General features: G+C 68.6%; 52 protein-coding genes, 1 tRNA gene and 1 pseudogene (1 of these 54 cut by a window edge). 18 read left to right on the forward strand and 36 right to left on the reverse strand.

Features of this window, described 5'->3' with window-relative positions; all coding sequences use genetic code 11:
• Together gabT and V3W46_RS13365 are read left to right on the forward strand one after the other, a co-directional pair.
• On the forward strand, window positions 1–965 hold the 3' portion of the coding sequence (gene gabT / locus V3W46_RS13360) for a 4-aminobutyrate--2-oxoglutarate transaminase (protein ID WP_331783614.1). It extends 397 nt beyond the left edge of the window; 965 of the gene's 1,362 nt are visible here — the last part of the coding sequence; its start codon lies beyond the left edge, outside the window; it ends in the stop codon at window positions 963–965.
• Window positions 962–2,005, forward strand: coding sequence for an asparaginase (locus V3W46_RS13365; RefSeq protein ID WP_331783615.1), 1,044 nt, complete (start codon window positions 962–964; stop codon window positions 2,003–2,005). The genes gabT and V3W46_RS13365 overlap by 4 nt, the downstream gene beginning before the upstream one ends.
• A 245-nt stretch (window positions 2,006–2,250) precedes the next feature.
• On the opposite strand, the gene V3W46_RS13370 is transcribed toward V3W46_RS13365, so the two are convergent.
• From V3W46_RS13370 to V3W46_RS13390, 5 genes are all read right to left on the reverse strand, one after another.
• A complete protein-coding gene (locus V3W46_RS13370) occupies window positions 2,251–3,150 on the reverse strand; it encodes an ABC transporter permease (RefSeq protein ID WP_331783616.1) in 900 nt (299 codons plus the stop codon).
• The gene (locus V3W46_RS13375; protein ID WP_331783617.1) at window positions 3,147–4,088 is read right to left on the reverse strand and encodes an ABC transporter permease; all 942 of its coding nucleotides are present in this window, start codon (window positions 4,086–4,088) and stop codon (window positions 3,147–3,149) included. Before V3W46_RS13375 ends, V3W46_RS13370 begins: the two co-directional genes overlap by 4 nt.
• Window positions 4,089–4,090: 2 nt before the next feature.
• On the reverse strand, window positions 4,091–5,290 hold the full coding sequence (locus V3W46_RS13380) for an ABC transporter ATP-binding protein (protein WP_331783618.1): 1,200 nt from the start codon (window positions 5,288–5,290) through the stop codon (window positions 4,091–4,093).
• Window positions 5,290–6,522: an ABC transporter substrate-binding protein gene (locus V3W46_RS13385; RefSeq protein ID WP_331783619.1), complete on the reverse strand. Its 1,233-nt coding sequence runs from the start codon at window positions 6,520–6,522 to the stop codon at window positions 5,290–5,292. Before V3W46_RS13385 ends, V3W46_RS13380 begins: the two co-directional genes overlap by 1 nt.
• 211 nt (window positions 6,523–6,733) lie before the next feature.
• Entirely contained in the window at window positions 6,734–7,516 is a 783-nt protein-coding gene (locus V3W46_RS13390; protein WP_331783620.1) for a PP2C family protein-serine/threonine phosphatase, read from the reverse strand.
• Window positions 7,517–7,717: 201 nt separating this feature from the next.
• Here V3W46_RS13390 and V3W46_RS13395 point away from each other — a divergent pair, with 201 nt between their 5' ends.
• From V3W46_RS13395 to V3W46_RS13405, 3 genes are all read left to right on the forward strand, one after another.
• Window positions 7,718–8,185, forward strand: a complete 468-nt coding sequence (locus V3W46_RS13395; RefSeq protein WP_331783621.1) for an Lrp/AsnC family transcriptional regulator — start codon at window positions 7,718–7,720, stop codon at window positions 8,183–8,185.
• 3 nt (window positions 8,186–8,188) lie between these two features.
• Window positions 8,189–9,565: an aspartate aminotransferase family protein gene (locus tag V3W46_RS13400; protein WP_331783622.1), complete on the forward strand. Its 1,377-nt coding sequence runs from the start codon at window positions 8,189–8,191 to the stop codon at window positions 9,563–9,565.
• A gap of 129 nt (window positions 9,566–9,694) precedes the next feature.
• On the forward strand, window positions 9,695–11,179 hold the full coding sequence (locus V3W46_RS13405) for an NAD(P)/FAD-dependent oxidoreductase (protein ID WP_331783623.1): 1,485 nt from the start codon (window positions 9,695–9,697) through the stop codon (window positions 11,177–11,179).
• 227 nt (window positions 11,180–11,406) lie between these two features.
• On the opposite strand, the gene pdxH is transcribed toward V3W46_RS13405, so the two are convergent.
• Window positions 11,407–12,048: a pyridoxamine 5'-phosphate oxidase gene (gene pdxH / locus V3W46_RS13410; RefSeq protein WP_331783624.1), complete on the reverse strand. Its 642-nt coding sequence runs from the start codon at window positions 12,046–12,048 to the stop codon at window positions 11,407–11,409.
• Window positions 12,049–12,324: 276 nt separating this feature from the next.
• Between pdxH and V3W46_RS13415 the strand changes: the two genes are divergently transcribed.
• Window positions 12,325–12,789, forward strand: a complete 465-nt coding sequence (locus V3W46_RS13415; RefSeq protein WP_331783625.1) for a methylated-DNA--[protein]-cysteine S-methyltransferase — start codon at window positions 12,325–12,327, stop codon at window positions 12,787–12,789.
• Between the two features lie 59 nt (window positions 12,790–12,848).
• A complete protein-coding gene (locus tag V3W46_RS13420; protein ID WP_331783664.1) occupies window positions 12,849–13,442 on the forward strand; it encodes a DNA-3-methyladenine glycosylase I in 594 nt (197 codons plus the stop codon).
• Window positions 13,443–13,446: 4 nt separating this feature from the next.
• Here V3W46_RS13420 and V3W46_RS13425 read toward each other — a convergent pair whose 3' ends face one another.
• From V3W46_RS13425 to V3W46_RS13515, 19 genes and pseudogenes are all read right to left on the reverse strand, one after another.
• Window positions 13,447–14,190: a YaaA family protein gene (locus V3W46_RS13425; protein ID WP_331783626.1), complete on the reverse strand. Its 744-nt coding sequence runs from the start codon at window positions 14,188–14,190 to the stop codon at window positions 13,447–13,449.
• A gap of 21 nt (window positions 14,191–14,211) precedes the next feature.
• Window positions 14,212–14,493: a F0F1 ATP synthase subunit epsilon gene (locus tag V3W46_RS13430; RefSeq protein WP_331783627.1), complete on the reverse strand. Its 282-nt coding sequence runs from the start codon at window positions 14,491–14,493 to the stop codon at window positions 14,212–14,214.
• A 2-nt stretch (window positions 14,494–14,495) separates the two neighbouring features.
• Complete coding sequence (gene atpD, locus V3W46_RS13435; RefSeq protein ID WP_331783628.1) at window positions 14,496–15,980, reverse strand: F0F1 ATP synthase subunit beta; 1,485 nt, start codon at window positions 15,978–15,980, stop codon at window positions 14,496–14,498.
• A 41-nt stretch (window positions 15,981–16,021) separates the two neighbouring features.
• Window positions 16,022–16,921, reverse strand: coding sequence for a F0F1 ATP synthase subunit gamma (locus tag V3W46_RS13440; RefSeq protein ID WP_331783629.1), 900 nt, complete (start codon window positions 16,919–16,921; stop codon window positions 16,022–16,024).
• 3 nt (window positions 16,922–16,924) lie between these two features.
• The gene (gene atpA / locus V3W46_RS13445) at window positions 16,925–18,562 is read right to left on the reverse strand and encodes a F0F1 ATP synthase subunit alpha (RefSeq protein WP_331783630.1); all 1,638 of its coding nucleotides are present in this window, start codon (window positions 18,560–18,562) and stop codon (window positions 16,925–16,927) included.
• A 58-nt stretch (window positions 18,563–18,620) separates the two neighbouring features.
• On the reverse strand, window positions 18,621–19,421 hold the full coding sequence (locus V3W46_RS13450) for a F0F1 ATP synthase subunit delta (RefSeq protein WP_331783631.1): 801 nt from the start codon (window positions 19,419–19,421) through the stop codon (window positions 18,621–18,623).
• A 2-nt stretch (window positions 19,422–19,423) separates the two neighbouring features.
• On the reverse strand, window positions 19,424–20,032 hold the full coding sequence (locus tag V3W46_RS13455) for a F0F1 ATP synthase subunit B (protein WP_331783632.1): 609 nt from the start codon (window positions 20,030–20,032) through the stop codon (window positions 19,424–19,426).
• A gap of 42 nt (window positions 20,033–20,074) precedes the next feature.
• The gene (gene atpE / locus V3W46_RS13460; protein WP_331783665.1) at window positions 20,075–20,299 is read right to left on the reverse strand and encodes a F0F1 ATP synthase subunit C; all 225 of its coding nucleotides are present in this window, start codon (window positions 20,297–20,299) and stop codon (window positions 20,075–20,077) included.
• Between the two features lie 89 nt (window positions 20,300–20,388).
• Window positions 20,389–21,201 carry a F0F1 ATP synthase subunit A gene (gene atpB, locus V3W46_RS13465; protein WP_443069990.1) on the reverse strand — a complete coding sequence of 271 codons (813 nt, stop codon included), beginning with the start codon at window positions 21,199–21,201 and terminating at the stop codon, window positions 20,389–20,391.
• Window positions 21,202–21,376: 175 nt separating this feature from the next.
• Complete coding sequence (locus V3W46_RS13470) at window positions 21,377–21,958, reverse strand: hypothetical protein (RefSeq protein ID WP_331783633.1); 582 nt, start codon at window positions 21,956–21,958, stop codon at window positions 21,377–21,379.
• 4 nt (window positions 21,959–21,962) lie between these two features.
• Window positions 21,963–23,156 (reverse strand): MraY family glycosyltransferase, encoded by a 1,194-nt coding sequence (locus V3W46_RS13475; RefSeq protein ID WP_331783634.1) that lies wholly within the window; start codon window positions 23,154–23,156, stop codon window positions 21,963–21,965.
• A complete protein-coding gene (locus tag V3W46_RS13480; protein ID WP_331783667.1) occupies window positions 23,156–23,998 on the reverse strand; it encodes an L-threonylcarbamoyladenylate synthase in 843 nt (280 codons plus the stop codon). The genes V3W46_RS13475 and V3W46_RS13480 overlap by 1 nt, the downstream gene beginning before the upstream one ends.
• Before the next feature lie 24 nt (window positions 23,999–24,022).
• Window positions 24,023–24,916: a peptide chain release factor N(5)-glutamine methyltransferase gene (gene prmC, locus V3W46_RS13485; protein ID WP_443069987.1), complete on the reverse strand. Its 894-nt coding sequence runs from the start codon at window positions 24,914–24,916 to the stop codon at window positions 24,023–24,025.
• Between the two features lie 16 nt (window positions 24,917–24,932).
• Entirely contained in the window at window positions 24,933–26,015 is a 1,083-nt protein-coding gene (gene prfA, locus V3W46_RS13490; RefSeq protein ID WP_331783635.1) for a peptide chain release factor 1, read from the reverse strand.
• Window positions 26,016–26,021: 6 nt separating this feature from the next.
• Complete coding sequence (gene rho / locus V3W46_RS13495) at window positions 26,022–28,910, reverse strand: transcription termination factor Rho (protein WP_331783636.1); 2,889 nt, start codon at window positions 28,908–28,910, stop codon at window positions 26,022–26,024.
• 228 nt (window positions 28,911–29,138) lie between these two features.
• Window positions 29,139–30,086: a homoserine kinase gene (thrB, locus tag V3W46_RS13500; RefSeq protein WP_331783669.1), complete on the reverse strand. Its 948-nt coding sequence runs from the start codon at window positions 30,084–30,086 to the stop codon at window positions 29,139–29,141.
• 119 nt (window positions 30,087–30,205) lie between these two features.
• Entirely contained in the window at window positions 30,206–31,327 is a 1,122-nt protein-coding gene (thrC, locus tag V3W46_RS13505; RefSeq protein WP_331783637.1) for a threonine synthase, read from the reverse strand.
• Window positions 31,327–32,649, reverse strand: coding sequence for a homoserine dehydrogenase (locus tag V3W46_RS13510; RefSeq protein WP_331783638.1), 1,323 nt, complete (start codon window positions 32,647–32,649; stop codon window positions 31,327–31,329). Before V3W46_RS13510 ends, thrC begins: the two co-directional genes overlap by 1 nt.
• 197 nt (window positions 32,650–32,846) lie before the next feature.
• Window positions 32,847–34,367 (reverse strand): annotated as a pseudogene (locus V3W46_RS13515) (diaminopimelate decarboxylase family protein); the annotation flags it as partial.
• Between the two features lie 195 nt (window positions 34,368–34,562).
• On the opposite strand from V3W46_RS13515, the gene V3W46_RS13520 reads away from it, so the two are divergent.
• The gene (locus V3W46_RS13520; RefSeq protein ID WP_331783640.1) at window positions 34,563–34,979 is read left to right on the forward strand and encodes a hypothetical protein; all 417 of its coding nucleotides are present in this window, start codon (window positions 34,563–34,565) and stop codon (window positions 34,977–34,979) included.
• Between the two features lie 69 nt (window positions 34,980–35,048).
• Here V3W46_RS13520 and V3W46_RS13525 read toward each other — a convergent pair whose 3' ends face one another.
• From V3W46_RS13525 to V3W46_RS13535, 3 genes are all read right to left on the reverse strand, one after another.
• Window positions 35,049–35,891, reverse strand: a complete 843-nt coding sequence (locus tag V3W46_RS13525) for an LmeA family phospholipid-binding protein (RefSeq protein ID WP_331783641.1) — start codon at window positions 35,889–35,891, stop codon at window positions 35,049–35,051.
• Between the two features lie 38 nt (window positions 35,892–35,929).
• Window positions 35,930–37,609, reverse strand: a complete 1,680-nt coding sequence (gene argS / locus V3W46_RS13530; protein ID WP_331783642.1) for an arginine--tRNA ligase — start codon at window positions 37,607–37,609, stop codon at window positions 35,930–35,932.
• A gap of 145 nt (window positions 37,610–37,754) precedes the next feature.
• Window positions 37,755–38,549: a transglutaminase-like domain-containing protein gene (locus V3W46_RS13535; RefSeq protein ID WP_331783643.1), complete on the reverse strand. Its 795-nt coding sequence runs from the start codon at window positions 38,547–38,549 to the stop codon at window positions 37,755–37,757.
• 87 nt (window positions 38,550–38,636) lie between these two features.
• On the opposite strand from V3W46_RS13535, the gene V3W46_RS13540 reads away from it, so the two are divergent.
• The 3 genes from V3W46_RS13540 (at window position 38,637) to V3W46_RS13550 (ending at window position 39,666) form a co-directional block, all read left to right on the forward strand.
• Window positions 38,637–38,711 (forward strand) — tRNA-Arg (locus V3W46_RS13540).
• Window positions 38,712–38,836: 125 nt separating this feature from the next.
• Window positions 38,837–39,247 (forward strand): hypothetical protein, encoded by a 411-nt coding sequence (locus V3W46_RS13545; protein WP_331783644.1) that lies wholly within the window; start codon window positions 38,837–38,839, stop codon window positions 39,245–39,247.
• Between the two features lie 260 nt (window positions 39,248–39,507).
• Window positions 39,508–39,666 (forward strand): hypothetical protein, encoded by a 159-nt coding sequence (locus V3W46_RS13550; protein ID WP_331783645.1) that lies wholly within the window; start codon window positions 39,508–39,510, stop codon window positions 39,664–39,666.
• A gap of 173 nt (window positions 39,667–39,839) precedes the next feature.
• Here V3W46_RS13550 and V3W46_RS13555 read toward each other — a convergent pair whose 3' ends face one another.
• Window positions 39,840–40,604 carry a gamma-glutamyl-gamma-aminobutyrate hydrolase family protein gene (locus tag V3W46_RS13555; RefSeq protein WP_331783646.1) on the reverse strand — a complete coding sequence of 255 codons (765 nt, stop codon included), beginning with the start codon at window positions 40,602–40,604 and terminating at the stop codon, window positions 39,840–39,842.
• A 144-nt stretch (window positions 40,605–40,748) separates the two neighbouring features.
• Between V3W46_RS13555 and V3W46_RS13560 the strand changes: the two genes are divergently transcribed.
• The 6 genes from V3W46_RS13560 to V3W46_RS13585 all read left to right on the forward strand — a co-directional run bounded on the left by V3W46_RS13560 (window position 40,749) and on the right by V3W46_RS13585 (window position 46,173).
• Window positions 40,749–41,426, forward strand: coding sequence for an NADPH-dependent F420 reductase (locus V3W46_RS13560; RefSeq protein ID WP_331783647.1), 678 nt, complete (start codon window positions 40,749–40,751; stop codon window positions 41,424–41,426).
• A gap of 49 nt (window positions 41,427–41,475) precedes the next feature.
• The gene (locus V3W46_RS13565; protein ID WP_331783648.1) at window positions 41,476–42,417 is read left to right on the forward strand and encodes an arginase family protein; all 942 of its coding nucleotides are present in this window, start codon (window positions 41,476–41,478) and stop codon (window positions 42,415–42,417) included.
• A gap of 53 nt (window positions 42,418–42,470) precedes the next feature.
• Complete coding sequence (locus tag V3W46_RS13570; RefSeq protein WP_331783649.1) at window positions 42,471–43,253, forward strand: crotonase/enoyl-CoA hydratase family protein; 783 nt, start codon at window positions 42,471–42,473, stop codon at window positions 43,251–43,253.
• A gap of 107 nt (window positions 43,254–43,360) precedes the next feature.
• Complete coding sequence (locus V3W46_RS13575) at window positions 43,361–44,905, forward strand: dihydrolipoyl dehydrogenase family protein (protein WP_331783650.1); 1,545 nt, start codon at window positions 43,361–43,363, stop codon at window positions 44,903–44,905.
• Window positions 44,906–44,944: 39 nt separating this feature from the next.
• Window positions 44,945–45,328, forward strand: coding sequence for a Fe-S oxidoreductase (locus V3W46_RS13580; protein ID WP_443069991.1), 384 nt, complete (start codon window positions 44,945–44,947; stop codon window positions 45,326–45,328).
• Window positions 45,325–46,173 (forward strand): SDR family NAD(P)-dependent oxidoreductase, encoded by an 849-nt coding sequence (locus V3W46_RS13585; RefSeq protein WP_331783651.1) that lies wholly within the window; start codon window positions 45,325–45,327, stop codon window positions 46,171–46,173. Before V3W46_RS13580 ends, V3W46_RS13585 begins: the two co-directional genes overlap by 4 nt.
• A gap of 85 nt (window positions 46,174–46,258) precedes the next feature.
• On the opposite strand, the gene V3W46_RS13590 is transcribed toward V3W46_RS13585, so the two are convergent.
• Together V3W46_RS13590 and V3W46_RS13595 are read right to left on the reverse strand one after the other, a co-directional pair.
• On the reverse strand, window positions 46,259–46,786 hold the full coding sequence (locus tag V3W46_RS13590) for an SIP domain-containing protein (RefSeq protein WP_331783652.1): 528 nt from the start codon (window positions 46,784–46,786) through the stop codon (window positions 46,259–46,261).
• Between the two features lie 80 nt (window positions 46,787–46,866).
• Entirely contained in the window at window positions 46,867–48,300 is a 1,434-nt protein-coding gene (locus V3W46_RS13595; protein ID WP_331783653.1) for an amidase, read from the reverse strand.
• Window positions 48,301–48,322: 22 nt separating this feature from the next.
• On the opposite strand from V3W46_RS13595, the gene V3W46_RS13600 reads away from it, so the two are divergent.
• On the forward strand, window positions 48,323–48,850 hold the full coding sequence (locus V3W46_RS13600) for a DinB family protein (protein WP_331783654.1): 528 nt from the start codon (window positions 48,323–48,325) through the stop codon (window positions 48,848–48,850).
• 100 nt (window positions 48,851–48,950) lie between these two features.
• Here V3W46_RS13600 and V3W46_RS13605 read toward each other — a convergent pair whose 3' ends face one another.
• The 5 genes from V3W46_RS13605 to V3W46_RS13625 are packed head-to-tail and all read right to left on the reverse strand — an operon-like array spanning window position 48,951 to window position 51,735.
• Entirely contained in the window at window positions 48,951–49,529 is a 579-nt protein-coding gene (locus tag V3W46_RS13605) for a GNAT family N-acetyltransferase (RefSeq protein WP_331783655.1), read from the reverse strand.
• Between the two features lie 9 nt (window positions 49,530–49,538).
• Entirely contained in the window at window positions 49,539–50,276 is a 738-nt protein-coding gene (locus tag V3W46_RS13610) for a uracil-DNA glycosylase (RefSeq protein ID WP_331783656.1), read from the reverse strand.
• On the reverse strand, window positions 50,273–50,458 hold the full coding sequence (locus V3W46_RS13615) for a hypothetical protein (protein ID WP_331783657.1): 186 nt from the start codon (window positions 50,456–50,458) through the stop codon (window positions 50,273–50,275). The genes V3W46_RS13610 and V3W46_RS13615 overlap by 4 nt, the downstream gene beginning before the upstream one ends.
• Window positions 50,455–51,192, reverse strand: a complete 738-nt coding sequence (locus V3W46_RS13620; protein WP_331783658.1) for a peptidase S51 — start codon at window positions 51,190–51,192, stop codon at window positions 50,455–50,457. The genes V3W46_RS13615 and V3W46_RS13620 overlap by 4 nt, the downstream gene beginning before the upstream one ends.
• A 15-nt stretch (window positions 51,193–51,207) precedes the next feature.
• On the reverse strand, window positions 51,208–51,735 hold the full coding sequence (locus tag V3W46_RS13625; protein ID WP_331783659.1) for a phosphoribosyltransferase: 528 nt from the start codon (window positions 51,733–51,735) through the stop codon (window positions 51,208–51,210).
• Window positions 51,736–52,029 lie beyond the last annotated feature (294 nt).

Consider the following 52,029-nt stretch of genomic DNA (forward strand, 5'->3'; position numbering starts at 1 on the left):
CGGGCGCCGAGGCCGTCGAGAACGCCGTCAAGATCGCCCGCAAGTACACCCGCCGCGTCGGCGTGGCCGTGCTCGAGCACGCCTACCACGGCCGCACCAACCTCACCATGGCCATGAACTTCAAGGCGGCGCCCTACTCCACCGGTTTCGGCCCGTTCGCTGGCGATGTCTACCGCGCCCCGAACTCCTACCCCTACCACGACGGTCTGTCGGGTGCCGAAGCGGCGAAGCGCACCATCGACTACCTCGAGAAGACGGTCGGGTCGTACGACCTCGCCTGCCTCGTGGTCGAGCCGATCCAGGGCGAGGGCGGCTTCGTCATCCCCGCCGAGGGCTACCTGCCGGCCCTGCAGGCCTGGTGCACCGAGAAGGGCATCGTGTTCGTCGCCGACGAGATCCAGAGCGGAATGGCCCGCACCGGCGCCTACTTCGCCAGCTCGCACTTCGGGCTCGAACCCGACCTCGTGCTCTCGGCGAAGGGCATCGCGGGCGGCCTGCCGCTCGCCGCCGTCACCGGCCGGGCCGAGATCATGGATGCCGCACTGCCCGGTGGCCTCGGTGGCACGTTCGGCGGCAACCCGGTCGCTGCCGCGGCTGCGATCGCGGTCTTCGGTGAGATCGAGAAGCACGGTCTGCTCGCCGAGGCCACCCGCGTCGAGCAGACCCTGTCGACCGGCCTGCTCGAGCTGCAGAAGAAGTACGACATCATCGGCGACGTGCGCGGAATCGGCGCCATGATCGCGATCGAGCTCGTGCAGCCCGGCACCGGCCAGACCACCAAAGAGCCGAACTCTGCCGCCGTCACGGCGCTCGCTGCCCATGCGGCGCAGAACGGTGTGCTGGTGCTCACCGCCGGCACCTACGGCAACGTGCTGCGCTTCCTGCCGAGCCTCACCATCAGCGACGCCCTGCTCGAAGACGCCCTCGGCGTGCTCGACGCCGGCTTCGCGAGCCTCACGGCGTGACCGCCGGTTCAGCCGCGGGCACGTTCTTGGCCGACGAGGCCGTCGAGCTCGCGGTCGTCGAGCGCAGCGGGTTCGTCGAGTCGCGCCACGTCGGATCGGCCGTCGTGGTGGGCCCCGACGGGGCGGTGCTGCGTTCGCTCGGCGACCCCTCGTCGCCCGTGTTCCCCCGCTCGTGTTTGAAGCCGTTCCAGGCCCTCACCGTGCTCGAGGCCCTCTCAGGCCACGACCCTCTCGACGCCGTGCAGACCGTGCTCGCCACCGCCAGCCACGCCGCGACACATCGGCACGTCGAGGTGGTCGACTCGATCCTCGCCAAGGCGGGTCTGGGCCGCGACGCCCTGCAGTGCCCTGACGACTGGCCCGGCGACTCCGCCACGCGCGACGACCTGGTGCGCTCGCACGACGGCCGGGCATCCGTCTACATGAACTGCTCGGGCAAGCACGCCGCCATGCTCTACGCCTGCCGGGTGAACGGCTGGCCGACCGAGTCCTATCTCGACCTCGACCACCCCCTGCAGCAGCGCATCGTGCAGACCGTCGAGCGCCTCACCGGCGAGCCGGTCGCGGCCACCGGCACCGACGGCTGCGGTGCGCCCATCCATGCCGTGTCGCTCACCGGGCTCGCACGGGGGATCGGCCGCATCACCGGCGCCGCCGACGGCCCCGCCGCCACCCTGACCGAGTCGGTTCTGGCCCACGGCTGGGCCATCGACGGCCCCGGCCGCGCCAACACGATCGTCATCGACGAGCTGCACGTGCTCGCCAAGCTCGGCGCCGAGGGCGTCATGGTCATGTCGGTGACGAAGGCGACCTCGCCCGGCGCGGCCGCCGGCAGTTCTGCGGCGGCCGGCACGACCGTGGCTCTGAAGATGCTCGACGGCAACCTGCGCGCCGCCTCGCTGGTGGGCCTCACGCTGCTCGTTGCGGCCGGTGCGCTCAGGCAGGCGCAGCTCGACGCGCTGCTGCCCCGGCTCGACCTGACCGTCTACGGCGGCACTGCCCCAGTCGGTAGCATCCGCGTCTCCCCCGCGCTCCGGTAGCTCGCTGGCCGCGGTAGCTCGCTGGTCGCGATAGCTCGCTGGTCGCGGTAGCTGCCGCCGCCCCCCTTCACCGCGCGGCCACCCGGAGCCGCCCCGCCCCTTCACCGAGCGCGGCCACCCCGAGCCGCCCCGTCCGCTTTGCGCAGAAGCACGGATTGAGGCGCGATAACGTGCATCTGCGCACACTGGAGCGGCAGCGGAGCGGCAGCGGGGCGACCGGCGGCGCAGACGAGGCGCGCGCTGGGCTACTGGGTGCGAGCGAGCCGCTTTGCCCGCGCGGCACGGCTGACCTGCGCGACGACGACGATGACGATCGCGAGAAGGAACACGGCCGACGCGATCACATTCGCCTCTGCCGGGATGCCCCGAGCGGCCGCGATGTAGATGAACTTCGGAAAGGTGTCGACCGCACCCGAGTTGAAGTTCGTGATGATGAAGTCGTCGAAGCTGAGCGCGAACGACAGCAGCGCGGCCGCGGCTATTCCCGGAATGAGCAGCGGAAAGGTGATGCGCCAGAACACCGCGGTCGGCGACCCGTAGAGGTCGCGCCCGGCCTCCTCGAGCGCCGGGTCGAGCGACGCCACGCGGGCCTTCACCGTCACCACCACGAAGCTGATGCAGAACATCGTGTGCGCGATAATGATCGTTCCGATCCCCTTGTTCACGCCCAGGGAGAGGAACTGCGCCGCGAGTCCGGCCCCGAGCACGACCTCGGGCGTCGCCATCGGCAGGAAGAGCAGCAGCGAGATCAGCGACCGCGCCCTGAACCGGTAGCGCACCAGCGCGATCGCAATGGCCGTGCCCAGGATGGTCGCCAGCACGGTCGCGACCACGCCCACCAGGATGCTGTTCGCGAACGCCTCGCACACCCCCTGCGCATCGCAGACGTGGGTCCACTTGTCGAGCGTGAAACCCTGCCAGGCGATGTTGAGCTTGCCCGAGTTGTTGAACGAGAACACGAACGTGTACGCGATCGGTATCAGCAGAAAGATGAGCGCCAGGGCGGTGTAGATCGGCAAGCCGAGCCCGCGAAGGCGTATCGGCGACCGTCGCCGCGGACCGGCCGGCAGTGGCGCCTCGAGGGTCGAGGCGAGTCCGCCGGGCGTCGACGAGGCGTAGCCGGCGCGAGATGTCGTGGTACTCATATCAGCTCCTCCGTTCCCGCTCGCCGCACATAGATGCCCACGATGATGAGAATCACCGCCATCAGCACGATCGACAGGGCCGCTGCTATCGGATAGTTCTGCAGCACCAGGAAGTTCGCCTCGATCGCATTACCGACCATCGACGTCTGCGAACTGCCGAGAAAGTCGTTCGAAGCGTTGATGTAGTCGCCGGCGGCCGGGATGAACGTCAGCAGTGTTCCCGAGATGATGCCGGGCATCGACAGCGGTACGGTCACCGTGCGAAAGGTCGTCCACGGCGACGCGTACAGGTCGGCGCCCGCCTCGATGTACCGCGTGTCCATGCGTTCCAGCACGGCGTACAGGGGCAGCGTCATGAAGGGGATGAAGTTGTACGTCAGCCCGAACACCACCGCGAACGGCGTGCCTGTGATGTGCCCGTCGGTCGGCAGCACCGCCAGCGCCTTCAGCACAGGAACGATCGGCCCCTCGTCTGAGAAGATCTGCTTCCAGGCCAGCGTGCGCAGCAGAAAGCTGATGAAGAACGGCGCGATCACCAGCGTCAACAGCAGGCTCTGCGCCAGCGGCCAGCGCCGCATCTTCACGCCGATGAAGTACGCCATCGGGTAGCTGATGACGAGCGCGAACACCGTCGCGAGAATGGCGTACCCGAACGCCCGGAAGATGAGCGGCAGGTACTGCCCCACGGCGTCGGTGTAGTTCTGCCACTGGAACCCGGCTGAGTACTGCCCGATGTCGCCGTCGATCACCGGCTGCTGAAACGAGGTGAAGACCAGCGAGATCAGCGGCGCGATGAAGAACAGCAGCAGGTACAGGATGCCCGGCAGCAGCAGCACGAGCGCGATCCAGCTGCGCTTCCGGGCCGCGGGCTCGGCGGTGTTGCCCGCGCCACCGGCGGCGGTCGTGCTCGGCGCAGAGGAGAATGCGGTGAACGCCATGATCAGGCCTTTTCGAGGGCGGAGTCGGCGCCGAGGGCAGAATCATCGAGCCCGGCCGCCACCAAGGCGTCGTGGATGCCCGCCCGAACCTCGTCGGGAGCATCCTCCAGCCCGAACCCGTGCTCGACGGCCCAGCTCACCCACACCTCGGCACCCACGTGCACCACCGGGCCGAACACCATGTTCTGCGCGAACACGATCACGTCACCGAGGCCCGGAATGGCGACGATGTACTGCGTGCTGACGCCGCTGAACGACACGTCGACGACCCGGCCCGCGCCGAGAACATTGCGGCCGGCCGCCGGGGCGGGCGGCTCCGTCAGCAGAATGAGCTTCTCGGGGCGAACGCCCACCGTCACGACGCCTGTCTTACGTGCGGCCCGCGACGTCGGCACGGTGATGGCGGCCCCGCCCACGACCACCGTCAGGGCATCCGGTGCCGTGCTCGACACCGGGCCGGTGAACAGGTTCGACTGGCCGAGGAAGTTGGCGACGAAGGCTGTGCGCGGCAGTTCGTAGAGCTCTTCCGGGGCGCCCATCTGCTCGATCTGGCCCTTGTTCATCACCGCGATGGTGTCGGCCATGGTCATGGCCTCCTCCTGGTCGTGGGTGACGTGCAGGAAGGTGAGGCCGACCTCGGTCTGGATGTCTTTCAGCTCGAGCTGCATCTGGCGGCGCAGCTTCAGGTCGAGCGCACCGAGCGGCTCGTCGAGCAGCAGCAGGGCCGGCCGGTTCACGATGGCGCGGGCGAGGGCCACGCGCTGCTGCTGGCCGCCCGAGAGGCTGCCCGGCTTGCGGGCGGCGAGGTGATCGAGCTCGACGAGCCGCAGTGCCTCGTGCGCCTTCTCGACCGGCGACGCGATGCTGCGCCGGCGTAGTCCGAACGCGACGTTCTCGAGCACGGTCATGTGCGGAAAGAGCGCGTACGACTGGAACACGGTGTTGACCGGCCGCTGGTACGGCTTCGTCGATGTGACGTCTTTGCCGCCGATCACGATGCGACCCTGCGTCGGCTCTTCGAGCCCGGCGACGAGGCGCAGGGTCGTGGTCTTGCCACAGCCCGAGGGGCCGAGCAGGGCGAAGAACGATCCCGCCGGAATGAACAGGTCGAGCGATTCGATCGCGGTGAAACCGGGGAAACGCTTCTGGATTCCGACCAGCTCGAGGTCGGCGCCTTTCTCGGCGAACGTACCGGTGGCCATTACGAGCCCAGCAGGATCTTCTGGAAGTCGGCCTCGTAGTTCGTCTCCTCGGTCGGCGTCAGGGTGCGGAACACGTGAACGGTCGACAGTGTGTCGGCGTCGGGGAAGATCAACTGGTTCGCTGCGAGATCGGGATCGATGGCATCCATCGCCTCTTTCGCGCCGTCGACCGGTGTGATGTAGTTCACCCACGCGGCCAGCTCTGCGGCGACCTCGGGCTCGTAGTAGTAGTTCATGACGGCTTCGGCGTTCGCCTTGTGCTTCGACCCCATCGGTACGACGAAGGTGTCGTTCCAGAGCGTTCCGCCCGAGTCGGGGATGGCGAACTGCCACTTGTCACCGGCGGTGGCGTTCAGCGAGGTGATGTCGCCCGACCAGCAGATGGCGGCGAAGGTGTCTTCGTTCTGCAGGTCATTGAGGTACTGGTTGCCCTTGATGTTGCGGATCTGGCCGTTGGTCACCTGTTCGGTGAGCGCGTCGACGGCCTTGCCCATCTCGGCATCGCCCCAGCCGCCGGTGATGTCGGTGCCCTGCGACAGCATGATGAGGCCGAGGGTGTCGCGCATCTCGCTCAGCACGCCCACGCGGCCCTTGAGGTCGGCGCTCCACAGGTCGTCGATGCTCTTCAGCCCGTTCGGCACCTTCTCGGTGTTCCAGCAGATGCCGGCGAAGCCGCCCTGCCACGGCAGCGACAGTTGGCGGCCCTTGTCGAAGTCGGGGTTCGCGAAGGCGGCGCTGAGGTTCGAGATGTTCGGGATGTTCGCGTGGTCGAGGTTCTGCAGGTACCCGAGGCGCACCAGGCGGGCGACCATCCAGTCGGTGAGGCACACCGTGTCGGTACCGATGTCTTGGCCGAGCGCCAGCTGGTCTTTGACCTTGGCGTAGTAGGTGTTGTTGTCGTCGACCGCCACGTTGTAGGTGACCTCGATGCCCGACTGCTGCTGGAACGCCATGAGCGTGGGGTAGTTGCCCTCGTCGTCTTCATCCATGTAGGCGGGCCAGTTGTCCCACACCAGCGTCTTGTCGGTCGCCGAGACATCGGTGGCGGGCGTGAGAGCGGCCTTCGCCGCCGTCTGCGGGGCACAGGCAGCCAGCGTCAGTGCCCCGGCGCCGAGGCCGAGCGTGCCGAGAAACCCGCGACGGCTCATGCTGAGCCGCTTGGCCCTCTGCATCGCCTGCGAGTGTTTGATGGCTTCGATGATCATCGGGTCTTGCGGCGGCTGCAGTGGCACGGGTGTATCACTCCTCGAGCTGTAGGCGGGGCGGAATCGGGTTTCTCGATACTGGCATACCCCGTTGCCCGATGACAGCTTCACTCACGAAAAGAGCCATTCCGAAACACAATCTTCACGAAATCAGCATCGATTTCGCGCTATCACCGATGGATCCGTTGTCGGTGTGTTCTCTCAGAAACGGCGAGTGGATGCCCGCGGCGGCCGGTGTCTACTCGGCGGCAACGTCGATGACCAGCACCGTGACGTTGTCGCGGCCGCCGTTCGTGAGCGCCGCCTCCACCAACGACGACGCGGTCTGCCAGGCCGATCCTTCGCGCCGCAGATAGTGCGCGATGCCGTGGTCGGTGAGCTCCTTGGTGAGTCCGTCGCTGCAGACCAGGATGCGCTGGCCCGCGACGATGTCGAGCAGCGAGTAGTCGGGCACCGGCTTCTCGTGAAAACCCACGGCACGGGTGATGATGTTGCTGTCGGGATGGGTCTCGGCCTGTTCGGCGGTGATCAGCCCGGCATCCACCAGCTCTTGCACCACCGAGTGGTCGACCGTCAGGCGCTCGAGCGTGCCGTTCAGCAGCTGGTACACCCGCGAGTCGCCGATGTTGAACACGGCCCACTTCGGGTGACCGTCGACGAGGCTCAGGGCCACGCCCGTCACGGTGGTTCCGGTGCCGAGGGTGGTCTCGTCGCCCACGAGGTCGATGTCGGTGAGTGCGAGCGACAGCGCCTCGTCGATCACGTCTCCGGTGGTGAAGGGTTCGTCGCCGACCGCGCCCAGCCGGGTCACGACCGCGTCGCTGGCCACGTCGCCGGCCGCGTGGCCGCCCATGCCGTCGGCAACGGCGAAGATCGGCGGATGCGCGACCACACTGTCTTCGTTCACGGCCCTGCGCTTGCCCACGTCGGTGAGCGCGGCCCACGAGACGAGGTATGACTCCCCCGCGTCGACCGGGCTGCTGACGCGGAACGTCGCTGTTCTCTCGCCGATTTGCGTCACGCGGATTCTCTCTCTGACCAGCTGCGACTTCGGGTGCACAGCTCCACGTCACAACTGTAGACGAGTGCGCAGCACCCCAGACCGTGCCGGCCGTCGGCGCTGATGTGCGCTCGACGGCAAATCTTCGAATCTCGTCGGTGAACAGACGAAACAGCTTCGGATCCGCTTGCCGAGCCGCGATCGCACTGACAGAATCGAGCCATGACCACCAGGCCGCGCTCTGCACACCTCGACGAGACGTCGAAGGCCATCATCGAGCAACTGCAAGACGACGGCCGACGGTCGTACGCCGAGATCGGCAAGGCCGTCGGCCTCAGCGAGGCCGCCGTGCGGCAGCGGGTGCAGAAGCTCACCGAAACCGGCGTGATGCAGATCGTCGCCGTGACCGACCCGCTGCAGCTCGGCTTCTACCGCCAGGCGATGGTCGGCCTCAAGGTCACCGGCGACACCCGCCTGGTCGCGGATGCTCTGGCCGCCCTCTCGGCGGTCGACTACGTCGTGCTCACCGCCGGCACCTTCGACATCATGGTCGAGGTCGTCTGCGAGAACGACGACGACCTGATCACCCTGCTGAACAACGACATCAGAACGCTGCCGGGGGTGCTCTCGACCGAGACCTTCGTCTATCTGAAGCTGCACAAGCAGCTCTACAACTGGGGAACGAGATAACGCATGACGACGTACGACGAAGACGACCTGCAGCAGAAGGCCAAAGACCACCTCTGGATGCACTTCGCGCGCCAGTCTGTGATGGAAGACGGCGGCGGCGTTCCCATCATCGTCAAGGGCGACGGTCACCACATCTGGGACAGCAGGGGCAAGAAGTACTTCGACGGCCTCTCGGGCCTGTTCGTGGTGAATGCCGGGCACGGGCGCCAGCGCCTGGCCGAGGTCGCGGCCAAGCAGGCCGCCGAACTGTCGTTCTTTCCGCTGTGGTCGTACGCGCATCCGTCGGCCATCGAACTCGCCGACCGGCTCGCGGGCTACGCACCTGGCGACCTCAACCGCGTGTTCTTCTCCACCGGCGGCGGCGAGGCCGTCGAGACCGCCTTCAAGCTCGCCAAGTACTATTGGAAGCTGCAGGGCCGGCCCACCAAGCACAAGGTGATCTCGCGCGCGGTGGCCTACCACGGCACACCGCAGGGGGCGCTGGCGATCACCGGCATCCCCGCCATGAAGGAGATGTTCGAGCCGGTGACACCCGGCGGCTTCCGGGTGCCGAACACGAACTTCTATCGTGCCCCCGAGCACGGCGACGACCTCGAGCAATTCGGGGTGTGGGCCGCGAACCGCATCGAGGAGATGATCGAGTTCGAGGGCCCGGAGACCGTCGCGGCGGTCTTCCTCGAGCCGGTGCAGAACTCGGGCGGCTGTTTTCCGCCGCCCCCCGGCTATTTCCAGCGCGTTCGCGAGATCTGCGACAAGTACGACGTGCTGCTGGTGAGCGACGAGGTCATCTGCGCGTTCGGCCGCATCGGCCACATGTTCGCCTGCGACGAATACGGTTACGTGCCCGACATGATCACCTGCGCGAAGGGCATGACGAGCGGGTACTCCCCCATCGGTGCCACGATCGTGAGCGACAAGGTGTACGAGCCGTTCAAGCACGGTACGACGTCGTTCTATCACGGGTACACGTTCGGCGGGCATCCGGTGTCTGCCGCGGTGGCCCTGGCGAACCTCGACATCTTCGAAGAAGAGAAACTGAACGAACGGGTGCGCGAGAACTCGCCTGCGTTCCGTTCGACGCTCGAGAAGCTCAACGACCTGCCGATCGTCGGCGACGTGCGCGGTGACGGCTACTTCTTCGGCATCGAGCTCGTCAAAGACAAGGCCACCAAAGAGACCTTCGACGACGACGAGTCAGAGCGGCTGCTGCGCGGCTTCCTGTCGAAGGCGCTGTTCGACGCCGGGCTGTACTGCCGCGCGGATGACCGGGGCGACCCCGTGATTCAGCTCGCCCCGCCCCTCACCATCGGCCAGCCCGAGTTCGACGAGATCGAGGGTATTCTGCGGTCGGTGCTCACCGAGGCCTGGGCCAGGCTCTGAGTCGGTGTGTGCAGGTTCGGGGGCGTCGGCCGGGCGCACTTGTGAGCGCGTCGGCCGGGCGCGACTGTGAGTGTGAGCTAGCTGGCAGGGCGCGACAGTGAGCGGGCCGGTGAGGCGACGGGTGAGTGGATGAGCGGGCAGAGCTACTGGGCCGAGTCGGCGCCGGCCGGGCACCCGCGAGCGTCGGCAGCGGGCACCATCGACGCCGACGTGTGCATCGTGGGCGCTGGCCTCACCGGGCTCTGGACCGCCTACTACCTGGCCAGGGCCGACCCGGCGCTGTCGATTGTCGTGCTCGAGAAGGAGACGGTGGGCTTCGGCGCATCGGGACGCAACGGCGGCTGGTGTTCGGCCTTGTTTCCGAGGTCGGCGGCGTCGCTGGAGCGGACGTACGGGTTCAGGCGCGCGGTGGCCATGCGGCAGGCCATGGTCGACACGGTCGCCGAGATGGGCGCCGTGACCGCGGCCGAGGGCATCTCGTGCGACTTCGTTCAGGGCGGCACGCTCGTCTACGCGATGAACGCCGTGCAGGAGCAGGCGGCGCGGGCCGACGTGCTGGAGGCCGCGCGGTTCGGGGTCGACCTCGTGGAGTACCGGGAGTTCGGGGCGAGGGCTGGTGGGGCCGGCGATCCGGTGGCTGCTGCCGGGCATCCGGCGGGTGCCCGCGGTGCCACCTTCGACCCGGCGTGCGCGCGGCTGCACCCCCTGAAGCTCGTGCGCGGGCTGGCCGACGTGGTCGAGGGGCTCGGCGTCACGATCTACGAGCACACCGAGGTGACGGGCTGGTCGTCGGGCCGGGTCGAGTTCGTCGGCGGCGACGAGGGCGGGGTGCGGGCGAAGCAGATCGTCATCGCCACCGAGGCCTACGGCTCGCAGCTGCCCGGCGTCGGCCGGCGCATCATGCCGCTCTACTCGCTCATGATCGCGACCGAACCTCTGCCCGACGCGTTCTGGAACTCGGTGGGCATACCCCACGGCACCACCTTCAGCGACTACCGGCACTTGCTGATCTACGGCCAGCGCACGGCCGACAACCGGTTCGCCTTCGGCGGGCGCGGAGCGCGGTACCACTGGGGGTCGAGCATCCGCCCGGCCTACGACCAGGTTGCTCGTGTCTTCGACCACCTCGCCGCCACGCTCGTCGACCTCTTCCCCGACGCGTTCGACGCCGAGGTGACGCACCGCTGGGGTGGTCCGCTCGGCGTCTCGCGCGACTGGCACGCGACGGTGAACTACAACGCGCGCACGGGGGTGGCGTTCGCGGGCGGCTACGTGGGCGACGGTCTCAGCACGACGAACCTCGCGGGGCGCACGCTGGCCGCCCTGCTGACAGGGGTCGACGCGAGCCACGTCGCGGGCGCGGGCGGGAGCTCGGGTGCGGGCGCGGGTGCCGGCGGGGCCTCCGGAAGAGGTGTCAGCAGCGCGGCAGTGCCCTACGACCTCACCCGACTGCCGTGGGTGAACCACGTCTCGCCGCGCTGGGAGCCCGAGCCACTGCGCTTCATCGGCGCGAACCTCGGCCTGGCCTCAGCCGACCTGGCCGACCGCGAAGAGCAGCTGACGGCACGGGCATCCCGAACCGCCCGCCTTCTCGGCCCCCTCACGGGCCACTGACGCGACACGCCCCACCCCGACCACTCACGGGCCGACCCATGACCGCGGCACCGACGCGCGCCCTGCCTGACCCCGGCCACTCACGCACCCACCCCTGACTGCGGCCACTTGGGTGCCGTGCCCTCGCCAAACCACCTCGTTACCGACGTGTCGAAGACGTGCAGGCGCCAGGTGGGCAGACGCAGTGTCGGGGCTGCAGACGCAGTGTCAGGGCTGCAGACGCAGTCTCAGGGCTGCAGGCGCACCAGGCGCCAGCCAGACGACTCGGCCGGGGTGTACACGAGGCGGTCGTGCAGGCGCGAGCGGCGCCCCTTCCAGAACTCGAAACGGGTGGGTCGAAGGCGAAAGCCGCCCCAGTTCTCCGGCCGCGGTACGGCGGTACCGTCGGGGTACCGCGCCGACAGCTCGAGCACTCGCGACTCGAGCTCTGCTCGCGACGAGATCGGCTGCGACTGATGACTCGCCAGCGCGGCGATCTGCGACTTGTGGGGGCGGCCGGCGAAGTACGTGTCGCTCTCTGCCTCCGTCACCCGTGCGACATCGCCCGTCACAATGACCTGGCGCTGCAGGGTGTACCACGGAAACACCACCGAGGCGACCGGATGCACGCGCAAGGCCTCGCCCTTGCGCGAGTCGTAGTTCGTGAAGAACTCAAAGCCGCCCGCGCGAACCCCCCGGAGCAGAACCGTGCGGCTGCTCGGCACGCCGTCGGCGTCGACCGTCGAGAGCACCATGGCGTTCGGCTCAGAGAGCCCCGCCCCCTCGGCGTCAGACAGCCACCTGCCGAACTGCACGAAGGGATCGCGCTCGACATCGGATTCGTTGAGGGCAGCAGAGCCGAAGTCGCGGTGCGCAGAGAGGGAGTCCATGGCATCCCCACGCTACCCGCCTTGCCATCACTCCTCCACAATCGGCGTGTTTTGCTTCTCTCCACAATGTCTGATGCGGGCCAGCCCCACCCCGCCGGCCGGCGATAGTGTCGAGACATGACAGCACCCGCACTTGCTCCTGCACAGGCTTCCGCCGCTGCACCGGCTCAGGCTCAGGCTCCGGCTCCGGCTCAGGCTCCGGCTTCGGCTTCGGCTCCGAGCGTGATAACACCCAGGGCGCCCGCCTGGCGCACTCCCCCTGCGTTCCTCTCCCGTATGAACAGCCCCATCGGCCGGCTCGAATTGACAGCCGACGATGAAGCGATCACCTCGCTCAGCATCGAGCGCGGGTTCGCCCTCCCCCACGACGGGCTGCCCGACGGCTCGAACGCCCTGCTCGACGAGGCGGTCACCCAGCTCACCGAGTACTTCGCCGGCACCCGCACGACGTTCGACCTGCCGCTGACGCTGCGCGGAACAGCGTTCCAGCGCGAAATCTGGCGGCAGCTGCAGCGCGTCGGCTGGGGCGAATACGTCTCCTACGGAGAACTCGGGCTGGCCGCCGGCCGACCGGGGTCGGGTCGCGCCGTGGGCGGGGCGGTCGGCGCCAATCCCATCCCCATCATCGTGGGGTGCCATCGGGTGCTGGCGTCGAACCTGCGCATCACGGGGTACAGCGCCGGCAACGGGGTGCCCACCAAGGTGTGGCTGCTCGACCACGAAAGCATCGGTCACCTGTGAGCGACACATCGACCGTGCCCTCGGCGCCCGACGCCGCAGATGTGCCGCCCACGCCGTCGGTGCCGCGTGCAGCCCTCGTGGTGGGCGACGACGGCAAGGCGCGCTGCGTCTGGGCGGGTGACGACCCCGACTACCGGCCCTACCACGACAACGAGTGGGGCAAACCCCTGCACTCCGACCAGCGGCTGTACGAGAAGATCTGCCTCGAAGGATTTCAGGCCGGCCTGTCGTGGATCACGATCCTCCGGCGGCGCCCAGCCTTCCGTGCCGCGTTCGACGACTTCGACATCGAGACGGTCGCCGACTTCACTGACGCCGACGTGCAGCGCCTGGTCGGAGACGCGTCGATCATCAGGCACCGCGGAAAGATCGAGGCGGCCATCGGCAACGCTCGGGCGGCGCGGGCGCTCATCGACGAGCGCGGCGCAGGCGCACTGGATGCGCTGGTGTGGAGCTTCGAGCCCACGACGAAGCGGCCCCGGCCGCGCTCGTTCGGCGACTTCGTGGCGACCACACCCGAGTCGGTGGCGCTCAGCAGAGAGTTGCGTTCCCACGGCTTCCGCTTCGTCGGCCCGACCACGATGTACGCCCTGATGCAGTCGGCTGGTCTCGTCGACGACCACGTCGAGGGCTGCTTCTGCGCCGTCGACTGAGAAGTCAGACGACGAGGGAGAGCTCGGCCGGGCCCGAACGGGTGAGGTCGAAGCCGGCGGCGCGTGCCCAGTCGATCAGGTCGTCGACGGCGTCGAAGGAGATGCCCGCGTCGAGCAGCGCGCGGGTGAGGCGGCCCTTCGCGGTCTTGTTGAAATGGTTCAGGGCGCGCACCGCCCCGTCGTCGCCCACGGTCAGCACCCGGAGGAAGTAGGAGTTCGGGCGATCGTTCACCGGCGACAGCGCGACGTAGCCCTCCGACCGCAGATCGAGCAGTAGGCCCGGCTCGTCGAGGAGCGCGCGTGAGCCGCCCGGCCCCCAGTGCTTCTTCAGCGAGACACCCGGCAGCCGCGAGTCGTGCGACAGTCGATAGGCGGGAATGCGATCGAGCGCCCCGATCGGGCCGAACAGGGCGGACTGTATGACGACGTGCTCGCCCGCGAACCCAAGGGCGTCCGCTGTGAGGGTGGGCGCGTCGATCGCGTCGAAGACCACCCCGGTGTACCGGTCGAGCGCGGGCATCGTCGGCGACAGCGTCAGCCGCCGGTTGCGATCGATCTCGTCATACTGGGTGCGACCGAGCTTCAACGCAGCGATGGTCGCCTCGCGGTCGCGAGCGAGAGTGCGAACGGCCCGAACGAGTTCGGCTCGGCGTGGCCTCAGTCGCGCAAAGCGCAGGGAGGACACGTCGAGCCGATCATCCGTACCGCCGTCTCGTTTGGTCTCAGACGGGGGCAGAACGACTAACAATGCGAATGTGCCGCCATCGGGCTAGGAGACCAGCTCTGCCGCGCGCGCCACGATGGTGACGCGGTCGTTCTCGACGGAGAGAAACCCCTCGTCGGCTTGGGCCACGATGCGCTTGCCGTCGGGCAGCGTGACGCGCACCTCACCCTCGGAGAGAATCGCCAGCAGCGGCTCGTGGCCGCGCAGAATACCGATCTCGCCCTCGGTCGTCTTCGCGATCACCTGGCGCGCCCCGCCCGACCACACCTCGTGGTCGGCGGCGACGACGCTCACCTGCAGCGGAGCCTGGTCGCTCACGTCGGCCATGCTTAGCCGTCTTCCTTCTGAATCTGGGCCCACTTCTCTTCGACGTCAGAGATGCTTCCGACGTTGAAGAAGGCCTGCTCGGCCACGTGGTCGAAGTCGCCGTTCGCGATCGCCGTGAACGACTCGATGGTGTCTTTCAACGGAACCGTCGAACCTTCGACACCGGTGAACTTCTTCGCCATGTAGGTGTTCTGCGACAGGAACTGCTGGATGCGACGCGCACGCGAGACGGTGATCTTGTCTTCTTCAGAGAGCTCGTCGACACCGAGGATCGCGATGATCTCCTGCAGTTCCTTGTTCTTCTGCAGAATCGCCTTGACGCGAACGGCCGTGTTGTAGTGGTCGGCGCCCAGGTAGCGGGGGTCGAGGATACGGCTGGTCGAGGTCAGCGGGTCGACGGCCGGGTACAGGCCGCGCGACGCGATCTCACGAGAGAGCTCGGTCGTGGCATCCAGGTGGGCGAAGGTGGTCGCCGGAGCCGGGTCGGTGTAGTCGTCGGCGGGAACGTAGATGGCCTGCAGCGACGTGATCGAGTGGCCACGCGTCGAGGTGATGCGCTCTTGCAGAACACCCATCTCGTCGGCGAGGTTCGGCTGGTAACCCACGGCCGACGGCATGCGGCCGAGCAGCGTGGAGACCTCTGAACCGGCCTGCGTGAAGCGGAAGATGTTGTCGATGAAGAGCAGCACGTCTTGCTTCTGAACGTCGCGGAAGTACTCCGCCATGGTCAGGGCCGAGAGGGCGACGCGGAGTCGCGTTCCCGGCGGCTCGTCCATCTGGCCGAAGACAAGCGCGGTCTTGTCGAAGACGCCCGCCTCCTCCATCTCCATGATCAGGTCGTTGCCCTCACGGGTGCGCTCGCCGACCCCGGCGAACACCGACACACCACCGTGGTCTTGCGCCACGCGCTGGATCATCTCCTGGATGAGCACCGTCTTGCCCACGCCGGCACCGCCGAACAGGCCGATCTTGCCACCCTGTACGTACGGGGTCAGCAGGTCGATCACCTTGATGCCGGTCTCGAACAGAGTCGTCTTCGACTCGAGCTGGTCGAACGCCGGGGGCTGGCGGTGGATGGGCCAGCGCTCGGTGATCTCGATCTTCTCGCCGTTGATCGTTCCGTCGGCGTCGGCGTTGAGCACGTCGCCGATGACGTTGAAGACCTTGCCCTTGGTGACGTCGCCGACGGGCACCGAGATGGGCGCTCCGGTGTCGGTGACCTCCTGGCCGCGTACCAGACCATCGGTCGGGTTCAGCGAGATGGCGCGCACCAGGTCGTCGCCGAGGTGCTGCGCGACCTCGAACGTGATGGCGCGGGTCTCACCCTCGATCGTCACAGTCGACTTCAGGGCGTTGTAGATGCCCGGAATCGCGTCGTGCGGAAACTCGATGTCGACGACGGGCCCGGTGACCCGCGCGATGCGACCGATGCCAGCGACCTTCTCGTCGGCGGCAGCGGGCGCGGTGTCGGTTGCTGTCGGAGTCATAACTCTTATCCTTCTCGTAGAACTTCTTCGTGGGCCCGGGGCTAGCGAGCGGGAGTCAATGCGTCAGCGCCGCCGACGATCTCAGAGATCTGCTGCGTGATCTCTGACTGGCGGGCGTTGTTGGCGAGGCGCGTGTAGTCGCGGATGAGCTTGTCGGCGTTGTCGCTGGCCGACTTCATCGCGCGCTGGCGGGCTGCGTGCTCAGACGCGGCACTCTGCAGCATGGCGTTGAAGATACGGCTCTCGATGTAGACCGGAAGCAGGGCGTCGAGCACATCGCCGACCTCGGGCTCGAACTCGTAGAGCGGCAGTACCTCGTGCTCGGCGGGCGCTTCCATCTCTTCGACGACCTCGAGGGGCAGCAGGCGCACGATCTCGGGAACCTGCGACACCATACTGACGAAGCGGTTGTACACGATGTGGATCTCGTCGACGCCACCCTCGCCCGCGTCTTTGACGAAGACATCGACGAGCGAGTCGGCGATCTCCTTGGCGACCTCGAACGTGGGCTGGTCGGTTCCGCCCGTCCACGTCTGCAGGGCGGCGCGCTTGCGGAACGAGAAGTACGCGGCGGCCTTGCGGCCGACCAGGTAGTACTCGACCTCTTTGCCCTCGCTGCGCAGCAGGGTGGTGAGCTGCTCGGCCTCTTTGAGCACGCTGGAGCTGAAGGCGCCGGCCAGGCCACGGTCAGAGGCGAACACGACGACGAGCGCGCGCTCGACCTTCTCAGGCTCGGTGGTCAGAATGTGGTCGACGTTGGAGTACGTGGCCACCGCCGACACCGCACGCGTCACCGCGCGGGCGTAGGGAGAGGATGCCGCGACCCTCCCCTGCGCCTTCTGGATGCGCGAGGCGGAGATCAGCTCCATCGCCCTCGTGATCTTCTTGGTCGTCTGGGCAGACTTGATCTTCTGCCGGTAGACCCTCAGCTGAGCTGCCATGGATTACCTGCGACCCTTGACGATCTTCTCTTGGTTGACGTCTTCCTTGTCGCTGGCGTCGAACTTCTCGTTGCCGACAGAAGCGAGGGGCTTGCCCTCACCGGTCTGGAACTCGAGCTTGAACTTGTCGACACCCGACTCGAGCGCCTCGACGATGTCGTCGGAGAGCACGTTGGTGTCGCGCAGTTTGGTGAGCACCTCGGTGTTGCGACCGAAGTAGTCGAGCAACTCGCGCTCGAACCGCAGGATGTCTTCGACCGGAACCTCGTCGAGCTTGCCGTTCGTGCCGGCCCAGATCGAGACGACCTGCTCTTCGACGGGGTACGGCGAGTACTGCGGCTGCTTGAGCAGCTCGGTCAGGCGTGCACCACGGGCGAGCTGGCGGCGGGAGGCCGCATCGAGGTCGGAGGCGAACATCGCGAACGCCTCGAGCGAGCGGTACTGGGCCAGCTCGAGCTTCAGCGTTCCGGAGACCTTCTTGATGCTCTTCACCTGGGCGTCGCCACCGACGCGCGACACCGAGATGCCCACGTCGACCGCGGGGCGCTGGTTGGCGTTGAACAGGTCGCTCTGCAGGAAGATCTGGCCGTCGGTGATCGAGATCACGTTGGTCGGGATGTACGCCGACACGTCGTTCGCCTTGGTCTCGATGATCGGAAGGCCGGTCATCGAGCCGGCGCCGAGTTCGTCAGAGAGCTTGGCACAACGCTCGAGCAGACGGGAGTGCAGGTAGAAGACGTCACCGGGGTACGCCTCACGTCCCGGCGGGCGACGCAGCAGCAGCGACACGGCGCGGTAGGCCTCCGCCTGCTTCGACAGGTCGTCGAAGATGATGAGAACGTGCTTGCTGTCGTACATCCAGTGCTGGCCGATGGCCGAACCGGTGTAGGGCGCGAGGTACTTGAAGCCGGCGGGGTCTGACGCGGGCGAGGCGACGATGGTGGTGTACTCCATCGCTCCGGCGTCTTCGAGGGCGCCCTTCACCGAGGCGATGGTCGAGCCCTTCTGGCCGATGGCGACGTAGATGCAGCGCACCCGCTTGTTGGTGTCGCCCGACTCCCAGTTGGCCTTCTGGTTGATGATCGTGTCGATCGCGATGGCCGTCTTGCCGGTCTGGCGGTCGCCGATGATCAGCTGGCGCTGGCCGCGGCCGATCGGGATCATGGCGTCGATCGCCTTGATGCCGGTCTGCATGGGCTCGTGCACGCTCTTGCGGCTCATCACGCCGGGCGCCTGCAACTCGAGGGCGCGGCGCTCGGTGGTGACGATCTCGCCGAGCCCGTCGATCGGGTTGCCCAGGGGGTCGACCACGCGGCCGAGGTAGGCGTCGCCCACGGGTACCGAGAGCACCTCACCCGTGCGCTTGACCTGCATGCCCTCGACGATGCCGCTGAACTCGCCGAGAACGATGACACCGATCTCGTCTTGCTCGAGGTTCTGAGCCAGGCCCAGGGTGCCGTCGGCGAACGTGATGAGCTCGTTGGCCATCACGCCGGGCAGGCCCTGCACGTGCGCGATGCCGTCGGCGGCGTCGATGACCGTTCCGACCTCGACGGCGCCGGCGGCGGTGGGCTCGTACGACTTGACGAAGTCCTGCAGGGCGTTGCGGATCTCGTCGGGGCTGATCGTTAGTTCTGCCATTGCCAATCCTTATGTGTTGATAGTGAAAGTATGCGCCGCCGGGCGGCCGATGCGTGCGTTATGCCGTGAGTCTGAGGCGCAGGTCGTTCAGCCGCGACTCGATGCTGCCGTCGATGACGTCGGCACCGATCTGCACCCGAAGGCCGCCGAGCACCGACGGGTCGACGACCTCGTTGATGGTGAGCTCACGACCGTAGGAGCGGCCCAGGGCCGCTCGAAGCCGGTCGAGCTGCGCCGGAGCGATGGGGGCAGCGCTCGTGACGGTGGCGATGGATTGGTTGTTGGTGTCGGCGACGATACTGGCAGCGGTGTTGAGCAGCTCTTCGATGCGGCGGCCGCGAGGTTGCAGCACCAGGTGCCTGACGATCACGACGGTCTGCTCGGACACCTTGCCCTGCAGCAGGGCGTTGACGAGCGCCACCTTGGCCTCGGGTGATCCGAACGACGAACTCACCGCGAGTTCGAGGGCCGAATCCGAGGAGACGGCCTTGGCGAACCCGAACAGCTCGGCGTCGATCGAGACACCGGCGGGAGCGCTCAAGGCGATCACCCGCAGGGCCACTTCTTCGATGCCGCCCAGCAGGTCATCCGGAGTCGACCAGTTCGCCGACGCTACGGCTGTCAGCAGTGACAGCGCATCGGGAGCGAGGTCGTCACGGAACACGCGGTCGATGAGTGCCGTCTTGTCGGCACCCTCGCTCGCCGGGTCACTGAGAAGGGCACGGAAATGCGCCGACGAGCCGATGATGCGGCCGGCGGCGAAGAGGTCTTCGCCGACCGACAGCGTCAGGGCGCCCGGGGCGACAGCCTCGATGGCGGCCTTCGACGAAGCCAGTGCCTCTCTGCTTGCGCTACCCATGGTTACGACGACACCGCCCCGTTGGCCGACGGCGTCGCCGACGCGCCACTCGACGCGGCCTCGCTGGCCTCGAGGTCGGCGAGGAAGCGGTCGACGATGGCAGCGGAGCGCTTGTCGTCGGTGAGGCTCTCACCGATGACGCCCGAAGCCAGGTCGATCGCGAGTGAGCCGACCTCGCTGCGCAGCGACACGACGGCCGCCTGGCGCTCGGCCTCGATCTGCGACTGGGCCGTCGCCGCGATGCGGGCGGCCTCGTTGTTGGCCTGTTCTTTGAGTTCGGCGAGGATGCGCTGGCCGTCGGCGCGGGCCTGCTCGCGAATCGAACCGGCTTCGACGCGGGCGTCGGAGAGCTGGGCCGTGTACTGCTCGAGAAGCGCTTCGGCCTCTTTCTGCGCCACGTCGGCCTTCTCGATGTTGCCTTCGATCGCTTCGCCGCGCTCGTCGAGCAGCTTCTTCATGCGAGGCAGCACAAGGCGCCAGAAGAAGACCAGCAAGACGATGAAGCACACCGCGCCCCAGAGCAGGTCTGGGGTCTCGGGCAGGATCGGGTTGTGCGTCGCCTCAGCGGCGAGCACAGTGCTCTGCTGGATGACAGCGTAGGAGTTCGACATCGTGCCTCCTTTCTAAACTCGAGGTTCGGTAAGGGGAGATCGTCAGACGAAGATGAAGCCGACGGCGATACCGATGAACGCGAGCGCCTCGGTGAACGCGATACCGATGTACATCAGCACCTGGAGTCGGCCGGCGAGCTCGGGCTGGCGGGCGACGCCCTCGATGGTCTTGCCGACCACGATACCGACACCGATGGCCGGGCCGATGGCTGCGAGGCCATAGCCGACGGTTGCGATGTTGCCGCTGAGCTCCGCAAGGGTCGAAATGTCTGCCACGTTGTTTCCTTCCGTAGGGGCGAATCCGGCGGTCGCCGGGCTGCCTTCGTTTGTGGGGTGGTGCTAAATGGTGGAGATGATCAGTGTTCGTCGGCCAGCGCGAGCTGGATGTAGACACCGGTGAGAAGAGTGAAGACGTACGCCTGCAGTACCGCGACGAGGATCTCGAACAGCGTGAAGACGAAGCCGAAGGCCAGGGTGCCGATGCCGAACAGCGCGAACCAGCCGCCTGCGGTGAACAGGAAGAACGACGTCGCCGAGAAGAAGAGCACCAGCAGCAGGTGGCCGACGACCATGTTCATCAACAGTCGCAGCGTCAGCGTGATGGGGCGCAGCACGAACGTCGAGATGAACTCGATGGGCGCGACGATGATGTAGATCGGCTTCGGAACCCCGGGCGGGAACAGGGCGTTCTTGAAGAACGCGCCCGGGTGCTTGCGGATGCCGGCGTAGATGAAGCACACGTACGACACGATGGCCAGCACGATCGGCACACCGATGACCGACGTGCCCGCGATGTTCAGCAGCGGGATGATACCCGTCAGGTTGAACAGCAGGATCATGAAGAACATGGTCGTCAGGATCGGCAGGAAGCGGCGGCCGTCTTTCTTGCCCAGCAGGTCTTCGGCGATGTTGACCCGAACGAAGTCGAGCCCCATCTCGACGAGGCTCTGGAACCGGCCCGGAACGATCTTCATTCGGCGCGTGCCGACGTAGAAGATGATGAGGATGGCTGCTACCGCGATGAACCGGATGATCATGATGCGGTTGATCTCGAAGGGGGTGCCCGCGAACAACAGCACATCAGGAAAGAATTCATTGATGGAGGGACCCGTGAAGCCACCTTCATCGGTTGCTAACGGGGCTAGCAGGTTTACAGCGTTAGATATCAGCGCTTTCTCCTGTTTCGGGGCGTGGAGCTCGGCTCTCGCGTCGACGAATAGTGGGGGGTGCTGCAGACCTGAACTGGGTACCAAAACTCATGAACTGTAGCTTCATTGTTACAGGCGACCAGCCGCGGGCAGCGGAACGAACATGTTCAGCCTATCAAGCTTTTGGGCCTGAGAACTAATCGTGTTCCCCTGATTCGGGCCGATTCGAGCCGTTTTCGGCCCTCTTTTCGACATTCGGTAGAACTTGCTGTGGAAGTGCCACGTCGCTCACGTACGGCAGGCGGGTGCGGGCGACCACGACCACATCGACCACGAGCGTCAGCACGACGCCGATGATCAGAAAGCCGAAGAGCACGAACTTGTCGATCCATGGCTGGTCGCGAAGCAGCAGCGCGGCGACGATGAACAGCACGAACTTGAGGATCCACGAACCGAGCACGATGGCGAAGAACGTCACTGTGAACAGCGGCGACGAGTACGAGCGGTTGGCGACCAGGATGCTGCCGGCGGTGATGCCGAGGAAGACGAACGACATCGCAGCACCGATGACCGCGCTGGTCACCCCCACCCAGCCGTCGACGGCATAGCCCACCACTCCCCCGACCACGATGAGCACCACCGTGAGAAGCGCGGCGAGCTTCAGCGAGCGCACCAGCACCGGTGTCGAGCTGAGGGTCACGGGGGCGCCGGCACCTGGCGCGCCACCGGGGGCGCGGTCACCGGGGGTGCGGTCACCGGGGGTTCTGTCGGCAGGCACGGGTTCAGACATCCTTTTCATCGCTGGCCACATCGAGCGGGTCGAGGCTGGCGCCCTCGGTCGAGATCATGCTCGCGGCCGGCGCGAGCTGCACCGTCGCCTCGAGAGCCTTGCGCCGGGTGAGCGGAGCGAGCGTGAGCACGGTGCAGATCACCACGCCCACCCCGAGGAACACGAAGGCGAGCCAGTACGGGTTCAACACGAAGAACAGCAGGCAGCCGATCGAGATGACCGCCGTCCAAGCATAGAAGATGAGCACCGCGTGCAGTTTCGAGTGACCCATGTCGAGCATCCGGTGGTGCAGATGCTTGCGGTCTGCGCTGAACGGGCTCTTGCCCGCCCGCAGCCGCCTGAACACCGCGAGCCCGAAGTCGAGCAGGGGCAGAACGAGAATGGCGAAGGGCAGCAGAATCGGGATGAACGCCGGCAGCAGCTGCGAACGACCCAGGGGCGTCGGGTCGATCTGCCCCGTCACGGCGATCGCGCTCGTCGCCATCAGCAGCCCGACCAGCATCGAACCGGCGTCGCCCATGAAGAGCTTCGCGGGGTGCCAGTTGAGCGGCAGGAAGCCGATGCACGCGCCGATCAGCACCGCGGTGATGAGCGACGCCAGGTTGAAGTAGTCGGTGGGGCTGGTCAGCTTGGTGAGCATGTAGCTGTAGAAGAAGAACACGCTGTTGGCGATGATGGCCACGCCCGCGACGAGCCCGTCGAGCCCGTCGATGAAGTTGATGGCGTTCATCACCAGCACGATGGCGAGCACGGTGATGAACAGCGACATTCCGCTCGAGCCGATGGTGCGGCCGCCGATCGGCAACGAGACGATCTGCACCCCCTGCCAGGCCAGCAGCAGGGCGGCGATGATCTGCCCGGCGAGCTTGACGACCCAGTCGAGATCCCAGATGTCGTCGGCGACGCCCAGCGCGACCACGATGAAGGCGGCGCCCAGAATGGCCAGGATGGGCCCGGGGTTCATGAAGACGAGGCTGAACCAGCTGATCTGCGAGGCGATGCCGGTGGCGATCACGATGCCGAGGAACATGGCCACCCCGCCGAGGCGCGGCGTCGGGCGGGTGTGCACGTCGCGTTCGCGGATCTTCGGGTAGAGCCGGTACTTCATGCTCAGGCGGTAGACCACGATCGCCAGCCCGAAGGTCACGATCGCGGAGATGGCGCCGATCAGGAGGTAGAAGCGCACTAGGCCGGCTCGGCAGCGTCGGCAGGGCGCGCAGTGGGGTCGGCGGCCGGCACGGCAGCGGCGTCGGCCGGCACGACAGCGCCGTCGGCGCGCACGGCAGCGTCATCGGCCGGAAGGGCAGCGTCGTCGGCCGGAAGGGCAGCGGCGTCGGCCGGCGGGGCGTCGTCGGCCGGCTCGGCACGCTTCGGGTCGAACAATGCGTCACCGACGAGCGCACGCAGCTGCTGCTCGGTGACCACACCGTGCCGGATGATCGTGATGTGCTCGTCGTCGGTCGCGTCGATGATGGTCGATGCCAGACCGGTGGGCGGCGTGGTGGGCGGGGCGGCCTGCAGATACACCGAGACACTGTCGCCGAGCATCCGTTCGGCCTCTGCGGCGTTCAGGGCGGCGGGCTGGCCCGTGAGGTTCGCCGACGACACGGCCAGCGGCCCCGTCTCGGCCAGCAGTTCGAGGGCGAGCGGGTCGGCCGGCATGCGGAGGGCGACGGTGCCGTCGGTGTCGCCCAGATCCCACAGGAGCGACGAGCGCGCCGGAACGACGATGGTCAGGCCGCCGGGCCAGAACGCCTCGGCCAGGGCGCGCACCGGTTCGCTGACACTCTCGGCCAGCGCGTCGAGCGTGGCGAGGTTCGGGATGAGCACCGGCGGCGGCGACTGCCGGGTGCGGCCCTTGGCGTCGAGCAGTCGCTGCACGGCGGCCGGGGTGAAGGCGTCGGCGGCGACGCCGTACACCGTGTCGGTGGGGATCACGACGAGCTCACCGCGCGAGATCGCCGCCCGGGAGAGCCGCATTCCGGCGAGGAGTTCGGCCGGAACCGTGCAGTCGTAGATGGCAGCCATATCGGTCACAATGATAGCTTGCGGCTAGCGCAGAGCGGTGGTGGCGCGGTCGCGGCCGGTGAGATCGCGGTGGGTCGCTGTGGCGTTCCAGCCGTCGGCGTCGAGCAGGCTCCGGATGCTCGCGCCCTGCAGTTCGCCGTGCTCGATGACGAGCGCACCACCAGGGCGCACCAGGCGCAGCGCGGTTCGCGACACGTCACGCACGACGTCGAGCCCGTCTTCGCCGCCGTAGAGGGCGTGCTCGGGGTCGTGCAGGCGCACCTCCGGATCGCGCGGGATGGCTCCGGCCGGAATGTAGGGCGGGTTCGAGACCACCACCGACACGAGGCCGTCGAGGTCGGGCAGGGCCACGGCGAGGTCGATGAAGACGAGGCGGGCGTTGGGGGCATCCACCGACGTGAAGTTCTGTTTCGCCCAGACGAAGGCCGCCGTCGAGTTCTCGACCGCGACCACCCGTGCATGGGGCACCTCGGTCGCCAGCGACAGGGCGATGGCGCCGCTGCCGGTGCCGAGGTCGACCGCGAGCGGCGACTCGTCGGCCATCGCACGAAGTGAGTCGATAGCGAGGCCCGCCACGAACTCGGTCTCGGGGCGCGGCACGAAGACGCCGGGGCCGACGGCCAACTCGAGCGAGCGGAAGCCGGTCGTACCGGTGATGTGCTGCAGGGGCTCCCGTGCCGCCCGGCGTTCGACGGCCTCGGTGATGGCCACCGCGTCGTCGACGGCCAGCACGCGGTCGGTGACCGTCATCGCCTGAACCTGCCCACGGGTCGCGCCGAGCACGTGGCCGGCCAGCAGCTCGGCGTCGACCTCGGGGGTCGGCACGCCGGCCCGGGCCAGGATGGTCGTCGACCGTTCGAGCAGGCTGCGCACCGTCAGGGGGCGATCGACCATGCGGTCGGCCTCGACGACACTCATCGGGCGGTCATCGTGCTCATTCGGCCGACGCGCCCAGCTCAGCGAGCCGGGCCTCTTCGTCGGCCGTGATGCACGAGTCGATGACGGGCTCGAGGGCACCGTTCATCACGGCGTCGAGGTTGTAGGCCTTGTAGCCGGTGCGGTGGTCGGCGATGCGGTTCTCGGGGAAGTTGTAGGTGCGGATGCGCTCGGAGCGGTCCATGGTGCGGATCTGGCTCTTGCGCACGGCACTCGCCGCTTCGTCGATCTCCTCCTGCTGCTTCGCGAGAACACGGGCGCGCAGCACGCGCATGCCGGCCTCGCGGTTCTGCAGCTGGCTCTTCTCGTTCTGCATCGCGACCACGATGCCGGTCGGAAGGTGGGTGATGCGCACGGCGGAGTCGGTGGTGTTCACCGACTGGCCGCCGGGGCCGCTGGAGCGGTAGACGTCGATCTTGAGGTCGTTCGGGCTGATCTCGACCTCTTCGGGCTCATCGACCTCGGGATAGACGAGCACGCCGGCTGCGGAGGTGTGGATGCGGCCCTGCGACTCGGTGGCGGGAACGCGCTGCACGCGGTGCACGCCGCCCTCGTACTTCAGGTGCGCCCAGACGCCCTGGGCGGGGTCGGTCGAGGTGCCCTTGATGCCGAGCTGAACATCCTTGATGCCGCCGAGGTCGCTCGAGGTCTGCTCGATGATCTCGGTCTTCCACTTCCTGCTCTCGGCGTAGTGCAGGTACATGCGCAGCAGGTCGGCGGCGAACAGGGCCGACTCGGCGCCGCCCTCCCCCATCTTGATCTCCATGATGACATCGCGGCCGTCGTTGGGGTCACGCGGGATGAGCAGCCGGCGCAGCTTCTCGGTCGCCGCCTCGAGCTGCTCGGCCATGCCGGGCAGCTCGGCCGCGAACGACTCGTCTTCTGCGGCCATCTCGGTCGCCGCAGCGACATCGTCGGTCAGCTGCTGCCACTCCCGGTAAGCCGCGATGATGCGGCTGAGCTCGGCGTAGCGACGGTTGACCTTTTTGGATCGAGCAGGATCCGAGTGAAGCGCTGGATCGGCGAGCTGCTCCTGCAGCTCATCATGCTCGATCAGCAGGGTCTCCACTGATTCGAACATATGCGCCTAATCCTCTTTGTGACCGTTGTGGTTCGCGTGACCGTTGCTGTGGCCGTTGGCCGCCGTGGTGGCGGGCATCGACTTCTGCACCTGCATCAGGAACTCGACGTTGCTGGTGGTGTCTTTCAGACGGCCCAGCACGATCTCGAGCGCCTGCTGCTGGTCGAGCCCGGCGAGGGCGCGGCGCAGCTTCCAGGTGATCTTGGTCTCGTCGACGCCCATCAGCAGCTCTTCGCGGCGGGTGCCCGACGCGTTCACGTCGACCGCCGGGAAGATGCGCTTGTCGGCCAGCTGGCGCGAGAGTCGCAGCTCCATGTTGCCGGTGCCCTTGAACTCCTCGAAGATCACCTCGTCCATCTTCGAGCCGGTCTCGACGAGCGCGCTGGCGAGAATGGTGAGCGAGCCGCCGTTCTCGATGTTGCGCGCAGCGCCGAAGAAGCGTTTCGGCGGGTAGAGCGCGGCGGCGTCGACGCCACCCGAGAGGATGCGCCCGCTCGGCGGGGCGGCCAGGTTGTAGGCGCGGCCCAGGCGGGTGATCGAGTCGAGCAGCACGACCACGTCGTGGCCCAGCTCGACGAGACGCTTGGCGCGCTCGATGGCCAGCTCGGCGACCGTAGTGTGGTCTTCGGCGGGGCGGTCGAAAGTCGAGGCGATGACCTCGCCCTTGACCGTGCGCTGCATGTCGGTGACCTCTTCGGGCCGCTCGTCGACCAGAACGACCATGAGGTGCACCTCGGGGTTGTTGGTCGAGATCGCATTAGCGATCTGCTGCATGACGATGGTCTTGCCGGCCTTCGGCGGCGCGACGATCAGGCCGCGCTGGCCCTTGCCGATGGGCGCGACGAGGTCGATGATGCGCTGGGTGAGGCGGCCGGGCTCGGTCTCGAGGCGCAGGCGCTCCTGGGGGTAGAGCGGCGTCAGCTTCGAGAACTCGACGCGGTTCGCGGCCTCTTCGACGGGCAGGCCGTTGATCGACTCGACCTTGACGATGGCGTTGTACTTCTGGCGGCCATTGTTGTCGCCCTCCCGCGGTTGGCGGATGCTGCCCACGACGGCGTCGCCCTTGCGCAGGTTGTACTTCTTCACCTGGCCGAGCGAGACGTACACGTCGCTGTTGCCGGGCAGGTAGCCGCTGGTGCGCACGAACGCGTAGTTGTCGAGAATGTCGAGGATGCCCGCGACCGGGATCAAGACGTCGTCTTCACTGATCTCGGGCTCGAGGTCGTCGCCCTGGCCCTGGCCGCGGCGCTTGCGGTCGCGGTAGCGGCTGCGCGCACTGCGGTCGTTGCGCTCGTTGCCGCCCTGGGACTGGCCGCGTTCGCCGCCCTCGTTCAGTTCGTCGAGCTGACGCTCGTCGAAGCTCTGCTCGTCGGCGCGGTCGTTCTGGCGATCGTTCTGGCGGTTCTGCTGCCCGCGCTGGTTGCCGCGCTGGCTGCCATTGGCGCGGTCGTTCGCGCGGTCGCCGGCGCCGGCTACGTTGCCGTTCGAGGCGCCGTTGCCGCGGTCGGCGGTGCCGCCGTTGGCCGCGCCGCCCTGGCCGCGGTCGGCGTTCGCGGGCGCGCCCGCAGCGTTCTGGTTGCTGTTCTGGCCCGCGCTCTGGTTACCGTTCTGGTTGCGCTCGCGCCGGTTTCGGTTGCGGCCCTGGCGACCCTCACCCTGCTCGCGCTGGTCGCCGTCGCCCTGCTCGCCGTTCGACGCGTCGGAACGGTCGTCGTCGGACTCGCCGACGATTGGCAGGTCGGGCAGGATCGAGTCGGTGCGCGAGCGGTCGGGGGCTGAGCGATCGGGGGCTGAGCGGTCGGGGGCTGAGCGGTCGGGTCCAAAGCCTTCGGCGGCTGCGTCGCGTGCGGCCTGCGCGGCACGCTGGGCGCGGGTGAGGCGGGGGGTGCGCACCTGGCGCTCGCTGCGGGCGCCCTCGGTGCGGTTGCCCTGGGCGCCGTCGCGGTTGCCGTCGGTACGGTTGCCGTCGGTACGGTTGCCGTCGGTACGGTTGGCATCGGCGCGGTTGGCATCGGTGCGGTTGCCGTCGATGGCCGCGTCGAGCACAGCGTCGAGAACGCTCGTGTCGATCGACGAGGCGGGGCGGCTGACGGACTGGTCGTCGACCGGAACCAGCGGGGCGTGCTCGGCGACGCCGGCGTTCACGTGGCGTGCGGCGCCGACGCGGCCGCCGCGGGGCTCGCGCCCGCTGCGGGCAGAGCCGCCCTCGGAGGAGTCGGTGCCGGAGGAGTCGGTGCCGAAGGCGTCGGTCGAGCCCGTGCTGGCCGAGTCAGTGCTGGCCGAATCAGTCGCGGCCGAGTCGGCGGCGGCGGTGGAGTCAGTGGTGCTGGCCGACGGGGTGGCCGGGGCATCCGTCGCCGAGGCACCCGCGGTGGGCAGCTCTGCGGCAGGAGCGCTGGTCGGCGCGGCGGAGGTGACGCGACGCGAGGCGCGGCGGCGGGGTGCGTCGGCCACGGCCTCGGCGGCGGGCTCGGCCACGTAGGCCGGAGCGGTGGTGGGGTCGGCAGCGACCGTGGCGTCGGCGGCCGCGACCGTGGCCGGCTCGACGACGGCCGGTGCCGACTCGGTGGCAGGCGCGGCGTCGGGGGCAGGCGCGGCGTCGGCGGCAGGCTCAGCATCGGCGGCGGGCGCGGCGTCGACGGCGGCGTCACCGTCGGCGGGCGACGCGGCGACCACGGCAGCCGCGGCGTCGGCGACGGCGGCTGCGGGCTGTGCGCCGGCGATGGCGGCCACGAGTTCGCCCTTGCGGAGCTTGGAGGCACCGGGGATGCCCAGTGCGGCGGCCAGCGTCTGCAGCTCTGAGACCTTCAGGGTCGAGAGGTCTGCGGGGGCGCCGCCGGCGGATTCCGCGCTCGGAGTCTCTGAACTCAGGGCGTGGAGATTTGTGTCAGTCACGAAGGTGATTTCCTTCCTCTGCCGTCTTATGAGTTGCGGCAAAAGGGCTGTACGCGCCTGAATGCGTCGGCGGAGACCACGATTCGTGGCTCCACGGCACTGCAAGCGTCAGCGGTAATGTGGAGGATGTGCGACCGGTTGAGGGATATGCCCAAGGGATATGCCCGCCGCGCCGCCTTCTCGACAGAGAAGGCCTACAAAGCGAACAGACCCTGCGGCGCCTGCGATCTACGCGGCTTCGACCGGGTGCGCTATCACTGTAGCACCTTTGAAGTCGACCGCCAGTACCCGTGAATCCCACGGAGTCTCGGCGTGTTGGGCCACCAATTCGGCCGCCGCGAGACGCTGCCCCGGGTCGCTGCAGAGCACCAGGATGCTCGGCCCAGCACCCGACACGACCGCGGGAAAACCCTGGGCGCGCAGCAGCCCGATGAGCCGGTCGGTCTCGGGCATCGCCGCTGCGCGATAGCTCTGGTGCAGCTTGTCTTCGGTCGCAGCGAAGAGCAACTCGGGGCTCTGGATGAGCGCCGCGATCAGCAGGGTCGAGCGCGACACGTTGAAGATGGCGTCTTCGTGCGGCACCGTCGCCGGCTGCAGGCTGCGCGCGAGCGCCGTCGACATGGTCGCCTTGGGCACGAGAACGAGCGGCGACACACCACGGTGCACCATGAGCTTCTTGAACTGCGGCCCCTCGGGGGTGACCCAGGCGATGGTCAGTCCGCCGAACAGCGCCGGCGCGACGTTGTCGGGATGCCCTTCCAGCTCGGTCGCGCGGGCGAGCAGCCCGAGCGCGTCGATGTCGACCACGCCCTCGAGCAGTCCCTTCGCGGCCATAATGCCGCTCACGATGGCGGCACCAGACGACCCGAGCCCGCGGCCGTGCGGGATCGAGTTGCGCGCGATGAGGTCGAGCCCCGGCAGCGGCTGCCCGTAGGCGGCGAAGGTGTGCGCGATCGAGCGCACCACGAGGTTGGTCTCGTCGGTGGGCACCTCGCCCGCACCGACACCCCGAACATCCACCGTCGCACCTGGGGCGTCACGAACGGTCACGGTCAGTTCGTCGTAGAGCGACAGCGACAGGCCGAGGGTGTCGAAGCCGGGGCCGAGGTTCGCGCTGGTGGCGGGAACGCGCACCGACACCGAGGTGCCGACCACCGGCCCGACGCTCGCCTGCACCGCCGCGGCAGACCCGGCCGCCGAGGCGGCGGTGGGGCCGGTAGCTCCCGCCGAGGCGGCGGTAGGATCGGTAGCGCCCGCCGAGGCGGCGATCACCGGTTCGGCGGGCACGGCGCCTGTCACGCGGATGCCTTCGAGAGCCCGAGCACTCCGGCGATCTCGGCGACGTCGATCGGCACGACGGTGGGCTCGACATCGCTGCCGTTCGCCGTGCGCAGGGCCCACTGCGGGTCTTTCAGCCCGTGGCCGGTGACCGTGAGCACGACAGTGGCCCCGGCCGGGATCTGGCCGGCCTCTGCACGCTCGAGCAGGCCGGCGACGCTGATGGCCGACGCGGGCTCGACGAAGATGCCGACCTCGGCCGAGAGAATGCGGTGGGCTTCGAGGATCTTGGCGTCGTCGATGGCGCCGAAGTAGCCGTCGCTCTTCTCGCGGGCGTCGGTGGCGAGGTGCCACGAAGCCGGGTTGCCGATGCGGATGGCGCTGGCGATGGTCTCGGGGTGCTTCACGACATGGCCCAGCACGATCGGCGCGCTGCCGGCGGCCTGGAAGCCGAACATGCGGGGCAGCTTCGTGGTGGCGCCGCGCTCGAGCTCTTCGCTGTAGCCGCGGAAGTAGGCGGTGTAGTTGCCCGCGTTGCCCACCGGCACGATGTGGAAGTCTGGCGCATCCTGCAGCACCTCGACGACCTCGAAGGCGGCCGTCTTCTGGCCCTCGATGCGGTCGGGGTTCACCGAGTTCACGAGGTGCACCGGGTAGTTGGCGGCGAGCTCGCGCGCGATGTCGAGGCAGTCGTCGAAATTGCCCTGCACCTGCAGCAGTTCGGCATTGTGCGCGATGGCCTGGCTGAGCTTGCCCATGGCGATCTTGCCCTCGGGCACCAGTACCGCGGCCGTGATGCCCGCGTGCGCAGCGTAGGCGGCGGCCGAGGCCGAGGTGTTGCCGGTGGAGGCGCAGATGACGGCCTTCGCACCGTGCTCGACGGCCTTCGAGATGGCCATGGTCATGCCGCGGTCTTTGAACGAGCCCGTGGGGTTCATGCCCTCGAACTTGACGTAGACCTTCGCGCCCGTGCGGGCAGAGAGCGCCGGGGCCGGGATGAGCGGGGTGCCGCCCTCGCCGAGCGTCACGATCGGGGTCGCCTCTGTGATGTTCAGGCGGTCGGCGTACTCGTGCAGCACACCCCTCCACTGCCGTGACGCGATCTTTCCGGGCACGGTACGGGCACTATCGGCGGCCATCAGGCTCCTTCAACTCTCATTACGCTCGTCACGCTTGCGACGGCTGTGTGTTCGGCGAGCGATGAGACGGTTGCGCTGAGCGCCGCCTCGGTCGACTCGTGCGTGACAATGACAAGGGTAGCGGTGCTCACGTCGGCGGGCGTGCGGGCCTCGCCGACCGACTGCTGCACCGCCTCGACCGAGACGCCGTGTTCGCTGAACAGTCCGGCGATGCGGGCCAGAACACCCGGTTCGTCGGCCACCTCGAGGGTGATCTGGTAGCGGGTGAGCACCGCGCCGATGTCGAGGATGGGCAGGTGCGCGGTGAGCGACTCGGCGACGCCGGGGCCGCCCGCCACGTGCCGCCTGGCCGCCGACACCAGGTCGCCGAGGACAGCGGATGCCGTCTCCAGCCCGCCCGCGCCGGCGCCGTAGAACATCAGGTCGCCGGCGGCCTCCGCCTCGACGAACACCGCGTTCTTCGCGCCGTGCACCGCCGCAAGAGGATGCAGCCGCGACACCAGCGCGGGGTGCACCCGCGCCGAGATGCCCTCGGTGCCCGTCACCGGGTCGGTGACGCGTTCGCAGATCGCCAAGAGTTTGACGACGTAGCCCGAGCGGCGGGCCTGGTCGACGAGCTCGGGCGTCACCTTCGTGATGCCTTCGCGGTGCACGGCCTCGACCGGCACTGCAGAGTGAAAGGCGAGCCGGGCCAGGATGGCCGCCTTCTGCGCCGCGTCGAAGCCCTCGATGTCGGCGGTGGGGTCGGCCTCGGCGTAGCCCAGGTCGGTCGCCAGGGCGAGGGCCTCGTCGAGGGTGTCTCCGTTGACGTCCATGCGGTCGAGGATGTAGTTGGTCGTGCCGTTCACGATGCCCAGGATGCGCTTGACCCGGTCGCCGGCGAGGCTGTCGCGCAGCGGCCGGATGATCGGAATCGCTCCCCCGGCGGCGGCCTCGTAGTAGAGCTGCGCGCCGACCTGCTCGGCCGCTTCGAACAGCTCGGTGCCGTGCAGGGCGAGCAAGGCCTTGTTGCCGGTGACGACATCGGCGCCCGAGTTCAGCGCCTGCAGAATGTAGGTGCGGGCCGGCTCGATGCCACCCATCAGCTCGATGACGATGTCGGCCGAGAGGATGAGCGATTCGGCGTCGGTGGTGTACAACTCGTGCGGCAGGTCGACCGTGCGGTCGGCATCCACGTCGCGAACGGCGATGCCGACGAGCTCGAGGCCCGCGCCGACGCGGGAGGCGAGCTCATCGCCGTGCTCGCGCAGCAGCTGGGCGACCTGGGCGCCCACGTTGCCGGCGCCGAGCAGCGCGATCTTCAGGTTTCGGTATTCGATCATGATGCTTTCTTCGAATCGGAGGGTGCTGCGTCGCCGGTGACGGGGTCTGCGCGGACGCCGGGTGTGTCTGCATGGGCGCCGGTGACTGTGTCTGCGTTTGCGCCGGCGCCGGCGGGTGTGTCTGCGTTTGCGCCGGTGCCGGCGGGTGTGTCTGCGTGGCTCATCGACACTCGCGCCTTGCGGGTCTCGCGGCCGATGCCGGGATCGCGTGCCAGCAGGTCGTCGACCGTCTCGCCGCGCACGATGATGCGCGCGCTGCCACGCTCGACAGCGACCACCGGTGGGCGGCCCAGGTAGTTGTAGTTGTTCGACATCGACCAGCAGTAGGCACCCGTGGCCGCGACGGCGACCAGGTCGCCGGGTTCGACGTCGCCGGGCAGGTAGTCGGCGTTGACCACGATGTCGCCGCTCTCGCAGTGCTTGCCCGCGATCCTGACCAGCGCGGGGTCGGCCGCCGAGATCCGGTTGGCCAGGCGCACGGTGTAGTCGGCGCCGTAGAGGGCGGGGCGCACGTTGTCGCTCATGCCGCCGTCGACGCTCACGTAGGTGCGTACGGCAGTGGCTGTGGCACGAAGGGGCAGGGCGGCTGCCTGGTCAGGGGCGGTGGCGGTGCCGGCGGCAGTGGCTGTGGCACGAAGAGGCAGGGTCGCTGCCTGGTCGGGGGTGGTGGCGTTGGCGGCGGTCTCTTCGTCGGTTCCGAGCTCGGTTGCGACGCTGACCGGCTTGACCGTTCCGACGGTGTAGAGGGTCGCCGTGCCGGGGCCGATGATGACGCGGCCGGGTTCGAACGCCAGGTGCGGCACCGCGACGCCGAGGCGGGCGCACTCCGACGCGACGATGTCGGCCAGCTGCGCCGCCAGTTCGGCGATCGGCGTGGGGTCGTCGGCGCTCGTGTAGGCGATGCCGAATCCGCCGCCGAGGTTCAGCTCGGGCACGTCGCCGCCCCGCAGCAGCTCGGCGTGCACTCCCAGCAGCCGCGCTGCCGACTCCGAGAACCCGTCGGCGCCGAAGATCTGCGAGCCGATGTGACAGTGCAGTCCGAGAAATTCGAGGCTCGAGTGCGAACGGATGCTCGCGACCAGGCTCGGGGCGTCATCCAGCGTGATGCCGAACTTCTGGTCTTCGTGTGCCGTCGCGAGAAAGTCGTGCGTGTGCGCGTGCACCCCGCTGTTGACCCGCAGCCGCACACGCTGCACACGGCCGTGCCGCTCGGCGGCGGCCGCGATGCGCTCGACCTCGATGGCGCTGTCGATGACGATCGCGCCGACTCCGTTCTCGACGGCTGCATCGATCTCGGCGAGCGACTTGTTGTTGCCGTGGTACCCCATGCGCGCCGGGTCGACGCCGGCCGCCAGGGCGACCGCGAACTCTCCTGCGCTGCACACATCGATGGAGAGGCCCTCGCCGGTCATCCATTCGGCCACCGCAGAGCAGAGAAAGGCCTTGCCGGCGTAGTAGATCGTGACGTCGGTGCCGATGCGTTCGAACGCGCTCTCGAAGGCGTCGCGCAGGCCCCGTGCCCGGGCGCGGGCGTCGGCCTCGTCGACGACGTAGAGCGGCGTGCCGAAACGGGCGGTGAGGGCCGAGGCCGGCACTCCCCCGAAGGTCAGTTCGCCGTCGGGAGTGCGGGCGGCGTTCATCGGCCAGACGGCCGGCGGCAGATCGTTGGCGTCGTCGGGCACGGCAAGCCACGCGGGAGCAAGGGGGTTGGCAGTCATCGGGTGAACCTTTGGCGGGCTTGTGGCGGCATTCGCCAGAACGCAGCGCACAGCAGGAACTGGTGCTGACTGCACGTGGAATAAGGGAAATGCTACCGGAGATCGCTGACGAGCACATTCTCGTGACGCAACCGAGACGGTGAAGCTGAGAATAGCTCTATACTGGGTGAGCAATCGTCGAGAACCGGAGGCCCCATGCTCGCGTCACACCTGTCAGACACCGCTCGCCCCTCAGACACCGCTCGACCTTCAGAGACCGCGTGCGCCAGTGCCCGCGGCGCGAAGCGGCGGCGCCGAGCCATCGCGGCGGCCGCGTTGCCGCTCACCCTGGCGATGCCGCTCCTGCTGGGCGGATGCTCGGGCGGCACCCCCACGATCAGCTCGTCAGACTTCGCCCACCACGTGGGCGACCTGCTCGAGAAGCAGGTCGGCGTGACGCCGACAGTCGACTGCGGCAGCGACCCGATTCCGATCGTGAACGGGGGCGTGGTGCACTGCGACATCAGCACGGCCGACGACCCGACCACGATCTACGACTCGACCACCACGATCAGCAACGTCAACGGCGGCGACTTCACGGTCGACACGAAGGTGGCCGATTCGCCGAAGTGAGAGTGCGCGCCGGGGCTCACCGGCTGCACGGCGCCGGGCGTAGCGGCAACGTCGACCCAGGCCTACGGGTCAGCAGCTGCCGGTGGTGGAGAGCGCCTCTTCGGTGAGCGCGAGGTTCGTGGCTTCGGCCGTCACCGTGACCTGTCCGCTCGTCGGCGTGATGCTGGTGAGCTGCACCCCCTGCGGCAGGTACTGCGCCACGCAGATCGAGAGCGGCTTCGACACGACGGCCTTGAGCGCCCCGCTCACGTCGATCGACGCCGACCCGGCACTGAGCTGCGCGCCGGTCGGGGTCAGCAGAACATCCGGGCCCTGCGGCTGCGCCGTAGCCGTGGCGTCGTAGCCGAGGGTGAGGCCGAACACCGTGAGCTGGCCCGAGTAGCCCACGGTTCCGTCGCCGAGCGTGATCTCGTTCGAGCCCGGAATGCTGAGAAACGAGTTGACCGCGGCCTGGTCGAGCGTGAGGCTCGCCGTGGCGTGCGGAACCGGCTTCGACTGGTCGGTCGACACGTCGGTGGCGGTGACGCTCGCCTGCACGGGCACGCCGTTCACCTGCATGTTGCGGCTGGTGAGGGTGACATCGCTGAACGTTCCTGAGACGTACTGCAGCAGGAAGGGTCCGCCGCCGATGGTCACGTCGACGTCGCCGGTCACGTTCGCCGGCAGGTTGTCGAGCACGGCCTGGCGCACCTGGCCCTGGGCGTAGGCGCGCAGCGCGATGTCGGCGACGACGAGGATGATCGCCAGCAGTACCACGGCTCCGGCGACGATCGCGATGATGCGGCCGCGTCGCGATCGCGGTGGCGTGGCGGGGCCAGCGGAAGCTCCTGCCGGCCCACCCCCGGCCGCGCCGGCCGGCGGGGGCGGCTGGTGAGACCGAGACGATGCGGCGGGAGGCGGGGCACTGGTCATGACACGAGGCTAGACCACGCCGTCGTTCCCGTCGGTGGTCACATGCGGTCGGGGGCCGAGACGCCGAGCAGAGCCAGCCCGTTTCGGATGACCTGGCCGGTGGCGTCGTTCAACCACAGGCGCGTGCGGTGCAGGTCGGTGATCGGCTCGTCGCCCAGCGGCAGCACGCGGCATGCACCGTACCAGCGGTGGTAGTGCCCGGCGACCTCCTCGAGGTAGCGCGCGACGCGATGCGGCTCACGCAGCTCGGCGGCCTGGGCGACGATGCGCGGCAGCTCCTGCAGCGAACCGAGCAGCTCGGTCTCGGTCTCGTGCGTGAGCAGGCCCGGCTCGAACGCGCTGCGGTCGACACCGGCCACGGCGGCGTTCTTCGCCACCGAACGGGTGCGCGAGTGCGCGTACTGCACGTAGAACACGGGGTTGTCGTTCGTGCGCTCACGCAGCTTCTCACCGTCGAGTGAGAGAGGTGAGTCGGCGGGGTACCTGGCGAGCGAGTACCGCAAGGCATCCGCCCCCACCCAGTCGAGCAGGTCGTCGAGCTCGACGATGTTGCCCGCGCGCTTCGACAGCTTGGCGCCGTTGAGGTTCACGAGCTGGCCGATCAGAATCTTGATGTTCACGTCGGGGTCGTCACCGGCCGCCGCCGCGAGCGCCTTGAGACGGCCGACGTAGCCGTGGTGGTCGGCGCCGAGCAGGTAGATCTTCTCGGTGAAGCCGCGGTCTTTCTTGTTCAGGTAGTACGCGGCGTCAGCGGCGAAGTACGTGGTCACGCCGTTGCCGCGGGTCAGCACGCGGTCTTTGTCGTCGCCGAAGTCGGTCGTGCGCACCCACACCGCGTCGTCTTTCTCGAACACGTGACCCTGCTCGCGCAGGCGCACGGCAGCCTGGTCGATGAGGCTCGTGCCGGTCTCGGGGTCGGGAGCATGCAGCGTGCGCTCGCTGAAGAACACGTCGAAGTGCACGTTGAAGTTCTCGAGCGACGCCTTGATCTCTTCGAGCTGCTGCAGGTAACCGAGGTCGCGGGCGACCCCGATGGCGTCGTTCTCGGGCAGTTCGAGCAGGTCGGGCACCTGGGCCAGCACCTTTGCTGCCAGCTGCTGGATGTACTCGCCCGGGTACCCGCCCTCAGGCGTGGGCTCGCCCTTGGCGGCGGCGAGCACCGAGGCGCCGAAGTTGTCCATCTGGTTGCCGGCGTCGTTGATGTAGTACTCGGTCGTGACCTCGGCGCCGGATGCACTCAGCACCCGCGCGATGGCATCGCCGAGCGCGGCCCACCGGGTGTGCCCGAGGTGCAGCGGACCCGTCGGGTTCGCCGACACGAACTCCATGTTGACGCTGAGCCCGTCGAGCACGTGGTTGTGCCCGTAGTCGTCGCCCTGGCTGAGGATCGTACGCACGATCTCACCGGCGGCAGCGGTCTCGAGAGTGATGTTGATGAAGCCGGGGCCGGCGACATCGACCGAGGCCACGCCGTCGATCGCCTCGATGTCGGGGGTGATCTCCGCGGCGAAGGCGCGCGGATTGGTGCCGAGCGACTTGGCCAGCTTCATGGCGATGTTCGTGGTCCAGTCGCCGTGGTCGCGGTTGCGCGGGCGCTCGAGCTGAACGTCGACGACCGAGATCGTGACCGGCTGGGCATCCGGTGCGTCGCGGCGTCGGGCATCGAGACGGCTGGTCACGATGTCGAACAGGGCGCTGGAGAGGTCTTCGGGAGTCACGGTGTTCAAGCTTATCGTCGCGGCCTGCGTGCATTCTGCGGGCGGGAATCCGCCCCCGTGCTGCGATCGATTCGGCACTGATGGTCGCTAAGACGGTTCGTGGCGTGCATCTGCGCAAAACCGATCGTGACTCGGGCGGATCGGCTCAGTGCAGCTGAACGAGTTCGCGGGTGTCGTCGCGGGGCAGGGCATCCACTGTGGCCGTGACCTCGAGCGAGGTCAGCATGAGCCAGCCGCCGTGGTTGCTCAGAAAGGCGGTGTCGGCGGCGTCGCGGCCGGTGGCGATGCGCACCAGGCTCTGGCGCGGGGCGAGGGCGGTGGCGTCGACCACGAACCACTCGCCGTCGACGTACGCCTCGGCGACGGCGTGGAAGTCCATCGGGTCGAGCCCCGGCGCATACACCGACACCAGGCGGGCCGGCACGTCGAGGGCGCGCAGCAGGGCCACCACGAGATGCGCGTAGTCGCGGCAGACGCCCTGCCGCGAGAGCAGCGTGCGCACAGCGCCGTCGGTCGGCAGGCTCGAACCCGGCACGTAACTCAGCTTGTCGCCGACCCACGAGCTCACACTGTCGAGCAGCATGCGGCCCTCGAGCCCGGCGAACTCCGACCGCGCGGTGGGCAGCAGAATGTCGCTCTCGCAGTACCGGCTCGGCCGCAGGTAGGTGATGAGATCGTTCTTCGTCACGATCGCGGGGGCCGCGGTGCCGTCGACGACCGCCCGGTAGTCGAGGGTGAGCCGGCCCTTTCCCGTGTCGAACTCGTGCAGGCGGGTACCGTGCACGTCGGTGATGTCGACGGGGGTGAGCGGATGCCCGTTGAAGCTGTATTCGACGCTCTCACTCTCGACGGCGAGCCCCTCGGCCACCGCTATCGAATACACGAGGTTCGCGGGGGCGTCGATGTCGCATTCGATGTGGGCGCTGACCGTTCGCTTCATGCTCACGATCCTGTCATGAAACGCTGCAGCCCTCGCGCCCGTCATCAGACACCCCGCGGCCGGTGGTATTGTGAACACCGCACTCCTGGCCCCATAGCTCAGGGGATAGAGCACTGCCCTCCGGAGGCAGGGGCCGCAGTTCGAATCTGCGTGGGGCCACCATTCTCGACAGCCCGGAACGACGCGCATGCCGCGGGTTCCGGGCTTTCCCCGTTTTGGGAGCACCGCAGTCGGTCTACGCTCCAGGTGTGGGTGAGATCGAACGGCGGAGACGACGCACGAAGGGGATGGCCCCGAGGCACGTGCCGCAGGTGGTCGTGCCCGTGCCGTTCGACGAGGTGGGGGACTTCGTACGCCACGCGTTGAAGGGCACGAGCCTGGTAGACCCGCTCGCCCTGTTGGCCACCGGCTGGACGCTGTTCGAGCCGCACCTGCGGTTCACCGCGGTCGATGATCAGCACACGCGTATCGAACTCGACGTGGTGGGGAGGGTTCCCGGCGCCGAGACCCTTCTGTTCACTCGGCGTGTGGGTGAGATCGACCGGTTCTTCGTTGCCCTTCAAGACGAGCTCGACAGCCGGAGCCATGGGCGGTCGCAGACCAGCGCCCGTGCTCCCGTCGAGACATCGACTGAACGACTCGAAGCCTCGACTGAACGTCTCGAGGCCCCGACTGAGCGTCTCGAAGGCATCGACTGAGCGTCGGGGTGTGGGCCAGGTCGACGGATGCTCATCCGTTCTGTAGCGCCCCTCCCCCGTTCGGGGGTCACATTCGACGCGTTTCCTCCGACTGGCCGAGATTTCCTGAGGTAGTTTCTGCGAAACGCCCGTGTCGCGCTTGCGCGTGGATTTGTGCAGTTATGCTCAGTTCAACGTATTCAGTGACCCAGCGTCGGGCCTGGCTCTTCGAGCTCGTCGACGGATCATCCGCACCGACGTACCACCGAAGGAGCCCCGCCATGACGCTTGCACTCATCGTCATCGTCGGCACGGTCTGGGTCATCGTGTCGCTTCCCATCGCCCTGATCATCGGGCGCATCCCACGTCTGGCTGAACGCGCCGACCTTCCGTACTCCTCGCCGGCCGCGACCGGCAGCGTCGGCAACATCACGCGCTAGCGCGCGGGCAACATCAGGCGCTGGCGCACGGGCGCGCTGGGGACGTCTGCTCGATCGCGCTGAGGCCGTCCGGTCGCCAGCGGAGCACAGCCGGTCGCCAGCGGAGCACAGCCGGTCGCCAGCGGAACACGGCCGATTGCCGGTGGAGCGCGGCCGGTCGCCGGTGCAGTCCGTCAGGCGGCGAGCGAGTCGGCCGCGACACCGCGCTGCGCCCACTCGCGCAGCGAACCGACCAGCGACGCGAGCTGGCCCGCGGGCGCTCCCGCGTCTTCGGGGTGCCACTGGATGCCCACGACCGGAGCGTGCGCGTGCTCGACGGCCTCGGGCAGTCCGTCGTCGGCGGTCGCGACGACGATGAGGCTCGACCCCAGGGCGTCGACGGCCTGGTGGTGGGCGCTCTGCACCGTGACGGCGTCGCCGAGCACGCCGTACAGCCGGCTTGCGGGGTCGAGGGCGACGGTGTGTCCCGACATCGTCTCGTCGATCGGCACGTCGAGGTGCTTGTGGATGGTCGCCGACCCGAGGTCTTGCACGAGGGTGCCGCCCAAGGCCACGTTGATCACCTGAAGGCCGCGGCAGATGCCCAGCAGCGGGGTCGAGGTCTCGACCGCACGTCGCACCAGGGCGATCTGGGCTTCGTCGGCCGCCTCGTAGTGCCTGCCCTCTGCCGGGTAGCCGGCGGCTCCGCCGTAGTACCGCGGAGCAATGTCTTCGCCGCCCATGATCACGATCGCGTCGGCGTCGCGGGTGACGTCGAGAAGCTCGTCGGTGCCGACGTCGGCCGCGGCGATGCGGGTGACCTCGTAGCCCTGCGCCCGCCCCTCGGCCACCATGCGCGAGTTCAGGATGTCGATGTACGCGTGGTACTCGGTGTCGTGAGCTCGGTGCCGGGTCACTTCGACGACGGCGAGGCGCAGTGTGGTGGTCGGGGTGGGCATGACCCCATTCAACTCCGCTCTGCGGCCGCACCCAACCGTGCCGGTAATGTTTCGCAATACTCGCCACGGGGGCCGCCGACGGGAACGATCGAACGGGAACGGTCGCACGGGAACAATCGGCGCCCCGGGCCGGTTCGACCCAGCATGACAACTCTCGGATTCATCGGCTCCGGCCGCATCGGCGCCCAGGTGGCGCGTCTCGCCGTGGCGAACGGCTACACGGTCGTACTCAGCAACTCGCGCGGGCCCGAAACCCTCACCGATCTGGTCGCCGAGCTCGGCTCGCAGGCCAGCGCCGCGACCACCGAGGAGGCCGCAGCGGCCGCCGACATCGCCGTCGTCTCCATTCCGCTGAAGGCCTACGAGACCGTGCCGGTCGCCGAGCTGGCCGGCAGGGTCGTCATCGACACGAACAACTACTACTTCGAACGCGACGGGCACATCGGCGAGCTCGACGACGAGTCGACCACCGTGTCTGAACTGCTGCAGGCGCACCTGCCCGAGTCGAAGGTCGTGAAAGCGTTCAACCACATCAGGTTCGACCAGATCACCACCGACGGCAAGCCGGCCGGGTCGACCGGGCGCCGTGCGCTCGTCATCGCCGGTGACGACGAGGGTGCCAAGCAGACGGTCTCGACCCTGCTCGACGAGTTCGGCTTCGACGCTCTCGACGCCGGGCCACTGGCAGAGGGCTGGCGCATCCAGCGCGACGAGCCCGGCTATGTCGCCGGCTACCGCACGGTCGACGAGATGACCAGCGACCTGGCGCGGGCCAAGCGCTACCGCGACATGACGCCCGGCGAGTTCGGACCGCACGACTGAGACCGGCACGCCGAAGCAGACCCGCGCCCACTCGTGCCACACTGAGACCGTGTCAGCGACTTTTCTTGTGGTGCCCGAGTGGCAGGGTTCTGGTTCATCCCGCGCGATGCAGTTGATCGACGGGGCCGATGCGATCGCGGGCGACCTGCCGTCGAGCGTGACGACCCGGCTCGAGATCCCCTTGGGCGCCGGCGAGAGCCTGGGCACCGGTGTCGCCCGCGTGAGCGCTCTGCGCAGCATCCGCGATTCTGTCACGCGCGCCCTGCGTGACTCTGCGGTGATCGCCGACGCGGCCGCCGCGGCTGCTGCGGCCGCCCGAGACGAGCTCGGCGACGAGGCAGCGGTGGCCGACCCGGCCGCGCCCGACATCGTCGTGACGATCGGCGGCGACTGCGGCGTCGAGCTGGCGCCGGTGGCCGAGGCGGTTCGCGCGCATCCGGGTGTGGCGGTGGTGTGGCTGGATGCCCACGCCGACCTGATGCGCCCCGCCGAGTCGGGCGCCAGCGCGTTCTCGGGCATGGTGCTGCGAACGCTGCTCGGCGACGGCCCCGACCTGCTCGTTCCCGAATTCGACCAGACGGTCTCGCCTGGGCGCCTGGTGCTCGCCGGAGTGCGCTCGATCGACGACGACGAGCAGGCCTACATCGAGGCGTCGAGCATTCGCGAGGTGAGCGTCGACGCCCTGCAGCAGAGCGAAGAACTCACCCGCGGCGATGCCCTCGTCGAGGCGATCGCCGCGACCGGCGCGACCTCGGTGTACCTGCACGTCGACCTCGATGTTCTCGACCCGGCCGAGATCGCGGGTGTCAGCTACCCCGAACCGTTCGGCCTGAGCGTGGCGGCCCTGGTCGAGAACATCATGGCGGTGCGCCAGCGGTTCACCCTGGTGGGTGCAGGAATCACCCAGTTCGCCCCGGCCAGTCCTGACGCCGCCTCCGACGATCTGTCGGCCGTGCTGCGTGTGATCTCGGCCCTCACCCGGGCCTTGTGAGGGTTCGCACAAACGATCCTGCTCTGCCCGCCGGCCGCCGCTAGTCTCGGGCCATGACCTCCCGCATCACCGTCGAACGCCAGGGCCACATTCTGCTGATCGGCCTCAACCGCCCCGAGAAGCGCAACGCCGCCGACTTCGCCCTGCTGACCGAGCTGGCTCTCGCCTACGGCGAGCTGGAACGCGACGCCACGCTGCGGGTCGGGCTCGTGCACGCGATCGGCGAGCACTTCACCGCCGGGCTCGATCTCGCCGATGTCGGCCCGCGCATCACCGCCGAGGGCCTCGACATCGTGCCCGAAGGCGGCATCAACCCGTGGCAGGTCGGTGGCCCACACCGCACCAAGCCGGTGGTGATCGCGGTTCAGGGTATCTGTCTCACCCTCGGCATCGAACTCATTCTCGCCAGCGACGTGGCCGTCGCGGCCGCATCGACCCGGTTCGCACAGATCGAGGTGAGCCGCGGCATCCTGCCGTTCGGGGGCGCGACGATCCGCTTTCCGCGAGCGGTCGGCTGGGGCAACGCGATGCGCTGGATGCTCACGGGCGATTACTTCGACGCAGCCGAGGCGCTGCGCATGGGCATCGTGCAGCAGGTCGTCGCCGACGGCGAACAGCTCGCGGCGGCCCTGGTGCTCGCCGAACGCATCGCCGCCCAGGCGCCGCTGGCCGTGCAGGCGACCCTCGCGAACGCCCGCCTGGCCGTGCGCGAGGGCGAAGCCGCGGCCGAGACCGCGCTGCAGCCCGAGCTGGTGCGCCTGGCGGCGAGCGAAGACGCCGGCATCGGCATGCAGGCGTTTCTCAGCCGTCGCGCGGCCGAGTTCGTCGGGCGATAACCGCCGGGTCGCCTCCTCGTCAACCACCCCGCCTGCGCGCGCGGCGGCGGGTAGGGTGAAAGCAGCCGCAGCGGGCTGAACGAGCGCGCTGGCGCGAAAGGATCACAATGTCCGAAGCCACGCAGAGCACCCCGGCGCCGACCGCCGACTCCCAGCACTCCCAGGCCCCGTCGCCGCCCACCCAGACCTTCGACGCCATCGTCATAGGCGCGGGAGCCGTGGGCGAGAACGTGGCCGACCGGGCCGTGCAGGGCGGCCTGAGCGTCGCCCTCGTCGAGGCTGAGCTGGTCGGGGGCGAGTGCTCGTACTGGGCCTGCATGCCGTCGAAGGCCCTGCTGCGCAGCGGTGCCGCGCTGCGTGCCGCGCAGAACGTCTCGGGTGCGCGTGAGGCTGTCACGGGCATCCTCGACGCCCGTGCGGTGCTGAAGCGCCGCAACGAGATCACGAACGACTGGAACGACGAGAGCCAGGTCGAGTGGGTGAAGGGTGCGGGCATTACGCTCATACGCGGCCACGCCCGCTTCACCGGGGTGAAAGAACTCGAGGTGACGGATGCCCAGGGCACTGTCACCCGGCTCGTCGCCCGGCACGCGATCACCGTCTCGACCGGGTCTGCAGCACTGCTGCCCGACACGCCGGGCCTCGCCGACGCCGCACCCTGGACCAGTCGTGACGCCACGTCGGCCGAGAGCATTCCCCGACGGCTCGCCATTCTCGGCGGCGGCGTGGTCGGCTGCGAGATGGCCACCGCCTACGCCTCGCTCGGGTCGGAGGTGACGCTGCTGTCACGGTCGGGGCTGCTGTCGAACCAGGAGCCCTTCGCCGGTGAACTCGTGCGCGACTCCCTCGTGGCGCTCGGCGCGCGGGTGCGTCTCGGCGTCGAGGTGACGGCCGTGTCGCGCGACGGAGCGGGCGGCGAGATCACCCTGACCGTCCGCGACACGGGCGCCGACGCGGCGGGCGAGAGCACGCTGGTCGTCGACGAGTTTCTCGTGGCCGTGGGGCGCACGCCGCGCACCGGCGACCTCGGGCTCGAAGCGATCGGGCTCGAGCCCGGCCAGTGGCTCGACACCGACGACACGCTGCTGGTGCTGGATGCCCAGGGCAAGCCCCTCGACGGCGAGTGGCTCTACGCCACCGGCGACGTCAACCACCGCGCGCTGCTGACCCACCAGGGCAAGTACCAGGCCCGCGCCGCCGGCGACGTGATCGCAGCCCGGGCGCGCGGCACAAGACTCTCGCTCGAGCCGTGGGGCGCCCACGTGGCAACGGCCGACCACGAAGCCGTGCCGCAGGTGACCTTCACCGACCCCGAGGTGGCCTCTGTCGGGCTTACCGAGGCTGCTGCGAAGAAGGCGGGCTACGACGTTCGCGCGGTGGAGTACGACATCAGCTGGGTCGCCGGAGCGAGCGTCACGAGCGAGAGCTACGTGGGCCGGGCGAAGGCCGTCGTCGATGAGAAGCGGCAGGTTCTGCTGGGAGTGACGTTCGCCGGCCAAGACGTCGGCGAGCTCATCCACTCGGCGACCATCGCGGTGGTGGGCGAAGTTCCGCTGAACCGGCTCTGGCACGCGGTTCCCTCCTACCCGACCCTGAGCGAGGTGTGGCTGCGGTTGCTCGAGACCTACGGCCGCGACTCGTCGAGTTTCTAGGTGGCGGAGGCATCCCCCGCCGCGCGGGTCGGGCTGGGCATCCTGCGCCGCGGTGTGCTGCCGGTGCTGAGAGCGGTGCTGCTCGCTCCCCCGCTGGCCCGGGCCGGCTATCTCTACGCCACGCTGGTCGGGCTCGTCTGGGGCGCGGTGCTGAGCACCGGCCGCATCCGCCGGGTCGACGGGCTGTTCGTGTGCACGGGTGTGCCGAGATGGGCGTTCTCGCGCGGCGGGTCGTGCATCGGCGGGGTCTACCTCACCGACAGCAATGCGGGGCCACGGGTGCTCGAACACGAGGCGGTGCACCGGCTGCAGTGGCAGAGGTACGGCCTGGCGTTTCCGCTCGCGTACTATCTTGCGGGGTCAGACCCGCTGACCAATCGTTTTGAAATCGAAGCAGGACTCGAGAAGGGCGGTTACCGGTGAGAGCTCAATCAGTCATCGTGATCACGGGCGCGAGTTCGGGCATCGGCCGCTCGGCGGCCGGCACGCTCGCCGCCGACGGCGCCACCGTGGCGGTCGTGGGGCGCAACCCCGAACGCACCCGCGCGGTCGCCGCCGAGATCGGTGGTGAGGCGTTTCTCGCCGACTACGACCGGCTCGACGACGTGCGCGAGCTGGCGGATGCCCTGCTGGCCCGTTACGACCGCATCGACGTGCTGGCGAACAACGCCGGCGGCCTCGTCGCCAAGCGGGCCCTGACCGTCGACGGGCACGAGCGCACGATCCAGAGCAACCATCTCGCACCCTTCCTGCTGACGAACCTGCTGCTGCCGCGCCTGCTCGAGGGAGCCGCGACGGCTCCGGTGCGGGTGATCTCGACGGCGTCGAGCGCAAACAACCTGGGGCGAATCCGGCTCGACGACCTCGACCTGCGCAACAGGCGCTGGTTCGGCGGGTGGCCGGCGTACGGCGCGGCGAAGCTGGCGAACATCCTGTTCATCCAGGAGCTGGCGCGGCGCACGGCGGGCACGGGGCTTGAGGCGTACTCGTTCCACCCCGGTTTCGTGGCGAGCTCGTTCGGTGCCGACACCTGGCCGCTGAAGCTGTCGAATGCCATCGGCCAGGGTCACATCGGGTTGAGCCCCGAGGCGGGTGCGGTGCCTCTCGTGCAGCTGGCGTCGCTCGATGACGTGCAGGCGGCACTGGATGCCCCGAGCGGCACGTTCTTCGACCAGCTGAAGCCGAACGGCCGCACGTCGAAGCAGGCGCACGACCCCGAGTTCGCCACCAAGTTCTGGGCGGTCTCGGCGCGCGAGACGGCCGGCTGACGCACGACCCGCCACGAGCGGGGCCGGGTGGAGTGGGGCTCGGACGAGGCTGGTCGAGCCTGGTGCCGGCTCGCTGCGAGGCGGATCAGGCGGGAGTGGCCACGCCGAGGTGCGAGATGAGGTCGAGCCGCAGGTCGCTGAGCACCGAGCCCGCGGGGGCGTCGTCGAAACCGAAGACCACAGCGGTGATCTCGCCACCGTCGAGCTCGGGGTCGCCCGTGCTCATCTCGCTCACCCAGGCCCGAACGGCCCGGTCGAGGGCCACCCCGGGGCGGCACGCCTCGCTGGTGCCGGGGGCGCCGGTGCGGCAGTCGCGGGCCAGCCAGGTGACCGTCATGAGTTCGGGGGTGTCGAGGCATTCGATGTCGTCTGTCGACGCGACCTCGATGAACACCTGGCCGCGCGTGCGGGTGGTGCGCGACTGGAGCGTGCTGAGGTGGACGACGAGGTCACGAACATCCTGCATCGAGGAGGCGTCGGCCGCCAGCAGAACGCGGCCCGTCAGGCCCACGGCGGGAGCGGAGACCGCTGCGCCCGCAGAACCGGCCGGCGCGAGGGCCGACGTGCCGATTGTGTTGCTCTGCACGCTGCGGGGATCAAGTACGACGCTCATTTGTCTTAAGCATAGGGTTGCCTTACCTAATACGCAATGCGACCCCGGCCAACCTCAACGAACTCTCAGCGTCGCGCGAGTCACGCGGTGTAGGCCGGCGGATGCACGAGATCCCAGCGCAGTCGCCGCTCGAGCTGTGCGCCGATCGCCAGCAGGGTCGCCTCGCCACTCGGCCGGCCGATGAGCTGCACGCCGAGCGGCAGGCCGGTCTCTGTGGCCCCGACCGGAAGGGTGATGGCGGGCAGCCCGCTCACGTTCACGTACGACGTGAACGGGGTGTACTGCACCTGCTGGGCGAAGTTCAGTTCGGCGTCGTCGGCGTCGAACCAGCCGATCGGGCGCGGCGGCAGCGCGAGCGTCGGCGTGACGATGGCGTCGAAGCTCGAGAACTGGCTGATCACCGAGCGCTCGAAGGCCGACAGCGTCTGCAGGGCACTGACGAGAGCGCCTGCGTCGAGCGCCCGGCCACGGTGCATCAGCCAGCGGGTCAGCGGCTCGAGCAGGTGCTCGGTGCTGTCGTCTGCGGGCAGCAGGGCAGCACCGGCCTGCCAGATGACGCGGAACGCCGATCCATACTCTGGCGCGGGAAGCAACGAGAGCGATTCGACGCCGTGGCCGAGTTCGGAGAGCACCTCGACCGTCTGCTCGAACGTCTCGAGAACCTCGGCGTCGAGAGTGATCTCGTAGTCGAGCTGCCAAGGCGAGTCGAGCAGCACGCCGAGCTGGAATCGTCCTTCGCCGCGGATGGCGGCGCCGAGGTACGGGCCGTCGAGATTCTCGGGGGCGCGCAGCGTGAAGTGGTGCCGGGGCGAGCCGCCGGAGGGGGCGACCATGCCGTCGAGCAGAAGTGCGGCATCCGTCACCGTGCGCGCCAGCGGGCCGCCCACGGCCAGGCCGGCCAGCGTGCCGATGCCCGAGGCCGACGGCACGAGTCCGCGCGTGGGCTTGAGGCCGACGAGCCCGGTCGCCGCAGCCGGAATGCGAATCGACCCGCCGCCGTCGGAGCCCGGGGCGAACGGCAGCAGGCCCGCAGCCACGGCGACCGCGGCACCGCCGCTCGAGCCGCCGGGGCCGAGAGCGGTGTCGTACGGGTTGCGGGCCGGCGGTGCGACCAGGTTCTCGGTGTGGCTCGGCAGCCCGAACTCGGGCGTGGCCGTCTTGCCGAGGCTCACTCCCCCGGCCTCGTCGAGCACCTCGGCGATCTCGTCGGACTTCTCGGGCACGAAGTTCTCGAACAGGCGAGATCCGAAGGTGGTGCGCACGCCCGCCCGCCGCACCAGGTCTTTGTCGGCGAACGGTAGACCCCACAGCGTCGTGGTGCGCGGCACGCTCTCGGCGACGAACCGCGCCCGCTGCCGGGCCCGTTCTGCGGTGACCTCGTGAAAGGCGCCGAGCACCGGGTTCAGCCGCTCGATGCGGCCGAGGTAGTGATCGGTCAGTTCGAGAACGCCGACCTCGTTCTTCTGCAGCAGCCGCCACTGCTCGAGGGCGGCCAGCTCATGCAACTGGGTCATGCCCCGAGCGTACGCTGGATGCATGAACACGCTCGTCAGCACCGGGACCCTGCCGGCCGACACCCGCATCGACCCGCCCGGCCGGGCCGGCGAACGCGAGAGCCTCGAGTCGTTTCTGGCGCTGCAGCGGCAGTCGATCGTCTACAAGGCCAGTGGCCTGAGCGACCACGACGCCGCGCGGCGCCTGCTGCCCTCAATCACCACCGTCTCGGGCGTGATCAGGCACCTCGCCGACGTCGAACGCAGCTGGTTCCGCGAGGTGATGGCCGGCGAGCAGAACATCGCCTACCGGTGGAGCGACGACGACCCCGACGGCGAGTTCCGCGTGAGCGCCGACGATGCGCTCGACGACATCATCGCCGACTACCTCTCGGCGTGCGCCGAGTCGAACGAGATCATCGCGAGCCACACCCTCGACGACGTCTGCGTCGGCCGCGACAACCGCTTCACCCTGCGCTGGATCATGCAGCACCTCATCGAAGAGACCGCGCGCCACCTCGGCCACATCGATGTGCTTCGCGAACTGCTCGACGGGGCCGTCGGCGAGTAGCGAGGGGCGTCGAGGGGGCATCGAGAGAGCGTCGAGGTCAGGGGCCGCCGGCGAGACGGATGCCCGGCAGCGCCATCGGCACCGGCACCGGCCACCCGGCCTACTTGAGGTGCTTCTGCAGCAGCACCGTACCGAGCCAGCGGTTGAACTTGAACCCGACCTTGCCGAGCCGCCCGACCTCTTTGAACCCGAAGCCCTCATGCAGGCGGATCGAGCCCTCGGCGCCCTTGTCGACGATCACGGCGAGAACCTCCTTGATGCCCGCGGCCTTGCTGCGGGCGAGCAGCTCTTTCATCAGCGCCTTGCCGAGCCCTTTGCCCGTGGCCGCCGGGCCGAGGTAGATCGAGTCTTCGACGGTGCGGCGGTAGGCGGCCTTCTGCTTCCACGGCGACACGTACGCGAAGCCCATGAGCTGGTCGGTGGGCGACACGGCGATCAGAAACGGCATGTTCAGTTTCGACACCCAGGCGAACTTGTCGCGCCACTCCTTCAGCGTCATGGCGTCTTCGTCGAGCGTCACGACCGTGTTCGCCACGTAGTGGTTGTACAGCTCGCGCACGTGCGGCATGTCTTCGAGGGTGGCGTCGCGAATACGGTACTCGAAGGTCTCGATCGGCGGTGACGCCGGGCGCAGGCCGGGGGGCAGCGTTCGCCGCGGCTGGTATTCCTCTTCGAGCATGTGCCGATCCTAACCGCTGCCGACGGCGGGCGGCAGGGGTTCGACGGCGGCGTCGGGGAGCGCCCAGTCGATGGCAGCGCTGCCCTGCGCGAGCAGCGCGTCGTTGGCGCGACTGAACGGTTTCGAGCCGAAGAATCCGCGGCTCGCCGAGAGCGGGCTGGGGTGCGCCGACTCGATCACGGGCACGCCGGCGAGCCACGGCTTGAGGTTCGCCGCATCCCGGCCCCAGAGAATCGCCACCAGCGGGGTGCCCCGTGCCGCGAGCGTCTTGATGGCCAGCTCGGTGACCGGCTCCCAGCCCTTGCCGCGGTGCGAGCCGGCCTCACCCGGTCGAACCGTCAGCACTCTGTTCAGCAGAATGACGCCGTGCTGCGACCAGGCCGTGAGGTCGCCGTGCGGCGGCGCGGTCACCCCGAGGTCGGTGTGCAGTTCGCGGTAGATGTTCTGCAGGCTGCGCGGCACCGGCCGCACGTGCCGTTCGACGGCGAACGACAGGCCGATCGGATGCCCGGGGGTCGGGTAGGGGTCTTGCCCCACGATGAGCACGCGAACGTCGGCCAGCGGGTAGCGGAAGGCACGCAGCACGTTCGGTCCCGCCGGCAGGTAGCCGCGCCCGGCGGCCACCTCGCCGCGCAGGAACTCGCCCATGCGCGCGATGTCGCCCGCCACAGGCTGCAGGGCCTCGGCCCAGCCCGGGTCGATCTGCCCGTCGGCGGCCAGCTCGGCCAACGACTTGGCCGATGTCATCGCAGCCCCGCCCTCGCAGCCAGCGTCATCGCAGCCAGCATCATCGCAGCCAGCATCACCGCAGCCAGCGTCCTGGGAGCACCTCCCACGTCATCGCCGCCCCTCCGCGTCATCTCTGCGCCGACGTCGTCACCGCCGCGTACCGCCGCCTGGCCGAACGACAGCCCGTGCGCGCCGGTCATTCGTCGTCTGCCTCGCCCAGGGTGGCGACCCGAACGGCGCCATCGTCGCCGAGCGTGACGGTCCACACGCTGCCGCGGCCCACCACGCGCAGCGGGCCGTCGCCGACGATCAGGGCGGTGTGCTCGTCGATGGCCACGCCGCTGTCGGTGAGCCCCGCCTCGGTGGCCGCCACGAGCCGCGACAGCGTTCCCCACTGCGCGGCGTGCACGTCGACCGCGAGGTCGATCAGCGCGATGCCCTCACCGACGGTGATCTCATCGAGGTCTTCAGACGCCTCCTGCGGTGACACCTCGACGTCGCCGATCTTCCAGCCGCCCAGCAGCGCGTTCTCGGCCGCGAGAGCCGCGCCGGCCGAGAAGCCGAGGTACGGTATGCCTGCCGCGACCGCGTTCCTGATGGCGCCGAAGGCCGGGGCGAGGCTGTCGCGGTAGGCCGGTGTGAGTCCGCCCCAGACCAGGATGCCGTGCACCCCGTCGAACACGGCCGGATCGATGGGCGACCCCTCCGGCGAGAGCACGGCGACGGGCTCGAATTCAGTGAGGAGGTCGAATGCGGCCGTCACCTCGGCGTACTTCTCGGCGGCGTCGCCGTCACGCACGAGCACGAGCGCGATGCGCGGGCCGGTCAGCCGGGCATCTTGCAGCGCCCGCTCGGCCGCCTCGGAGAGGAACTCGCGGTACACCGCGCCGTCGTCGACGAGCGGCCAGCCCCCGCCCACCAGATGGATACCCATGCCAGGCCCCGCGGCTCAGATGGTGACCGGCGGCAGTGCCGACCACGGAAAGACGATCCACCGGTCGGTCTTGCGCCAGAAGAAGTCGGGTTCGATGACCGAGCGCGGTTTGGAGTACAGCGTCGCCGTCTTCACGATGACGCCGATCTTGGTGAGCAGGTCGACGACCAGCGCGAGCGTGCGGCCCGAGTCGGCGACGTCGTCGACGAGCAGGATGTTCTTGCCGATGAGGGCCGTGTTGTCGAGCATGGGGGGCAGGATGATCGGCTCGGGCAGCGTCGTCTCGATGTCGCTGTAGAACTCCACGTTCAGGCTTCCGCAGCTCTTGGTGCCGGTGGCGTAGGCGAGCGCGCCGGCCGGCAGCAGCCCACCGCGCGCGATCGCGATCACGAAGTCGGGCACGAAGCCGCTCTCGAGCACGCTGGTCGCCAGCACGCGCGACGCCTCACCGAACTCGAGCCAGCCGAGGATCTCGCGCTCGGGAGTGTGCTCCTTCGCGGTCTCTGTGTCGGCAACGTCGGTCACTTCTGCGCTCTCAGCCATTCGTCTACGCTACCGGTGATTCAAGCCGACGTGCACGCCGGTTGAGGAGCGGCGCAGCCGCGTATTCAAACCCACCCCGCCGCCGGTTGAGTAGCGGCGCAGCCGCGTATCGAAACCCACCCCACCGCCGGTTGAGTACCGGCGCAGCCGCGTATCGAAACCCACCCCACCGCCGGTTGAGTAGCGGCGCAGCCGCGTATCGAAACCAGCGGGGTCGGTTTCGATACGCGCGGCTACGCCCCGCTACTCAACCAGCGGGGTCGGTTTCGATACGCGCGGCTACGCCCCGCTACT

The sequence above is a fragment of the Subtercola sp. YIM 133946 genome, assembly GCF_036553535.1.
Taxonomy (GTDB): Bacteria; Actinomycetota; Actinomycetes; order Actinomycetales; family Microbacteriaceae; genus Subtercola.

Bases quoted from the DNA above. Each gene is read 5' to 3' on its own strand.
- V3W46_RS13370 (WP_331783616.1), bottom strand. From the start codon at position 3,150: ATGAGTACCACGACATCTCGCGCCGGCTACGCCTCGTCGACGCCCGGC.
- V3W46_RS13375 (WP_331783617.1), bottom strand. From the start codon at position 4,088: ATGGCGTTCACCGCATTCTCCTCTGCGCCGAGCACGACCGCCGCCGGT.
- V3W46_RS13380 (WP_331783618.1), bottom strand. From the start codon at position 5,290: ATGGCCACCGGTACGTTCGCCGAGAAAGGCGCCGACCTCGAGCTGGTC.
- V3W46_RS13395 (WP_331783621.1), top strand. From the start codon at position 7,718: ATGACCACCAGGCCGCGCTCTGCACACCTCGACGAGACGTCGAAGGCC.
- V3W46_RS13400 (WP_331783622.1), top strand. From the start codon at position 8,189: ATGACGACGTACGACGAAGACGACCTGCAGCAGAAGGCCAAAGACCAC.
- V3W46_RS13405 (WP_331783623.1), top strand. From the start codon at position 9,695: ATGAGCGGGCAGAGCTACTGGGCCGAGTCGGCGCCGGCCGGGCACCCG.
- pdxH (WP_331783624.1), bottom strand. From the start codon at position 12,048: ATGGACTCCCTCTCTGCGCACCGCGACTTCGGCTCTGCTGCCCTCAAC.
- V3W46_RS13415 (WP_331783625.1), top strand. From the start codon at position 12,325: ATGAACAGCCCCATCGGCCGGCTCGAATTGACAGCCGACGATGAAGCG.
- V3W46_RS13430 (WP_331783627.1), bottom strand. From the start codon at position 14,493: ATGGCCGACGTGAGCGACCAGGCTCCGCTGCAGGTGAGCGTCGTCGCC.
- atpD (WP_331783628.1), bottom strand. From the start codon at position 15,980: ATGACTCCGACAGCAACCGACACCGCGCCCGCTGCCGCCGACGAGAAG.
- V3W46_RS13440 (WP_331783629.1), bottom strand. From the start codon at position 16,921: ATGGCAGCTCAGCTGAGGGTCTACCGGCAGAAGATCAAGTCTGCCCAG.
- atpA (WP_331783630.1), bottom strand. From the start codon at position 18,562: ATGGCAGAACTAACGATCAGCCCCGACGAGATCCGCAACGCCCTGCAG.
- V3W46_RS13450 (WP_331783631.1), bottom strand. From the start codon at position 19,421: ATGGGTAGCGCAAGCAGAGAGGCACTGGCTTCGTCGAAGGCCGCCATC.
- V3W46_RS13455 (WP_331783632.1), bottom strand. From the start codon at position 20,032: ATGTCGAACTCCTACGCTGTCATCCAGCAGAGCACTGTGCTCGCCGCT.
- V3W46_RS13480 (WP_331783667.1), bottom strand. From the start codon at position 23,998: ATGGCTGCCATCTACGACTGCACGGTTCCGGCCGAACTCCTCGCCGGA.
- prmC (WP_443069987.1), bottom strand. From the start codon at position 24,916: ATGAGTGTCGTCGAGGCCGACCGCATGGTCGATCGCCCCCTGACGGTG.
- prfA (WP_331783635.1), bottom strand. From the start codon at position 26,015: ATGTTCGAATCAGTGGAGACCCTGCTGATCGAGCATGATGAGCTGCAG.
- thrC (WP_331783637.1), bottom strand. From the start codon at position 31,327: ATGGCCGCCGATAGTGCCCGTACCGTGCCCGGAAAGATCGCGTCACGG.
- V3W46_RS13510 (WP_331783638.1), bottom strand. From the start codon at position 32,649: ATGATCGAATACCGAAACCTGAAGATCGCGCTGCTCGGCGCCGGCAAC.
- V3W46_RS13520 (WP_331783640.1), top strand. From the start codon at position 34,563: ATGCTCGCGTCACACCTGTCAGACACCGCTCGCCCCTCAGACACCGCT.
- V3W46_RS13525 (WP_331783641.1), bottom strand. From the start codon at position 35,891: ATGACCAGTGCCCCGCCTCCCGCCGCATCGTCTCGGTCTCACCAGCCG.
- V3W46_RS13535 (WP_331783643.1), bottom strand. From the start codon at position 38,549: ATGAAGCGAACGGTCAGCGCCCACATCGAATGCGACATCGACGCCCCC.
- V3W46_RS13545 (WP_331783644.1), top strand. From the start codon at position 38,837: ATGGCCCCGAGGCACGTGCCGCAGGTGGTCGTGCCCGTGCCGTTCGAC.
- V3W46_RS13550 (WP_331783645.1), top strand. From the start codon at position 39,508: ATGACGCTTGCACTCATCGTCATCGTCGGCACGGTCTGGGTCATCGTG.
- V3W46_RS13555 (WP_331783646.1), bottom strand. From the start codon at position 40,604: ATGCCCACCCCGACCACCACACTGCGCCTCGCCGTCGTCGAAGTGACC.
- V3W46_RS13560 (WP_331783647.1), top strand. From the start codon at position 40,749: ATGACAACTCTCGGATTCATCGGCTCCGGCCGCATCGGCGCCCAGGTG.
- V3W46_RS13570 (WP_331783649.1), top strand. From the start codon at position 42,471: ATGACCTCCCGCATCACCGTCGAACGCCAGGGCCACATTCTGCTGATC.
- V3W46_RS13575 (WP_331783650.1), top strand. From the start codon at position 43,361: ATGTCCGAAGCCACGCAGAGCACCCCGGCGCCGACCGCCGACTCCCAG.
- V3W46_RS13590 (WP_331783652.1), bottom strand. From the start codon at position 46,786: ATGAGCGTCGTACTTGATCCCCGCAGCGTGCAGAGCAACACAATCGGC.
- V3W46_RS13595 (WP_331783653.1), bottom strand. From the start codon at position 48,300: ATGACCCAGTTGCATGAGCTGGCCGCCCTCGAGCAGTGGCGGCTGCTG.
- V3W46_RS13600 (WP_331783654.1), top strand. From the start codon at position 48,323: ATGAACACGCTCGTCAGCACCGGGACCCTGCCGGCCGACACCCGCATC.
- V3W46_RS13605 (WP_331783655.1), bottom strand. From the start codon at position 49,529: ATGCTCGAAGAGGAATACCAGCCGCGGCGAACGCTGCCCCCCGGCCTG.
- V3W46_RS13610 (WP_331783656.1), bottom strand. From the start codon at position 50,276: ATGACATCGGCCAAGTCGTTGGCCGAGCTGGCCGCCGACGGGCAGATC.
- V3W46_RS13615 (WP_331783657.1), bottom strand. From the start codon at position 50,458: ATGACCGGCGCGCACGGGCTGTCGTTCGGCCAGGCGGCGGTACGCGGC.
- V3W46_RS13620 (WP_331783658.1), bottom strand. From the start codon at position 51,192: ATGGGTATCCATCTGGTGGGCGGGGGCTGGCCGCTCGTCGACGACGGC.
- V3W46_RS13625 (WP_331783659.1), bottom strand. From the start codon at position 51,735: ATGGCTGAGAGCGCAGAAGTGACCGACGTTGCCGACACAGAGACCGCG.